Raw genomic sequence first — 54,238 nt, forward strand, 5'->3', positions numbered from 1 at the left:
TTCAGGCATATTCACGATCAACAAGATGGAACGCACCCCGTCTCATCACGTACATGTCATGTCGGTAAACGTCAGTTTGCCATGTTGGGTACCCGGTTCATCAGATGCCGTGATTGCCCCGGTCCCACAACAAATGCCCTCTGATCCGCTGATCAGAGGGCATTTGCCATCGCTATTGCGTCCATTTTAACTGTCGAAGCTGCTCTCCAAGGGTCGCGTCGAGAATCAACGGGGTCACCACACTCTCCACCACTGCCGCCACAAACAGCAGGGCAATCACGGTCAGCACGACAACGGGAAATTGTTTCAACACGTCGTACCAGTCTTTTTTTACCCGCTCCCAACTGTTTGGCCAAAACAGTCCGCCAATGGAACGCAAACTGAGCACGCCCAACCGCATGCCCACACCGGCGGCGAACAGGACCGTCGGCAGCTCAATGATGCCATGCGGCAAAATGCCGGCCGCGAGGACTAGCCACGGGTTTATTCCCAGAGCACCGGTCTTCGCCAGGATATAGCCGAACATCACGCCGTTGGCCACCATCCCGATCACGGGAATAATGGCAAAAAACAGCCCCAACGCCATCATGATCAACGAACTGGTGACGTTGTTGACAAAGATCGTCCAGAACAAACCCATTACCCCCAGGCCGCTTTCCTTGCTGCGCTGGACCAACTCCCTCATTTCGTCCACCATGCGGTTGACCATCTCCTGCACGGCTGGGGATTGCAGATAGCCGACCATGGCTCCGCCCAAAAACAGCAGGCAGGCAGTCACAAAGTACCATTTGTTGTCCGTCCACAGGCGTCGCAATCGAGTGTTCATTTGATACGCTCCTTTACAGCCTGGTTAGTACACTATATGCAGTGTACCGCAACTATACCCGTGCGTACATAGAATATCCTCTTCAATCCGGCATAAACTGTAAGGGGACAAAGGAGGTGCCGTCATGAAATACATGTTCGTCTTGAGCACGCAACGCTTGAAACAGGTGCTGATCATCTTCACTGCTCTTCTGATGGCCGCTGGCATCGCCTATGCCGAACGGGATTCCATCACCGTCATCTCGGACAGCAGCAAAGTCCCCCAAGCCATTTACAAGGTAGATACCAAAGAGAAAAAAATCGCCCTGACCTTCGACATCAGCTGGGGAGAAACGAGAGCCGTCCCCATTTTGGACATCCTGAAGGAAAAAAAGGTAAACAAAGCGACCTTTTTCCTGTCTTCCGCCTGGAGCCAACGTCATCCGGAGATCGTCAAGCGGATCGTTGACGACGGATTTGAAATCGGGTCACACGGACATAAACACGACTTTTACAGCAAATACACAGACGAGGAAATTCGCTCCCAGATCGGCAGAGCCCACACAATCTTGACCGAACTGACAGGGAAAAAGCCCAGGCTGATTCGCTTGCCGAACGGGGACTTTGACAAGCGCGTGCTGCGTATTGCCCATGAGATGGGCTACACGGTCATCCAGTGGGACACCGACTCCAAGGACTGGACCAATCCCGGCGTCGACACGATTGTAAACAACGTTCTGTCCAAAGCCCACCCGGGTGACATCGTCCTGCTCCATGCCAGCGATTCCTGCAAGCAGACACACCTTGCCCTGCCACAGATTATTGACAAACTGCGGGCTGACGGTTACGAGTTCGTCACCGTCTCAGAGTTGATTGCCGGTTCCAAGGTGCAAAGCAAGGAAGTCAAGTAAGGAAAAAAGCTGACCGCAGACAGCGGTCAGCTTTCCCGTTTTACCAGACGATGCAAATGCATGACTTGCCAGATGTTGCAGAACAAGAGCGGCACCAGCATTGACAACGTGGCATGCACGTTGAATTGCTTCAACGCAGGAATCCATTCGATGGCTGAAAAGACGAACATAAAAAACAGCGTAGGCACCCATGCAGTCTGGTTGGTCAGGCGCGCTTTTCCGTATGCGGTGACAACAGCGACCAGCAACAGCAGGAACGGCTCCACGAAAAACGGCCAGACAGAGCCGTCTTCGCCCAACAGCGTGTAACGCAGGTATACCATATCAAAAAATGCAAACAATACCAAAAATACCTGGATGCTCTTCCACAACGAGGCAGTCTTGAACAACCCCCGGGCGAGGTAATTAATCATCATGTAGGCAAAAAAGCCCATTTGCGCCACAATACTGATGGTCATGCCGTACAGCATTTGCATGAACGAACCCATGAAAAAATTGGCCATGCTGCCTTCCAGCAATTTATCCGATGCGAAAATCAAGCCAACCAGAATTCCGCCCAACCCGCCAAGCAGCAGGGTGGTTACAAACAGCCAGCCATACTTGCGCAGACTCACCGTACGTCCCTCCTATCCACATCGATAATGATTGTACCAACCCATGCAAGAAAATACTAGCGTAAGAACAAAACAATCGGTGCACGTTAAAGGTAACCGGGTAAAGGAGGTCACCGCCCATGAGGAAACGAACCGTACCGTTTTGGTTGTTGCTGGCGGTCAGCCTGGTCATGACAAGCTGCGGCGTCGGCGGACAGGCTCAGAACACGGCACAGCCTGATTATAGAAGCATGAAGGACATGGTCCTGGACATTTTGAAGACGGACGAAGCGAAACAATCCGTAATCAACATGTTGAAGGACGAATCAGTTAAGCAAAACATCATCATGGACGAATCCACGGTGCGTACCGCCCTGATTCAGAGCATTTCCAAGCCGGACAATCCGCAGATCAAAGAAGCGTTCAAGGACCCGAAATTTACCAGCACACTGGCCAAATCGATGAAGAACGAGCACAAGGCGCTGTTAAAAGACCTGATGAAGGATCCCGAGTATCAGAAACTGATGCTCAGCATCATGCGGGACCCAGAGTTTGAAAAGAACTTGATGGACCTGATGAAAAGCTCCGCCTACCGGAAACAAACCATGCAGATCATGAAGGAAGCGCTGCAAAGCCCGCTGTTCCAGGCCGAAATGATGACGTTGATGACCAAGGCCGCGGAAGACATGATGAAACCCAAAACCATGAAAAAAGGCAAGAGCAAAAGTGGCGGCGAAGACAGCGGAGAAGGCCAATCCTAAGGAAAAAGGTGAGCTCGGATCAAGAGCCCACCTTTATGTTTTCCCTTATTGGCCGCCGGCTTCGCACTTTTCGGCGACGCGCTTGGCCATATCCAGATACAGCTTGCCGATTGGCGAATCAGCCCGGTAGACGGACGGCGTATAGTCCGGCTCGGCCGGATGGTTGTCCGGTTGACCGAGCGGAATCTGGGCCAGCAGTTCGGTGCTGAGCACCTCCGCCAGTTTCGCCCCGCCCCCTTTGCCAAACACGTACTCCTTGGAGCCATCCTTGGCTTCGTACCAGGCCATGTTTTCCACGACCCCGAGAATCTCGTGTCCGGTCCGCTTGGCCATCGCCCCCGCCCGAGCGGCGACAAACGAGGCTGTCGGGTGCGGCGTCGTCACGATGATTTCCTTGCTTTGCGGAATCATCGTGTGCACATCAAGGGCCATGTCCCCCGTTCCCGGCGGCAGGTCGAGCAGCATGTAGTCGAGGTCATCGCCCCAGTGCACTTCCGTGAAGAAGTTGCGCAGCATCTTGCCCAGCATCGGACCGCGCCAGATCACCGGCGAGTTGTCCTCCACGAAAAAGCCCATGGACATCACTTTCACGCCAAGTTTCTCCACCGGCAAAATCGTCTCCCCGATCACCGTCGGGCGCTGTTCGATGTTCATCATGTCCGGTACGCTAAACCCGTAGATGTCCGCATCGATAATGCCGACGCGTTTACCCAAGCGGGCCAGCGAGACGGCCAGATTGACGGTGACGGTGGACTTGCCGACGCCGCCTTTTCCGGAGGTGATGGCGATAAAAGTGGTGTGGGAGTCTTTGGCCAGAATCGGGTTTAACAGCGGCGCTTGTCCAGCAGGAGCAGACGGCGGTGTCTGTCCCCCGCGCAATTGGGCGCTCAGAGCGGCCCGCTCCTCGTCTGTCATTGCTCCGAACTGGAGGCGCACCTCCTTGGCCCCCAATTGCTTGAGCGCATCAATGACGTCCTGCTCGATCTTCGCTTTCAGCGGACAGCCGGTAATCGTCAGCACGACAGTCAGGCTGACCGTATCTCCGTCGATGCGGATGTCGCGAATCATGTTTAATTCCACCAGGCTGCGGTTAAGTTCCGGGTCTTTCACATCACGCAGCGCTTCCAGCACTTGTTCTTTGGTCAACATATCGTCCACCTCAGGCATCAATATTTGTCAAACGCGTCTTTAGCCAATTGTCTACAGTCGTACGCGCGTCCATTATAGCATATCCAACAGGGCTGGACACGTTTGCGGGCGCGCTTACGGCAGGTTTGGCACCTTCTCGCCCGAGTAATGGCGCAGTATGCCCTGGTAAATGGCGTTGGCCAGCGCTTTCTGATACGCGACGGAACGAAGCCGTTTCGCTTCTTCCGGGTTGCTGACAAAGCCCACTTCCACCAGCACTGCCGGGCAGTTCACTTCACGGATCAGGAAGACGTCATCCGTTTTGATCGGATGGCGATCGGTGTTGTTAAGCACCCGTTTAATTTCGTCCTGGATCAGGTAAGACATCTCCGCACTCTTTTTGTAAGCCGGATAGTAAAAGGTCTGCGCGCCGGACCAGCGCGGCGAGGGAATGGCATTGACGTGAATGCTGACGAGAAAATCGGGCGTGCTGTCATTGACCAGTTTGACCCGGTTGCGTATGTCTTCCGACTTGCGCTGCCGCAGCTTCTGCACCTCCGGAGAAGCGAGGTCCTTGTCTTCCTCCCGGGTCATGATTACGTAAGCACCCGCCTGCTGCAGGAAATCGCGCAAATACAAACTGATGGCCAGGGTCACGTCTTTTTCCACGACCGCCCCATCCGCAGAAACGGCCCCGCCGTCCGGTCCGCCGTGTCCCGGATCAATGGCGATCACCGTACCGGCCAGCGGCAGCGACCAAGCCGTCCAGGAAGAGCGATCCGGCGCTTCGTAGGTGAACAACACCAGCAGCAAAAAAAAGGCAAGCACCCAGCCGACTACTTTTCGAGCCACCTTGCACCGTCCCCTTTGTCCCATTCTCTTTTCCATACATATGGACAAAATCGGGCGATTATGACGGCTCGCGGGAGATACAATCTGTCTGCCCAACCACACAGGATGCGGAAAAATAGGAAAGCCCCTGACCAATACTGGCCAAGGGCAATAATCCTTGAAACAGCTGAGCTTAGCGCTTGGAGAATTGCGGAGCGCGGCGAGCTGCTTTGAGACCGTATTTTTTACGCTCTTTCATGCGCGGATCGCGAGTCAGGAAGCCGGCGCGTTTCAGGACGCCGCGCAGTTCCGGATCAGCTTTCAGCAGCGCACGAGCTACACCGTGACGGATGGCACCAGCTTGACCGGTGGTGCCGCCACCTTTTACGTTGACCAATACGTCGTAACGACCCAGTGTTTCGGTCAGTACGAGCGGTTGTTTCACGATCAGTTTCAGGGTTTCCAACCCAAAGTAGTTATCCATGTCACGCTTGTTGATCACAATGCGACCTTCGCCAGGAACCAGGCGAACGCGTGCTACGGAGTGCTTACGACGACCTGTACCGTAGTATTGTACTTGTGCCACGAGTCTTTCCTCCCTTTACCTTATCCGCGGATTTGCCAAACTTCCGGTTTTTGTGCTGCGTGCGGATGTTCCGGACCAGCGTACACTTTCAGCTTGGTGAAGATTTGACGTCCCAAGCTGTTTTTCGGCAGCATGCCTTTTACAGCCAGTTCAAACATTTTCACAGGTTTCTTTTTCAGCATGTCGCCCGCTGTCGTCTTTTTCAGACCACCCGGGTAGAGGGAGTGGGAGTAGTAGATTTTGTTCTGCAGTTTTTTCCCGGTCAGTTTTACTTTGTCCGCGTTGATCACGATTACGAAATCGCCAGTGTCAACGTGCGGAGTGAATTCCGGTTTGTATTTGCCGCGCAGAATGGAAGCGACTTCGCTAGCCAGACGCCCGAGCGTTTGACCTTCTGCGTCAACGATGTACCATTTGCGCTCGACTTCGAGCGGTTTCGCCATATATGTGGTACGCATGTTTGTCCCTCCTAAATTGTTACCGTTCCATCTGGAATCATGGAAATCGTGAAGCGGAGAATGCTGCTTGTAACGGGTGAGCAACATCTCCAGGTGTTTCATTTTAATCACGTTCTTGTTTTTCAATCCCGGGGCTAGAGTGGGGCTAGCGGGGTATGAAAATACCAAGAGATATCGTACTACATCAGAAAGGCAGAGTCAAGTGCGGAGTTCCTCCCCAACGGCTGGAAAATCGCCTGCCCCACCTTGAACCGGCCGCCCAGCGTCAATAGGTAACCTCCCACATCGTCAGCCCTTTTGCGGGCGCCGTTTTTCCGGCCTGTTCCCGGTCCCGCGCCTGCAGAATGTCCTTGATCTCATCCGGGTGGCGCTTGCCCTGGCCCACTTCCACCAGAGTCCCGACGATGATCCTCACCATATTGTACAAAAACCCGTTGCCCCGGCAGACGACCCAAATCTCGCTGCCTGTCTGCTCCACGCGCAGGTCATACACGGTCCGCACCTTGTCCTCGACAAAGGTTTTGGCCGAACAAAACGACGTGAAGTCGTGCTCGCCAACCAGGTGAGCGGCAGCGCGCCTCATCGCCTCCAGATCAAGCGGGTGGCGGATATGGTCGGCATAGCGATGGCGGAAGACGTCGGGGGTCGGTCCGTTGTCGATGCAGTAACGGTATTCCTTGACCTTGACATCAAAACGAGCGTGAAACGTCGGAGCCGCCTCTTCCACCGAGCGGATGACGATGGAATCGGGAAGCTGATTGTTCAGCACAAACGCCCACTTCTCGAGCGGAATGCCGCTGGCAGTATCGAAGTGGAACACCTGGCCGCGGGCGTGGACGCCGGCATCAGTCCGGCCTGAACCGACAATCTGGATCTCCTCTCCAGTGATCCGCCGCAGCGCAGCTTCGATCTCGCCCTGCACCGTAATCTGATCGGGCTGTACCTGAAACCCGCTGTAATCCGTGCCGTCGTAGGCCACGACGCACTTCAAACGCCTCATGTGCGCCACCATCCTATCACAAACGTAAGTGCGCAAGCCGCCGCAGCCATGCAGCCGTCCCGCCAGTTCCACTTCAACCTGCGCAGACGCGTGCGCCCCGCGCCTCCGCGATAACCGCGCGCCTCCATCGCCAAAGCCAGTTCTTCCGCCCGGCGGAATGCGCTGATAAACAGCGGAATGACGATCGGCATCAGGCTGCGGGCGCGGCGAACGAGACTGCCCTCGGTCAAATTGGCTCCCCGAGCCGTCTGCGCCTTGATGATCTTGTCCGTCTCCTCCATCAGCGTGGGGATAAAGCGAAGCGCGATCGACATCATCAGGGCGATCTCGTGCACAGGAACGCCGATCCGGCCGGCGGGACCGAGCAGCCGCTCCAACCCTTCCGTCAGGTCTATCGGAGACGTCGTCAGCGTCAACAGGGAGCTGATCAGCACGAGCAGCGTCAAGCGAAGCGAGATGAACACCGCCTGCCTGACGCCCATTTCCTCGACGCTCAGCCATCCCCAGCTAAAGTAGACCTCTCCTCCCTTGGTAATCAAGAGGTGCAGGACCACGGTAAAGAGGATCAGCAGCCAGACAGGGCGCAGGCTTTTTACTATATACGTCAGCGACAGGCGGGACAACAGGATGCCAGCCAGCGCAATCCCCACCAGGACGGCATAGGTGGCCGCATTGTTGGCCCAAAAAACCAGCGCGGCGAACAGGATCACGAACAGCAGTTTGCTGCGGGGGTCGGTACGGTGGAGAAACGATTGTCCCGGCACGTACTGGCCGATCGCAATATGCTGCAGCATGGCCTATCGCTCCTTTGTCACGGACAGCCGGGCCAACAGTTGTTCGATCAGCGCTTCCTCCCGATAGAGGGACGAAGGCAGCCGCTCCGCTTCCGGCAGCCGTTGGTTCAATTGCGTGACCAGCGCCACTGTCTCCGGCACGTCCAGCGCCAGTTCCCGCAGCCGAACGGCGTTCGCGAACACCTCATCCGGGCTGCCTTCCAGCACGGCCTGTCCCTCTGCCATGACAATCAGCCGGTCGGCGTAGCGGGCCGCTTCCTCCATGCTGTGCGTGACCAGTACGGTGGTGAGCCGTTGTTCGCGATGAATCCGGTATATGCCTTCCAAAATCGCCTTGCGCCCGGCGGGATCAAGCCCTGCCGTGGGTTCGTCCAATACCAGCACCTTGGGCTGCATCGCCAATACGCCGGCAATCGCCACACGCCGCATCTGCCCGCCGCTCAGCTGAAACGGGGAGCGGTCCTTGACCCAATCATAGTCGAGTCCCACGATTTCGAGCGCCTCCCGGACCCGAATCTCCACCAACTCCGGCGGCATGTCAAAGTTGAGCGGCCCAAACGCCACATCCTTGGCCACTGTTTCTTCAAACAACTGGTACTCCGGGTACTGAAAGACGAGACCGATGTCGCGCCGGCGGGCATGGGGCATTTTTTCCCGCGGGGTCACCTTGACGTCCCCCAGGGTAATCGTCCCCGACGTCGGCTGCAGCAGACCGTTGAGGTGCTGGATCAGTGTGGACTTGCCCGACCCCGTCTGGCCGATAATGCCCACAAACGAGCCCGACGGAATCGTCAGCGAGACGTCGCGCAGCGCCAGCCGTTCAAACGGCGTTCCTCTTGCGTAGATGTGGCTTACCTGGTCAAAAGTAATCTGCATAGGTGCTCCACCAGCTCCTCTTGGTGCAGTACAAACGGAAGCTGTACCCCCTCGTCCGCCAGCGCACGGCGAAGCCGGACGGCAAACGGCACGTCCAAACCCAACTCCTGCAGACGCTCCGGCTGGGCAAACACCTCGGAAGGGGAACCGTCCAACTCGATCCGCCCGCCGCTCATGACGATGACCCGGTCGGAAAAGACGGCTTCCTCGGGAAAATGGGTGATATTTACCACCGTAATTCCCTCTTCCCGGTTGAGCCTGCGGGCCAAGGCCAGCACATCACGCCGTCCTTGGGGGTCCAGCATCGCTGTCGCCTCGTCCAGAATAATCACGGATGGGCGCATCGCCATGATGCCGGCAATCGCCACCCGCTGCTTCTGACCGCCTGACAGGTGGTGGGGTTGGTCGTGCAGGTGGCGCTCCATCCTGACGGCCGCCAGCGCCTCGTCCACACGGCGGCGCATCTCGTCCGGCTGCACGCCCATGTTTTCCAGGCCAAATGCCACATCATCCTCCACAGTGGCTCCCACAATCTGATTGTCCGGATTTTGAAACACCATGCCGACGTGGCGGCGCACTTCCCAGAGCAACTCGCCGTCCCTGGTGTCCATGCCGCTGACGATCACAGCTCCCTCGTTTGGAAGCAGGAGACCGTTTGACAGCTTGGCCAGCGTCGACTTGCCCGAGCCGTTGGGACCGAGGACGGAGACAAAAGTGCCTTTGGCAATCTCCACGTCGATCCCGTTCAGCACCGGTACGGCAGCTCCTACCTCGCTCTCGTAGGCAAAAGAGACGCCCTGGAAAGCCAGCAGTTGTTCCTCCTTCATGAGGCGCTCACATCCTCCCAGCCTTGGACAGGGAATTGAACAAGAAAAGAAAAAAGGGCATGAATCAGAGTCCAGCCTAAGACCAGAGTCTGTCCCCACCCTTTTTCACAATCAATCTGTGTTATTACACGAATTCGATGTACGCCATCGGTGCTGCGTCGCCGCGGCGAGGACCTGTCTTCAGAATACGGGTGTAACCGCCGTTGCGCTCTTTGTAACGAGGCGCGATCTCATCGAACAGCTTTTGAACCGCATCGCGGCCTTCTTCATTCGCTACTTCCTTGCGAACGAAAGCAGCGACTTGACGGCGAGCATGCAGGTCACCGCGCTTGGCCAGCGTAATCATTTGCTCAGCGATGGAGCGCAGTTCTTTCGCCTTCATCTCAGTAGTTTCAATGCGCTCGTTAATGATCAGGTCGGTTACCAAGTCGCGGAACAGCGCTTTGCGCGCCGCGCTACGACGACCCAATTTACGGTATGCCATGTTCTTACCTCCTTTTTCACACTGACATCGCTCAGCTGTGGCTTTCGCGAGCCAGATCTGAAATCCCCTCTCCAGAGGGAATACCCGTGAGGACGGAGTTCAGGCGCAATCAGCCTGCCCTAGTCGTCGCTGCGCAGGGACAAGCCCAACTCAGCCAGCTTTTCCTGCACTTCTTCCAGGGATTTGCGGCCCAGGTTGCGCACTTTCATCATGTCCTCTTCGGTCTTCTGCGTCAGCTCTTGCACGGTATTGATACCGGCACGCTTCAAGCAGTTGTAGGAACGGACAGAGAGGTCGAGCTCTTCGATGGTCATCTCGAGCACTTTCTCCTTCTTGTCCTCTTCCTTTTCCACCATGATTTCCGCATCTTTCGCCTCATCGGTCAAGCCGACAAACAGGTTGAGATGCTCCGTCATGATTTTGGCGCCGAGACTAACGGCTTCTTCCGGACTGATGCTGCCGTTTGTCCATACTTCAAGCGTCAACTTGTCATAGTTGGTCATTTGCCCGACGCGGGTATTTTCCACTTGATAGTTGACACGCTTGATCGGCGTATAAATCGAATCAATCGGAATCACACCGATCGGTTGGTCTTCCGATTTGTTACCATCTGCTTGAACATATCCACGTCCACGTCCAGCTGTCATACGAATATGCAGACGACCGCCATTTGCTAACGTTGCAATGTGAAGATCAGGGTTCAAGATCTCCACATCGCTGTCGGCGCGGATATCTCCCGCTTTGACGACGCCTTCGCCCTCTGCGTCAATCTCGATGACTTTTTCTTCATCGGAATGAATCTTCAGTGCCAGGCCCTTGATGTTCAGGATAATTTCCGTCACATCTTCCACAACGCCTTCAACCGTAGAGAACTCGTGAAGGACCCCGTCAATTTGAACGGTGCGCACTGCCGCGCCTGGCAAAGACGAGAGGAGAATCCGTCTCAGCGAGTTGCCAAGAGTGGTACCGTATCCGCGCTCCAGAGGTTCAACAACGAACTTCCCGTACGAGTTGTCGTCGCTTACTTCCACAACCTCGATCTTCGGTTTTTCTATTTCTATCATTAAACAAACCCTCCTTCAAAACGTCGAAATTCTTGGGTGGGCTGATCCAGCCCACTCAGGAATTTCCCCGGCGGTTTACCGTTTGCGTGCATGACAAGCCATTGAATCAGAATTTACCATTCTAGTATGGACATGTTCTGAACGATATAAACCCGTTACACGCGGCGACGTTTTGGCGGACGGCAACCGTTGTGCGGAATCGGTGTCACGTCTTTGATCATGTTTACTTCCAGACCTGCTGCTTGCAGGGAACGGATCGCAGCTTCACGGCCTGCGCCCGGTCCTTTTACCAGCACTTCGCAAGAACGCATGCCGTGCTCCATTGCTGCGCGCGCAGCGGCTTCAGCAGCCATTTGCGCAGCGAACGGCGTGCTCTTGCGGGAGCCCTTGAAGCCGAGGGCACCAGCACTGGACCAGGAAATTGCGTTGCCGTGCGGATCAGTGATGGTTACGATCGTGTTGTTAAACGTGGAGCGGATGTGTGCTACGCCGACTTCCACGTTTTTGCGATCACGACGACGGGTACGAGTAGCAGTCGCTTGTTTTCTTTTCGCCATGTCCAATTACCCTCCTTTACTTCTTCTTGTTCGCTACAGTACGGCGCGGGCCTTTGCGCGTACGAGCGTTGGTTTTCGTGCGTTGACCGCGAACCGGCAGGCCACGGCGGTGACGGATGCCGCGGTAGCAACCGATTTCCATCAGACGCTTGATGTGCAGGGAGACCTCACGGCGAAGGTCGCCTTCCACTTTCAGGTTCTTGTCGATGTAATCGCGCAGTTTGCTGACTTCTTCTTCGGTCAGGTCACGAACGCGAGTATCCGGATTTACGCCAGTAGCGGCCAGAATTTTTTGGGACGTGGGACGGCCAATACCAAAGATATAGGTAAGAGCGATTTCCACGCGCTTTTCGCGAGGCAAGTCAACGCCTGCAATACGTGCCATGTGTTAAAAGCACCTCCTTGATTACCCTTGTTTTTGCTTATGCTTAGGATTTTCACAAATAACCATTACGTTGCCTTTCCGACGGATAACCTTGCACTTTTCGCAAATCGGTTTAACCGAAGGTCTCACTTTCATGGTTCTTGCCTCCCTCTTCTAGGGGTTTCGCTTATTTGTAGCGGTACGTAATGCGTCCGCGTGTCAAGTCGTACGGCGACAGTTCAACCGTTACCTTATCCCCAGGCAGAATGCGGATAAAGTGCATGCGAATCTTTCCGGAGACGTGAGCGAGCACCTTGTGCCCATTCTCTAATTCTACCCGAAACATCGCATTCGGCAAAGGCTCGATTACCGTACCTTCCACTTCAATCACATCGTCTTTTGCCATGGCAAGCTCTCCTTTCCTCTGTCTTCAGTCAGACCATGAGTTTTTGCGTTTGGCTCACACAACGAACTTAACGTCGACACGTTGGACGACAATTCCGAAGCGAAGCTGGGCATCGGCTACGCCCGCGTTAAAATCTCATAGCCTTCTTCCGTTATCGCGATGGTGTGTTCAAAATGAGCACAATTCTTTCGATCCACTGTCACAACCGTCCAATTGTCCTCCAAAGTGCGGACATAACGTTCGCCGGCGTTGACCATTGGTTCGACTGCCAACACCATTCCCGGTTTCAACCGTGGACCGCGTCCAGGCGGACCGTAGTTGGGAACCTGAGGGTCTTCGTGCAAGTTTTGCCCGATCCCATGCCCCACATACTCGCGAACGAGCGTGAAGCCGGCAGCCTCTGCGTGGATCTGTATCGCGTGGGAAATGTCAGACAGCCGCGCACCAGGCATGGCTTTCTCCAGCCCTTTGTACAGCGACTCTTCCGTCACTCGCAGCAAACGCTGATCTTCTTCCGAAATGTTGCCGACCGGATACGTCCAAGCGGAGTCTCCATGATACCCTTGGAACTGGGCACCGATGTCGATGCTGATGATGTCTCCTTCTTGCAACGTCCGTTTTCCTGGGATCCCGTGTACGAGTTCTTCATTGACTGAAGTACAGATACTTCCTGGAAAGCCACCGTAGCCTTTGAACGATGGAATGGCTCCCATGCTGCGGATAAAGGTTTCGGCGAGTTCGTCCAGTTGCTTTGTCGTCACGCCAGGCTTGATGGCCTTGGCCAGCTCTTGATGGGTGAGTGCGACGATCCGACCAGCTTCGCGCATAACCTCAAGCTCTGCTTTCGACTTCAGGATGATCATGCTCTCTTACCCTCGCAACACAGACGTAATTTCCGCGAATACGACCTGGATATCCTGTTCACCATTGATGTTTCGCAGGAGGCCTTGCTCAACGTAGTAGTCGATGAGCGGTTGTGTTTGGGCGATGTTGACATCGAGGCGCTGTGCCACCACTTCCGGCTTGTCGTCATCGCGTTGGAACAGCTTGCCGCCATCCTTGTCGCACACGCCTGCTTCCTTTGGCGGATTGAACAGCGTGTGGTAGCTCGCTCCGCAAATCGGGCAGATCCAGCGACCGGTCAGACGTTCGATCAGCAACTCCCGGCGAACGTTGATATTGATCACATGGTCGATCTCGCGGCCCAGCTCCTTCAAAGTAGCCGTCAATGCCTCCGCCTGCGGCACTGTGCGCGGAAACCCGTCGAGCAGGAATCCCTTTGCACAATCATCCATTGCCAGGCGCTCCCGCACGATCCCGATGACGATCTCATCGGGGACGAGCAGCCCTTTATCCATGTAGGATTTGGCTTCAAGTCCGAGCGGCGTCTCGTTTTTGACCGCTGCCCGGAACATGTCGCCAGTCGAGATGTGCGGGATGCCAAACTCTTTTACGATTCGTTCCGCCTGCGTACCTTTACCGGCCCCAGGCAAACCCATCAGAATTATATTCACGTCCATTCCCTCCGTCCCGTGCAAAAAGCTTCAACGCGGCATCACGCAGACACCAATCGGGCTGAAGAAAGCTTTTCAACACCTCGGTTACTTGATGAACCCTTGGTAGTGGCGCTTGATCATCTGGCTTTCGATCTGCTTCATCGTATCGAGTGCAACCCCGATCACGATCAGCAGCGACGTACCGCCGATGTAAATCGACTGCGGCAGGTTCGCCAGCTTGCTGAAGAAGAATGGCATGATGGAAATCACCATCAGGAACAGAGCGCCCGCCAGTGTCAAACGGTTCAACGTACGGGTAATGTACACCTCAGTGTTTTTACCGGGTCGGATACCAGGAATGTAACCGCCATTTTTCTTCATGTTCTCCGCCAGTTGTACAGGATTAATCTGTACAAAGGTGTAGAAGTAGGTGAACCCGATGATCAAGAACGCGTAGAGCGTCATCCCAAACGGTGCGCTGGGTTGGAAATGCGTGTAAATCCAGTTGGCGATTCCCGTTCCGGATGGATCCACCCAGAACTGTGCAATGGTTGAGGGGAAAATCACCAGCGAGACGGCGAAGATTACCGGAATCACACCGGCCGAGTTAATCTTCAGCGGGATGTGCGTGGATTGACCACCGTACATTTTGCGGCCGACCACGCGTTTGGCGTACTGTACCGGAATCTTGCGCACACCTTGCTGCATGAAAATGACCCCGACGATAATGGCGATGATCACCAGCAGAATGAGCAGTACCTTCACGATACTAAAGAACAAATTTTGGCTTGGATCGCTGAACTGGGACGTGTAAATCGTCGTGACGCCGGTCGGGATGTTGGCCACGATCCCGGCCACGATGATGATCGAAATCCCGTTGCCGATCCCTTTCTCCGTAATTTGTTCGCCCATCCACATCAAAAATGCAGTCCCTGCTGTAAGGGTGATGGCAATCAATGCATAACTGCCAATGGACGTGTCATTCAGCAAACCAGGCGCCATGTTGTTAAAACCGATGGTCATCCCCACCGATTGGATGAGGGCGAGGACCACCGTGAAGTAACGGGTCACCGTCGCAATCTTGCGGCGGCCCACTTCCCCTTCACGGGCCCACTGCGTAAACTTCGGCACCACATCCATGGACAGGAGCTGCATGATGATCGATGCCGTGATGTACGGCATGATCCCCATCGCAAAAATCGAGAAGTTTTGCAGCGCCCCGCCGGAGAAGGTGTTCAACAACCCCAGCAGGTGGTTCGTGTTCTGCTGAAACAACTCGACATTCACGTTGGGGACAGGAACGAAGCTCCCGATTCGGAAGACGACCAGCATCATCAGTGTAAACAGAACCTTACGACGCAGGTCGCCTATCTTAAAAATGTTAGTGAGCGAGGCTAACATTAGATCACCTCGGCTGTTCCACCGACTTGAGCGATCTTCTCAGCAGCTGCAGCGGAGAACTTGTGAGCTTTTACGGTCAGCTTCACGTTCAGTTCGCCGTTGGCAAGAACTTTTACACCGTCACGCAGAGCGGAAATAACGCCAGTTTCTTTCAGCAGTTCAGGCGTCACCACAGTGCCTTCTTCAAAACGGTTCAGCGCGTCCAGGCTCACAATCGCGTATTCCTTGCGATTGATGTTGGTGAAACCGCGCTTAGGCAGACGACGGTACAGCGGGTTTTGACCACCCTCGAAACCAGGGCGAACACCACCGCCGGAACGAGCGTTTTGACCTTTGTGACCTTTGCCGGCGGTTTTGCCGGTACCGCTACCGATACCGCGACCGACGCGTTTACGAGTGTGACGGGATCCTTCTGCAGGTTTCAGTTCATGCAATTTCATTCCTTGCACCTCCTAACCTTTTAAAAATGGTGATTACGCTTCTACTTCTTTTACTTCAACCAGGTGCTTCACTTTGAAGATCATCCCGCGGATTGCCGGATTGTCTTCCTTCACAACAGTTTGGTGAATTTTGCGGAGACCCAGTGCTTTGACGGTATCCTTTTGATCGACGGTGCGTCCGATCAGACTGCGCTTGAGGGTGATTTGCAGTTTTGCCATGTTCATTCCCTCCTTATTAACCCAGCAACTCGTCAACAGTCTTACCGCGCAGTTTTGCGACTTCTTCCGCTGTTTTCAGGCGGCTGAGGCCTTCCAGCGTAGCGTTGACCATGTTGATGGGGTTGTTGGAACCGAGAGACTTGCTCAATACGTCGCCTACACCAGCAAGCTCCAGTACCGCGCGGACAGGACCGCCGGCGATAACTCCGGTACCCTCGGAAGCCGGCTTGATCAGCACTTTGCCGGAGCCGAAATGGCACAGGACTTCGTGCGGAATCGTCGTTCCTTTCAGCGGTACGCGGATCAGTTTTTTCTTAGCGTCTTCAATCGCCTTGCGAATGGCGTCCGGAACTTCTTGCGCTTTCCCCATACCGGCGCCTACATGACCGTTGCGGTCGCCGACAACAACCAGGGCGCTGAAGCTCATGCGACGGCCACCCTTAACCGTTTTCGCAACGCGGTTAACGGCGACTACTTTTTCTTCCAGCTCTAATTTGCTAGGGTCGATACGCATTCCTTACCCTCCTTGTTGTTAGAATTGCAGGCCAGCTTCGCGAGCTGCTTCTGCCAGTGCTTTGATGCGTCCATGATAGATGTAACCGCCACGGTCAAAGACCACTTCGGTCAGGCCTTTTTCCTTAGCGCGTTTTGCGATCAGCGCGCCAACTGCTGCAGCAGCTTCCACGTTTGCGCCGTTTTTCAGGCCCAGCTCTTTATCCAGCGAGGATGCAGCTGCCAGAGTGTGACCGGCCACATCGTCAATCAGTTGAGCGTAGATGTGCTTGGAAGAACGGAATACGTTCAGGCGCGGACGTGCAGCAGAACCTACGACGCGCTTGCGGATACGCAGATGGCGTTTTTTCCGAGCTTTGTTTTTATCAGGTTTCGTAAACATTACGCGGCCTCCCTTCTCATGAAACTACGAAGCTTATTTACCCTTTTTGCCTTCTTTGCGGCGAACCACTTCATCGCTGTACTTGATCCCTTTGCCTTTGTACGGTTCAGGTTTGCGGATCGAGCGGATTTCGGCAGCAACTTGGCCTACGCGCTCCTTGTCGATGCCTTTTACCACCAGCGTGGTTTGGTTCGGTACTTCGATTTCGATCCCCTCTTCAGGAGTGATCTCTACCGGATGGGAGAAACCGAGAGAAAGAGTTACGCCCTTGCCGGACTTCGCGGCACGGTAACCGACACCCACCAGCTCCAGCGTACGGGAGAAGCCTTCGGATACGCCCGTTACCATGTTGGCGATCAGTGCACGCGTCGTACCGTGCAGGGAACGGTGCAGTTTGTTGTCGCTAGGACGTTCAACGATAACTTCATTATCGTTGATGTTAATTTTCATATCTGGATGGAATTTACGAACAAGTGTACCCTTAGGGCCCTTTACCGTCAGCTCGGAACCGTTCAGAGTGAGGGTAACGCCTGCAGGGACCACGATCGGTTTTTTACCGACACGAGACATGTGGTGCACCTCCTGTGCTTTTCAATCAGTAATTACCAAACGTAAGCGAGAACCTCGCCACCCACGTGTGCTTGACGTGCTTGTTTGTCGGTCATCACGCCGGCAGACGTGGAGATCAGGGCAATACCCAGACCGCCGAGAACTTTCGGGATCTCGTTGCTTTTCGCGTACACGCGCAGACCCGGTTTGGAGATACGCTTCAGACCAGTGATAACGCGCTCGTTGTTCGGGCCGTATTTCAGGAACACACGGATAATCCCTTGTTTGTTGTCTTCAATGAATTCCGCATCGCGAATGAATCCTTCTTCTTTCAGGATGCGAGCGATTTCCTTCTTGATGGTGGACGCCGGAATTTCCACTTTCTCGTGGCGAACCATGTTGGCATTGCGAATGCGGGTAAGCATATCAGCGATTGGATCAGTCATAACCATGAGAGAGAACCTCCTTCCCGTTTCAAATTACCAGCTTGCTTTTTTCACGCCAGGGATTTGGCCTTTGTAAGCAAGTTCACGGAAGCAAATACGGCAGAGCTTGAATTTGCGCAACACGGAGTGAGGACGGCCGCAGCGCTCGCAACGGGTGTAAGCGCGAACCTTAAATTTCGGTTTCCGTTGTTGCTTGACGATCATCGATTTCTTTGCCACATTCTTCCCTCCTTACGATGGGGTTTATTTACGGAATGGCATACCCATTTGAGTCAGCAGTTCACGTGCCTCTTCGTCCGTTTTGGCGGAAGTGACGATGACGATGTCCATCCCGCGTACCTTGTCGATCTTGTCGTACTCGATCTCCGGGAAGATCAGCTGTTCTTTCAGACCGAGGGTGTAGTTGCCGCGACCGTCAAACGCTTTGGAGGAAACGCCGCGGAAGTCGCGCACGCGCGGAAGTGCAACGTTCATCAGTTTGTCGAGGAAGTGATACATGCGTTCGCCGCGCAGAGTTACTTTCGCGCCGATTGCCATGCCTTCACGCAGTTTGAAACCGGCGATGGATTTTTTCGCACGGGTTACAACCGGTTTTTGACCAGCGATGGTTTGCAGGTCTTCTACTGCGGAATCCAGCGCCTTGGCGTTGCCTACCGCTTCACCCACGCCCATGTTGATGATTACTTTTTCCACTTTCGGAACCTGCATGACGGACGAGTAGTTAAACTTGCTCATCAGGCCAGGCACGATTTCTTTCAGGTATTTTTCTTTCAATCTTGCTGCCATCTAGGACATCCTCCTTTCCGATCTGACTACTTGTCGATAACTTCGCCAGATTTTTTCGCGTACCGAACTTTTTTGCCGTTTTCCAGTACCTTGTAACCGATGCGAGTAGGTTTGCCAGACTTCGGATCGATCAGAGATACGTTGGAAACGTGAATCGGAGCTTCTTGAGTTACAATGCCGCCTTGCGGATTGGTTTGAGACGGACGGGTGTGTTTTTTCACGAGGTTGATACCTTCAACCAGAACGCGCTCTTTCTTCGGATATGCAGCGAGAACGCGACCTTTTTTGCCTTTGTCTTTGCCCGCAATTACGATGACAGTATCGCCTTTCTTTACGTGCATCGCGTGGTGCACCTCCTATCGAACAAACTACCTGAGTATTTCCGTTCAGATTAGATAACCTCTGGAGCCAGAGAGATGATCTTCATGAAATCTTTCTCGCGGAGTTCACGAGCAACCGGTCCAAAGATACGGGTTCCGCGAGGAGATTTGTCATCACGGATGATAACCGCTGCATTTTCGTCAAAACGGATGTAGGAACCGTCCGGACGGCGAACGCCACGTACGCTGCGTACCACAACCGCTTTTACTACTTGACCTTTCTTGACAACGCCGCCGGGTGTAGCGGATTTAACGGAGCACACGATTACGTCACCGATGTTCGCCGTTTTGCGACCGGAACCACCCAGAACCTTGATGCACATGAGTTCTTTTGCACCGGAGTTGTCAGCAACAGCCAATCTCGTCTGAGTTTGGATCATTTACTGTTCCTCCTTTCGGATGTGTTTACCCGAAAATCTAGCTTATACAATTACTGCCTCTTCGACGATGCGTACCAAGCGGAAGCGCTTGTCTTTGGACAGCGGACGAGTTTCCATGATTTCCACGATGTCGCCCACTTTTGCCGTGTTGTTCTCGTCGTGAGCCTTGAACTTTTTGGAGTATTTCACGCGCTTGCCGTACAGCGGGTGCTTTTTGTAGGTCTCAACCAAAACCACAATGGTTTTATCCATTTTGTCGGAAACGACACGACCTACCATCGTTCTACGCATATTGCGTTGTGCGGTCATTGTTCAAACCTCCTTCCTTTCTTAGCCGATTCCCAATTCTCTTTGGCGCAGGATGGTTTTCGCACGAGCGATATCCTTACGTACTTGCTTGATGCGAGCTGTGTTTTCGAGTTGACCGGTAGCCAACTGGAAACGAAGGTTGAACAATTCTTCTTTCAAAGAGGCAATGCTTTGTTCGATCTCGGCAGTGGTCAAATTGCGGAACTCATTAGCCTTCATGTGCGTCACCACCCACTTCTTCACGCTTCACGAACTTGCACTTGATCGGCAGTTTGTGCATAGCCAAGCGCATTGCTTCGCGAGCGGTTTCTTCAGGTACGCCGGCAAGTTCGAACATGATCTTGCCAGGCTTCACTACCGCTACCCAGTGCTCAGGAGAACCTTTACCGGAACCCATCCGTACTTCCAGCGGCTTTTGCGTTACTGGCTTGTCAGGGAAGATTTTGATCCATACTTTACCGCCACGGCGGATGTAACGAGTCATCGCGATACGGGCAGCCTCGATTTGACGGTTGGTCACCCATGCCGGCTCCAGAGCTTGCAGACCGTATTCACCGAATGCAACCGTGGTTCCGCCTTTTGCGTTACCGTGCAATTTACCACGATGTTGTTTGCGGTGTTTCACGCGTTTCGGCATCAACATGATTACTTGCCTCCTTCCTCAGTAGCGGCGTTCTTTTTCGTCGGAAGGACTTCTCCGCGATAGATCCACACTTTTACGCCGATACGACCATAGGTGGTGTGAGCTTCAGCCGTGCCGTAGTCAATGTCAGCGCGCAGCGTGTGAAGCGGAACGGTACCTTCGCTGTAACCTTCGGAACGTGCGATGTCAGCACCGCCAAGACGACCGCTGACCAGTGTTTTGATCCCTTTCGCGCCTGCACGCATGGTGCGGGAGATGGCTTGCTTTTGCGCGCGACGGAAAGAAATGCGGTTTTCCAGTTGACGAGCGATATTTTCAGCTACCAGGGTAGCATCCAGATCCGGTTTTTTCACTTCGTTGATGTTGATGTGAACGCGCTTGCGAGGGTCGATCATTTTCGACAGCTCTTTGCGCAGCACTTCAACTTCTGCACCGCCTTTACCGATTACCATGCCAGGCTTAGCGGTGTGAATCGTTACGTTCACGCGGTTCGCTGCGCGTTCGATTTCAATGGTGGATACAGCAGCATCTTTCAGACGCCCTTTAATGTATTTGCGGATTTTCAGGTCTTCGTGCAAAAGCGTAGCGAAGTCCTTGTCAGCGTACCATTTGGACTCCCAGTCGCGAATAATGCCAATGCGAAGACCAACCGGGCTTACCTTTTGACCCACACGTAATCCCTCCTTATTTCTCGTTTAGTACGACAGTGATGTGGCTCGTGCGTTTGTTGATGCGGGTAGCACGGCCCTGAGCACGCGGACGGAACCGTTTCAAGGTTGGACCTTGGTCAACGAAGATCTTGCCAACTACCAGATTGTTCGGGTCCATCTCGTAGTTGTGCTCAGCGTTGGCGATAGCCGATTTCAGGAGTTTCTCAACAACAGGAGAAGCTGCTTTCGGCGTGTGCTTCAGGATCGCCAGTGCTTCCCCCACCTGCTTGCCTCGAATCAAGTCAACCACCAGGCGAACTTTACGAGGAGCGATGCGAATATAGCGAGCAACTGCTTTAGCTTCCATCTTTGTACCTCCTCTCTGTCAAGAGAAAATTAGCGCTTCTTGGATTTCTTGTCGTTGTCGACGTGACCCTTGAAGGTACGAGTTGGTGCAAATTCACCCAGTTTATGACCAACCATGTCTTCCGTTACGTATACCGGTACATGCTTGCGGCCATCGTACACGGCAAACGTGTGTCCGACGAAATCCGGGAAGATGGTCGAACGGCGAGACCAGGTTTTAATCACGCGCTTCTCGTTTTTCTCGTTCAGCTCAACAACTTTTTTCATCAAGTGGTCATCCACGAAAGGACCTTTCTTCAAGCTGCGTCCCATAAGTGAACCTCCCTTCGCCAAAGGCGTTCGGTTAATTGTCTAAAGCCGACCTTACTTCTTGCGGCGGCGAATAATGTACTGATCGGATTTGTTTTTCTTCTTGCGGGTTTTGAGACCCAGAGTAGGTTTACCCCAAGGAGTAACAGGTGCTTTGCGACCGATCGGAGCGCGACCTTCACCACCACCGTGCGGGTGATCGTTCGGGTTCATTACGCTACCGCGAACAGTCGGACGGATACCCAGCCAGCGGGCACGACCTGCTTTACCGATGTTGATCAGCTCATGGTCGAGGTTGCCGACTTGACCGATGGTTGCGCGGCAGTTGTTGTGAATGCGGCGAGTCTCACCGGAAGAGAGACGTACGATAACGAAATCGCCGTCACGGCCGAGCAGTTGAGCGGATGCGCCGGCTGCACGAACCAGTTGGCCGCCTTTGCCAGGTTTCAGCTCGATGTTGTGGATCGTCGTACCAACCGGAATGTTTTCCAGCGGCAGAGCGTTACCGATTTTGATGTCGGCATCCGGACCGGAGATGATCTCGTCGCCTACTTTCAGACCCAGCGGCGCGATGATGTAGCGCTTTTCACCGTCCAGGTAGTTGATCAGCGCGATATTGGCAGAACGGTTCGGGTCGTACTCGATGGAAGCTACACGGCCTACGATGCCGTCTTTGTTGCGTTTGAAGTCGATGATGCGATATTTGCGTTTATGACCGCCACCTTGATGACGAACGGTGATTTTCCCTTGGTTGTTGCGGCCTGCTTTTTTGGTCAGGGGCGCCAACAGGGATTTTTCAGGAGTCGACTTGGTGATCTCCTCGAAAGTAGAAACCGTCATTTGGCGACGACCAGGAGAAGTCGGTTTAAACTTTTTGATACCCATGTAAATTCCCTCCTTTTCTGTAGCCGTCGGGGTTATACACCTTCGTAGAACGTCAGCTCTTTGCTGTCTTCAGTCAGCTTAACGATCGCCTTTTTCCACTCGGAGGTGTAACCGGAGTATTTGCCATAGCGCTTCGGTTTCGCAGGAACACGCATGGTGTTGACTGCCGCAACTTTCACGCCAAACACTTTCTCCACCGCTTGCTTGATCTCGGTTTTGTTCGCTTTGAGAGGTACTTCAAAAACGTACTTCTTCTCAGCCATCATGTCGGTGGTGCGCTCCGTAATGACAGGGCGCTTGATGATGTCGTGAAGGCTCTTCATTAGGCGAGCACCTCCTCTACTTTCGCAACCGCATCTTTCGTTACGATTACTTTATCGTGCGCCACCAGGTCGAGAACGTTAATGCCAGCAGCATCTACGAACTTCGCACCCGGGATGTTGCGGGAAGAGAGCGCTACGTTTTGATCGAATTCGGAGGTTACGATCAGCACTTTGCGATCTACTTTCAGGTTGTTCAGGACAGCCTTCATATCCTTGGTTTTCGGAGCCGGGATATTCAGCGCGTCCAGAACCAGCAGTTCGTTGTTTTGCACTTTCGCGGACAGCGCGGATTTCAGCGCCAGACGACGAACTTTGCGATTCAGTTTGTAGCCGTATTTACGCGGAGTCGGACCAAACACAACACCGCCGCCTTTCCATTGCGGAGCGCGAATGGAACCTTGGCGTGCACGGCCTGTACCTTTTTGGCGCCACGGTTTGCGGCCACCACCTCTTACTTCAGAACGGTTCTTCACATCGTGAGTGCCCTGGCGTTGGGAAGCTTGCTGCATCACGATTGCGTCGAAGAGCACAGCGTTGTTGGGCTCGATGCCGAACACGCTATCAGCCAGCTCGATTTCGCCCACTTGAGAACCAGCTTGGTTGTAAAGAGCTACTTTTGGCATGTCAGTTCCTCCTTTCCTTACTTGTTCTTCTTGACTGCCGTGGATACTACAACGTAGCTGTTTTTCGGGCCAGGCACGGAGCCTTTAACCAGAATCAGGTTGCGATCCGCATCTACCTTAACGATCTCCAGGTTTTGGATGGTTACGTTGTCGCCACCCATTTGACCCGGCAGGGTTTGACCCTTGAATACGCGGTTCGGAGCGATCGCACCGAGGGAACCAGGTCCACGATGGTAACGGGAACCGTGAGACATCGGACCGCGGGCTTGGTTGTGGCGCTTGATGGCACCTTGGAAACCTTTCCCTTTGGTTACTCCGGCAACGTCTACGAATTCTCCTTCGGCAAAAATGTCAGCTTTCAGTTCTTGACCAACCTCGTAATCTGCGAGGTTTACTCCGCGAATTTCGCGAATGAAGCGCTTAGGTGCAGTGTTTGCTTTCGCTGCATGTCCTTTTTCCGGTTTATTCGCACGCTGTTCTTTCTTGTCTTCGAAGCCGAGTTGGATCGCTTCATAGCCATCGTTCTCTTGATCCTTCTTTTGCAGAACGACGCAAGGACCAGCTTCGATAACCGTAACAGCGATTGCTGCTCCGTTCGGACTAAAAACTTGCGTCATGCCAAGTTTTTTCCCTAAGATTCCTTTGGTCATGTGTGCCACCTCCTGTACTTATCTCCAAAAAAACAATCATGTTGTATCAAGTCCCTGCCGATGCGCAGGGGTGCCGTTTACGGGGTTTGAAGACTTGGTATTTCGCGTTCGTTAAGACAACGCCCGCGCGTGTATCACATTTACTACCTTACAGTTTGATCTCGATATCCACACCGGACGGCAGATCCAGGCGCATCAGCGCATCAACCGTTTGCGGCGTCGGATTCAGAATGTCGATCAAACGCTTGTGCGTACGCATTTCAAACTGTTCACGAGAGTCTTTGTACTTGTGAACAGCGCGGAGAATCGTGTACACTGCTTTTTCCGTCGGAAGCGGAATCGGACCGGATACGCTGGCACCGGAACGCTTCGCGGTGTCTACGATTTTCTCAGCAGACTGATCGAGGATTTTGTGATCGTACGCCTTTAAACGAATACGAATCTTTTGTTTTGCCATTTTAGTCCCTCCTTTTTCGCCCATTTTATAAACGGACATTTCTCCGTGGAAATATCCTGCACCCCGGTCATGGCAAAGGGGCCGGGTGTGTCAGCAACCTCCCACATCATCGCAAGTCCATGACCAACATTCAATATTGTACTAAAATGCACTGGGCAACGCAAGTTTTTTCTTGCTGCACAAGGGTTTTCCTGCTGTTCCCCCGCTTCCACCTGCGTGCCGATGCATTCTCGTACCATGTGAGCCCGGAGAGCGGCTCACTTTGCCTATCTTACCCAAAGTCCCCGTGCGATTGCAAGCGGGATCGGCTGGCAAATGAAATTCAGCATCGTCCATGGCGGGATCGGTTTTTATTTTTTCTTTGCCGGAATGAAAGGACTGCACGGCCAAAGCATCGCTGTATTGAGCTACATCGCCCCCCTCACGTCTTTAGTGATCTCGGCGCTGGTTATCGGTGAGCAGATGACCGTGCAGCAGCTTGTCGGTGCCGTCCTGTTATTAGGGGCAATCTGGATTGGAGAATCCGGCAGAGCGAAAGGGATTGAAACTCCTATAAAACTAAGAAGGGCAATTCGGATTTGGCTGCTCATGTGCTCCCTCTTCTTTATTTATTGAGGAAACGCGTTATACTGAAGGATGTACACGCATGTGTGCTGCTGCCATCTTGAACGGCAACACGCAAAGGAGGTAATCCGATGTTCCAACCGTTACAGACACCTTATGAGCTGATCGGCGGAGCGGAAACGCTGTCCCGCCTGGTGGATACGTTTTACGATTTGGTCAAGGAGCATCCCGATCTGGCCCCCCTGTTTCCGGAGGACTTTACCGAGATCAAGGAAAAGCAGTATATGTTTCTGACCCAGTTTCTCGGGGGGCCGACGCTGTACAGCGACCGATACGGCCATCCGATGATGCGCGCCCGCCACATGCGCTTTCCGATTACGCCGAAGCGGGCGGAGGCGTGGCTCGCCTGCATGAGCGAAGCGATGGATCGCATTGGTCTGGAAGGAGAGGTGCGCCATCACATTTTCGAACGCCTCAGACTGACAGCCTACCACATGGTCAATCAATGGGAACCAGACGACAAACAAGCGTAGCAAATGCTCATACGCTTGCGTCGTCTTGTGTTGTTAGGTAAATGAAAAAACCCGACAGCCTACGCTGTCGGGTTTGTTTGTGAGTGGAATTACTCGATGATGGAGGATACTACGCCAGCACCAACGGTACGGCCACCTTCGCGGATAGCGAAGCGAGTACCTTGCTCCATCGCAACCGGTGCGATCAGTTCAACGGTGAACTCGGTGTTGTCGCCCGGCATTACCATTTCAACGCCTTCCGGCAGTTGGATGATACCGGTAACGTCAGTGGTGCGGAAGTAGAATTGCGGACGGTAGTTGGAGAAGAACGGAGTGTGACGGCCGCCCTCTTCTTTGGACAGAACGTATACTTCCGCTTTGAATTTGGTGTGCGGAGTAACGGAACCCGGTTTAGCCAGAACTTGACCGCGCTCGATGTCTTTACGCTCAACACCGCGCAGCAGGGCACCGATGTTGTCACCCGCTTCAGCTTGATCCAGCAGTTTGCGGAACATTTCCACGCCGGTTACGGTAGTGGATTTGGTTTCTTCAGCCAGACCCACGATTTCTACAGGGTCACCCACTTTAACAGTACCGCGCTCTACACGACCGGTAGCAACAGTACCACGACCGGTAATGGTGAATACGTCCTCAACCGGCATCAGGAACGGTTTGTCGGTAGCGCGTTCCGGAGTCGGAATGTAGTTGTCTACAGCTTCCATCAGTTCGAGGATTTTCTTAGCCCATTCGCCAGACGGGTTGTCCAGAGCTTCTTTTGCGGAACCTTTGATAACCGGAATTTCGTCGCCCGGGAACTCGTATTGGGAGAGCAGGTCGCGAATTTCCATTTCAACCAGTTCCAGCAGCTCTTCGTCGTCAACCATGTCGCATTTGTTCATGAATACAACGATGTACGGAACGCCTACTTGGCGGGACAGCAGGATGTGCTCGCGAGTTTGCGGCATCGGACCGTCAGCAGCGGACACAACCAGGATAGCGCCGTCCATTTGAGCAGCACCGGTAATCATGTTTTTCACGTAGTCAGCGTGGCCCGGGCAGTCAACGTGAGCATAGTGACGGTTTTCCGTTTCATACTCAACGTGAGCGGTGTTGATGGTAATACCGCGCTCTTTTTCTTCCGGAGCAGCGTCGATGCTGTCATACGCCATAGCTTTGGCTTTACCTTGTTGAGCCAGAACGGTGGTGATGGCAGCAGTCAGAGTGGTTTTACCGTGGTCAACGTGACCGATCGTACCAATGTTAACGTGCGGTTTCGTACGTTCGAACTTTTCTTTTGCCATGAGAGTTGAATCCTCCTTAAATGATAAGGGTTTTATAGGGTGAAGAAAGGTTTACCCTATCAACGGTTGTCCCCTCAATATTGTAAACCTTTCTCGTTTCAAGATAAAGTCAGTCCAACCGATTATTCACCTTTGGACTTCTTGATGATTTCATCGGCAATGAACTTCGGTACTTCTTCGTAGTGGTCGATCACCATGGAGTAAGTACCGCGGCCTTGCGTACGGGAACGCAGTACGGTGGAGTAGCCGAACATCTCGGACAGCGGCACCATGGCGCGGATGACTTGCGCGTTTGCGCGAGCTTCCATACCTTCGATGCGGCCGCGGCGGGAGTTCAGGTCACCCATTACGTCACCCATGTACTCTTCCGGCACGGTTACTTCCACTTTCATGATCGGCTCGAGAAGAACCGCGTTACATTTCTTCGCCGCTTCTTTCAGCGCGAGAGAACCAGCCACTTTGAACGCCATCTCGGAGGAGTCGACGTCGTGGTAGCTACCGTCAAACAGCGTCGCTTTGATATCGACGAGCGGGAATCCGGCAAGAACACCGTTTTGCATCGCTTCTTCGATACCTGCTTGTACCGCCGGAATGTATTCCTTCGGCACTACGCCACCGACGATCTTGTTCTCGAATTCGAAGCCTTTGCCCGGCTCGAGCGGAGAGAATTCCACCCAAACGTGACCGTATTGACCGCGGCCACCGGACTGACGAACGAATTTCCCTTCCACTTTCGCGGTGCCGCGGAAGGTTTCGCGGTAAGCAACCTGAGGTGCACCTACGTTCGCATCCACTTTGAATTCGCGCTTCAGGCGATCGACGATGATCTCCAGGTGGAGCTCACCCATACCGGCAATAATCGTTTGACCGGTTTCTTCGTTTGTATAGGTTTTGAAGGTCGGGTCTTCCTCTGCCAGTTTGGCGAGCGCCATACCCATTTTGTCTTGGTCTGCCTTGGACTTCGGCTCGATCGCAACGGAGATAACCGGCTCTGGGAAGGTCATGGACTCCAGGATAACCGGTGCCTTCTCGTCGCAGAGCGTGTCGCCGGTCGTCGTGTCTTTCAAACCAACGGCAGCGGCAATATCACCGGAGTAAACCTGGCTGATTTCCTCGCGGTGGTTTGCGTGCATCTGCAGGATACGGCCGATGCGCTCGCGCTTGCCTTTGGTGGAGTTGAGCACGTAGGAACCGGAGCTCAGTACGCCGGAGTACACGCGGAAGAAGGTCAGTTTACCCACGTACGGGTCGGTCATGATCTTGAACGCCAGAGCGGCGAACGGACCATTGTCGTCAGCCGGACGGGTCACTTCTTCCTCGGAATCAGGCAGAACGCCCTTGATCGCCGGGATGTCAACCGGGGACGGCAGATAAGCTACGACTGCGTCCAGCATCGGCTGAACCCCTTTGTTGCGGTAGGAAGAACCGCACAGTACCGGAGTGATTTTGCACTCGATGGTACCTTTACGCAGAGCCGCCTTGATTTCATCAACAGTCAGCTCTTCGCCTTCCAGATACTTCATCATCAATTCTTCGTCCTGCTCGGCAGCTGCCTCAACAAGTTGCATATGCAGCTCTTCGCACTTGTCTTTCAGCTCGGCAGGGATTTCCGTCTCGTCGGAGGTTTTGCCCAGGTCGTCGGTGTAGATGATCGCCTTCATCGTAATCAGGTCAACCATGCCGACGAACTGGTCTTCCGCACCGATCGGATATTGGATCGGAACCGGATTTGCACCCAGACGGGTCTTGATTTGCTCGACGCACATGTCGAAGTTGGCGCCGATGATGTCCATTTTGTTTACGTAGCAGATACGAGGTACACCGTAACGGTCAGCTTGGCGCCATACCGTTTCCGTCTGCGGTTCTACGCCACCTTTCGCATCGAACACCGTAACAGCACCATCGAGTACGCGAAGAGAACGTTCAACCTCTACAGTGAAGTCTACGTGACCAGGCGTGTCGATGATGTTGATGCGGTGACCTTTCCATTGCGCTGTGGTAGCAGCAGAAGTGATGGTGATACCGCGCTCTTGTTCTTGCTCCATCCAGTCCATGGTCGCCGCACCTTCGTGCGTTTCACCAATCTTGTGAACGCGACCCGTGTAGAAAAGAATACGCTCGGTGGTAGTCGTCTTACCGGCATCGATGTGAGCCATGATACCGATGTTTCGCGTATTCGGCAGAGAGAACTCGCGAGCCATGTGGTATGCTCCTTCCATACTCGAGTGTGGGAATATACGGGTATCCAAAGCGGACACCCGCTTTGGATACTACCAGCGATAGTGTGCAAACGCTTTGTTTGCTTCAGCCATCTTGTGCGTGTCCTCACGCTTTTTCACTGCTGCACCAGTGTTGTTAGCCGCGTCGATGATTTCCGCAGCGAGACGCTGTTCCATGGTTTTCTCACCACGGGTACGCGCGTAGTTTACCAGCCAGCGCAGACCGAGAGTGGTACGGCGCTCCGGCTTCACCTCAACCGGTACTTGGTAGTTGGCACCGCCGACACGGCGAGCTTTAACTTCCAGTACGGGCATGATGTTTTTCAGCGCTTCTTCGAATACTTCCATCGGGTTGCGACCAGTGCGCTCCTCAACAATCTTGAAAGCATTGTACAGGATGTTTTGCGCAACACCACGCTTGCCGTCGTACATCAGCTTGTTGATCAGTCGGGTAACCAGCTTGCTGTTGTAGATCGGATCAGGCAGCACGTCACGACGGGCTACAGGACCTTTACGAGGCATCGTATTCCCTCCTTCTGTTTAATTTTTTCTCACGCCTTTTCTCTCAGGCGATAATTGTTATTTTTTCGCTGCAGCTTGGCCCGGTTTCGGACGTTTGGTACCGTATTTGGAACGACCTTGCTTGCGGTTGTTCACACCGGCAGTGTCAAGCGCACCGCGGACGATGTGATAACGAACCCCCGGCAGGTCTTTTACACGGCCGCCGCGAACCAGAACCACGCTGTGTTCTTGCAGGTTGTGGCCAATACCACCAATGTAAGCTGTAACCTCAATGCCGTTGGTCAAACGCACACGCGCGTATTTACGCAGCGCGGAGTTCGGCTTCTTCGGAGTCATGGTACCCACACGAGTGCAGACACCGCGTTTTTGAGGAGAGCTTTGGTTGGTTTGGGTTTTCTTGAAGCTGTTGTACCCTTTTTGCAGAGCAGGGGACTTCGACTTCACAACCTTGTCCTTGCGACCTTTGCGCACCAATTGGTTCATTGTAGGCATGGATGTTACCTCCCTTCTTATTACCCAATCTCAAGACCACAGATCCAGGTGAGTCATTTTTGGGTCAAATAGAAAGTCTTTGCAAGCAACCCGCAGGGATCGCCAACAAAAACATCGTTAACCACTCTTCTTGATCGCGGCAGTTGCCGCTCCCACCTCGATTCCGCACGCTTTGCCCAGGCGGCGCATGGAATCGACGTAGATGACTGGCACACCCTTCTCTTTGCAAAGGAGCTCAACCTTTTGGGTCAGACGGCGATCAGCGTCTGTGGCGATAAAGACCGTATCCACCTGCTGGTGTTCCACGGCTTTCATCGTCTGCTTGATGCCGATAGTCAGCTCCTTGGCCCGCTCTACTTTTTCATAAGACATGATAATCATATCCTCCAAAGTACAGATGTCAGGCACACTTGAATATAATATCAGTTGGGTGATTGAATGTCAACGCCTATGATCCGCAGATCTTTACTTTTTTGATAAACAAGGTGCCCTCCCGAGCGGAAGGGCACCTTTCTTGCGTCACGGTCTATTCTACCGAAACAGCTTCCAGCTGTTCCTGACCTCCGTTGGCCTGCGCTTCCTGTTCGGCGCGGCTCAACACCTTGATGTTGCGGTAACGCGACATGCCGGTGCCGGCCGGTACCAGTTTCCCGATAATGACGTTTTCCTTCAGGCCGAGCAGGCGGTCCACCTTGCCCTTGATCGCGGCGTCGGTGAGGACGCGCGTCGTTTCCTGGAAGGATGCGGCCGACAGGAAGGAGTCGGTTTCGAGCGACGCCTTGGTAATCCCCAACAGGACCGGACGACCCACGGCAGGCGTTTTGCCTTCCATGAGCACCTTGGCGTTTGCCTGCTCGAACTCGTGCACTTCCACGTAGGAGCCCGGCAGCAGGTCGGTGTCTCCGCTGTCGATGACGCGCAGCTTGCGCAGCATCTGACGGATCATGACCTCGACGTGCTTGTCGTTAATTTCTACCCCCTGCATCCGGTATACTTTTTGCACCTCTTGCAGGATGTAGTTGGACACACCGCGCTGGCCGCGTACTTTCAGCATTTCTTTCGGGTCAACGGAACCTTCGGTGAGCTCGTCGCCGGCACTCAGCTTGGTGCCCACGGATACTTTGATGCGGGAACCGTACGGAACGGCGTACACCTTGTTTTCCGCCTCGCCGCGCACCTCGATTTCGCGGCGGTCTTTGCCTTCGCGGATGTCGATCACTTCCCCGTCGATCTCGGAGATGACCGCTTGCCCTTTCGGATTGCGGGCTTCGAACAGCTCCTGAATCCGCGGCAAACCTTGGGTAATGTCGTCACCCGCAACCCCACCGGTGTGGAACGTCCGCATCGTCAGCTGGGTACCCGGTTCACCGATGGACTGAGCGGCGATAATGCCGACTGCTTCGCCGATCTCCACTTCAGACCCGGTCGCCAGGTTGCGGCCGTAGCAGCGTTTGCAGACGCCATGGCTGGTGCGGCAGGACAGCACGCTGCGGATATACACCTCGGTGATGCCGGCTTTTTCGATCTTGTCGGCGATCTCCTCGGTGATCTCCTGGTTGCGGCCGACGATGATTTCGCCCGTCTCCGGATGGCGCAGGGTCTCGAAGCAGGTACGGCCGATGATGCGGTCAGCCAGCTTCTCGATTTCTTCCTTGCCGTCCTTGATCGCGGAGACGCGGATGCCCTTGTCGGTGCCGCAATCCTCTTCGCGGACGATCACGTCCTGGGCCACGTCGACGAGACGGCGGGTCAGATAACCCGAGTCAGCCGTCCGCAGCGCCGTGTCGGCGAGACCTTTCCGCGCGCCGTGCGTGGAGATAAAGTACTCCAATACGGTCAGACCTTCACGGAAGTTGGACTTGATCGGCAGCTCGATAATCCGGCCGGACGGGTTGGCCATGAGACCGCGCATCCCCGCCAGCTGTGTAATCTGCGACACGTTACCGCGGGCACCGGAGTTGGCCATCATGTAGATCGCGTTGAATTTGTCCATGGACTTCATCAGGACGTCGGTCACTTCATCCTTGGCCTTGGACCAGATGGAGATAACCCGGTCGTAGCGCTCGTCCTCGGTAATCAGACCGCGGCGGTACTGCGTCATGACGGTCTGTACCTTTTTGTCCGCCTCTTCCAGAATCACTTTCTTTTGCTCCGGCACGACGATGTCGGCGACAGCAATGGTGATCCCGGCCTTGGTCGAGTACATGAAGCCCAGTTCCTTGATCTTGTCGAGGATCTTGGACGTTTCTGTCGTTCCGAAGCGGCGGAAACACTCGGAGATGATCGTTCCGAGGAAGCCTTTTTTCACGGCTCCCTGGTCCGGCAGCTTCTTGATAAACTCTTTTACGTTTGTGCCTTTTTCAAAGATGAAGTACTCGTTCGGCACGCCGTTTTGCAGGTTGCCCTTGGTCGGAACGTTGATGTACGGCAGTTCCGGCGGGAAGATTTCGTTGAAAATCAGTTTCCCGACGGTCGTGACCAGAAGCGCGTTCTTCTGCTCTTCGGTAAAGCTGGTTTTGTTCAGGCTCTTGGCCGGCAGCGCGATGCGCGTATGCAGGCTGATGTAGCCGTGCTGGTACGCAGCAATAGCGTCATGCGGATCGCGGTATACCGTACCTTCGCCTTTGGCGCCCTCGCGCTCCAAGGTCAGATAATACGAACCCAGTACCATGTCCTGGGACGGTGTTACGACTGGTTTCCCGTCTTTCGGGTTCAGGATGTTTTGCGCCGCCAGCATGAGGATGCGGGCTTCCGCCTGCGCCTCTGCGGAAAGCGGCACGTGCACAGCCATCTGGTCGCCGTCGAAGTCGGCGTTGTACGCCGTACATACGAGCGGGTGCAGACGGATCGCGCGGCCTTCCACCAGTACCGGTTCGAACGCCTGGATACCAAGACGGTGCAGGGTGGGGGCGCGGTTCAGGAGCACCGGGTGTTCGCGGATGACGTCCTCGAGAACGTCCCACACTTCGGGCTGCACGCGTTCCACCTTGCGTTTGGCGCTCTTGATGTTGTGCGCGAGACCTTTGGCCACCAGTTCCTTCATCACGAACGGCTTGAACAGTTCCAGCGCCATTTCCTTCGGCAGACCGCACTGGTACATTTTCAGGTTCGGGCCGACGACGATTACGGAACGGCCGGAATAGTCCACGCGCTTACCCAGCAGGTTTTGGCGGAAACGGCCCTGTTTCCCTTTCAGCATGTGGCTGAGCGATTTCAGCGGACGGTTGCCCGGACCGGTCACCGGACGGCCGCGGCGGCCGTTGTCGATCAGTGCGTCCACCGCTTCCTGCAGCATGCGCTTTTCATTTTGCACGATGATGTCCGGAGCGCCCAGTTCCAGGAGGCGCTTCAGCCGGTTGTTGCGGTTGATCACGCGGCGGTACAGGTCGTTCAGGTCGGAGGTGGCGAAACGGCCCCCGTCCAACTGAACCATCGGACGCAGCTCCGGCGGAATGACCGGCAGCACGTCAAGCACCATCCATTCCGGACGGTTGCCGGAGTTGCGGAATGCCTCCAGCACTTCGAGGCGCTTGATCGCGCGGTTGCGCCGCTGCCCTTGTGCCGTCTTCAGCTCTTCCTTCAGCGCTTCCACTTCTTTGTCCAGGTCGATTTCCTGGAGCAGGCGCTTGATCGCTTCCGCCCCCATCATCGCCTGGAAGGAGTAGCCGTATTTTTCACGATAGTTGCGGTATTCCTTTTCGGACAGCAGCTGTTTTTTGTCCAGCGGCGTATCGCCCGGATCGGTTACCACGTAGGATGCAAAGTAGATGACTTCTTCCAGGGAACGCGGCGACATGTCGAGCACGAGGCCCATGCGGCTCGGGATCCCTTTGAAGTACCAGATGTGAGAGACGGGGGCAGCCAGTTCGATGTGCCCCATCCGCTCACGACGAACCTTGGCGCGGGTCACTTCCACGCCGCAGCGGTCGCACACGACGCCTTTGTAGCGAACGCGCTTGTACTTGCCGCAGTGGCACTCCCAATCCTTGGTCGGACCGAAAATGCGCTCACAGAACAAACCGTCCTTTTCCGGCTTCAGTGTGCGGTAGTTGATCGTCTCCGGCTTTTTCACTTCCCCGTACGACCAGGAACGGATCTTGTCCGGGGAAGCCAAGCCGATCTTCATGTATTCGAAGTTGTTCACATCAATCACAGGGCGTTACCTCCCTTTGTACCGGAATCTTACTCTTCGTCCAGGCTTCCAGCTTCAAGTACGAGGTTCAGCTTTTCACCGGTGCCCTCGTCCTCTTCTTCCATTTCACGCATTTCAATTTCCTGCTCGTCTTCGGACAGGATCTTCACGTCCATACCCAAGCTTTGCAGTTCCTTGATGAGAACCTTGAAGGACTCAGGAACACCCGGCTCCGGTACGTTTTCGCCTTTGACGATCGCTTCGTACGTTTTCACACGACCCACGACGTCGTCGGACTTGACGGTAAGGATTTCCTGCAAGGTGTATGCTGCGCCGTACGCTTCCAGCGCCCACACCTCCATCTCCCCGAAGCGCTGGCCGCCAAACTGGGCTTTCCCGCCCAGCGGCTGCTGCGTGACGAGAGAGTAAGGACCGGTGGAACGGGCGTGAATCTTGTCGTCGACAAGGTGCGCCAGCTTCAGCATGTACACGCAACCGACCGTGACGCGGCGGTCAAACGGTTCACCCGTGCGGCCGTCGTACAGAATGGTTTTTCCGTCGCGGTCCAATCCGGCTTCTTCCAGCGTCTGGAATACGTCTTCCTGACGCGCCCCGTCGAATACCGGCGTCGCCACGTGGATGCCCAGCATCTTGGCAGCCATCCCCAAGTGGGTCTCCAGCACCTGCCCGATGTTCATCCGGGACGGTACGCCCAGCGGGTTGAGCACGATCTCGACCGGCGTGCCATCCGGCAGGAACGGCATGTCTTCCTCCGGCATGATGCGGGCGATAACCCCTTTGTTACCGTGGCGGCCCGCCATCTTGTCACCCACGGAGATTTTCCGTTTTTGGGCGATGTACACGCGCACCAGTTGGTTGACGCCCGGCGGCAGTTCGTCACCGTTTTCACGTGTAAACACCTTGACGTCGACGACGATACCGGAACCGCCGTGCGGCACGCGCAGGGAGGTATCGCGAACTTCACGCGCCTTTTCCCCGAAGATGGCGTGCAGCAGGCGCTCTTCTGCGGTCAGCTCGGTAACCCCTTTCGGCGTCACCTTCCCGACCAGAATGTCGCCGTCTTGAATTTCTGCCCCGACGCGCACGATGCCGCGCTCGTCCAGGTTTTTCAACGCGTCTTCACCCACGTTCGGGATGTCGCGCGTGATCTCTTCCGGACCGAGCTTGGTGTCGCGTGCTTCGGACTCGTATTCTTCGATATGGATAGACGTATAGACGTCGTCTTTTACCAGTTTTTCGCTCAGGAGAATGGCGTCCTCGTAGTTGTACCCTTCCCAGGTCATGAACGCAACGATGACGTTGCGGCCCAGCGCCAGTTCGCCTTTTTCCGTGGACGGACCGTCAGCGATGATGTCGCCCTTCTCCACCCAGTCGCCTTTTCGCACGATCGGGCGCTGGTTGATGCAGGTGCCCTGGTTGGAACGGATAAACTTGTGCAGCTTGTATTTGTCGATGTCGCCTGCTACCTTCTTGCCGTCGATCTCCTTGTAGCGGCGCACCCAGATCTCGCGGGCAGTTACGCGCTCCACCTGGCCATCGTGCTTCGCCACGACCGCCACGCCGGAGTCCTGTGCTGCCTTGTGCTCCATCCCGGTGCCGACAAACGGCGCCTGCGGCACGAGCAGCGGAACGGCTTGCCGCTGCATGTTGGAACCCATCAACGCGCGGTTGGCGTCGTCGTTTTCCAGGAACGGAATCAGCGCCGTTGCCACCGATACGACCTGCTTCGGAGAAACGTCCATAAAGTCAACCTTGTCGCGCGGCACGCTCAGGATCTCGCCCTTGCGACGACAGATGACCATCTCGTTGATGAAGCGGCCTTCCTCATCAAGCGGCTGGTTGGCCTGCGCCACGTTGTACACGTCTTCTTCGTCCGCCGTCAGGTAGACGATTTCGTCCAGCACGCGGCCCGTCTCCGGGTCCACTTTGCGCCGCGGCGTCTCGATGAAGCCGTAGTCGTTGATGCGGGCATAAGTGGAGAGCGAGTTGATCAGACCGATGTTCGGACCCTCAGGCGTCTCAATCGGGCACATCCGGCCGTAGTGGGAGTGGTGAACGTCACGCACTTCGAAACCGGCCCGTTCGCGGGTCAGACCGCCGGGACCGAGCGCGGACAGACGGCGCTTGTGCGTCAGCTCTGCCAGCGGGTTGGTCTGGTCCATGAACTGGGAGAGCTGGGAGCTGCCGAAGAACTCCTTGATCGCAGCAATCACCGGACGAATGTTGATCAAAGCCTGCGGCGTGATCTGGTTCTGATCCTGGATCGACATGCGCTCGCGGACTACGCGCTCCATCCGGGACAGACCGATGCGGAACTGGTTCTGCAGCAGTTCGCCCACGGAGCGGAGACGACGGTTGCCGAGGTGGTCGATGTCGTCAGTCGAACCAACGCCGTGCAGCAGGTTGATGAAGTAGTTGATCGCGGCCACGATGTCAGCCGGCGTAATGTGCTTGATGGATTTGTCCACATTGCCGTTGCCGATCACCTTGATGATCTTGCCGTCTTCGTTCGGAGAGAAGATGTTGATCGCCTGCAGGCGCAGCGTGTCTTCTTCCAGAACGCCGCCGTGGGTGCGGACATCCACAAATCCGACGCTCTCTTCCAGAGCCGGCAGGATGCGGTCCAGCAGACGGCGGTCAATCACCTGGCCTGCTTCGGCAATGATCTCGCCGGTACGGGTGTCTACGAGCGTTTCCGCCAGCCGTTGATTGTACAAGCGGTTTTTCAGGTGCAGCTTCTTGTTCATTTTGTAACGGCCGACAGAAGCCAGATCATAGCGTTTCGGATCGAAGAAGCGGGAGATGAGCAGGCTCTTCGCGTTTTCCACTGTCGGCGGCTCACCCGGACGCAGGCGCTCGTAGATCTCGATCAGCGCCTTTTCCACGGAATCGGTGTTGTCTTTTTCCAACGTGTTCTTGATATATTCGTCCTCGCCCAGAAGGTTGAGAATTTCGATATCAGAGCCAAAGCCGAGCGCACGCAAAAGGACCGTTACCGGGATTTTGCGGGTACGGTCGATGCGGACGTAAATGACGTCTTTCGCATCGGTTTCCAGCTCCAGCCATGCGCCGCGGTTTGGAATCACCGTCGCGGTAAACGTCTGTTTACCGTTTTTGTCCACTTTGGTGTTGTAATATACACTGGGGGAACGAACAAGCTGGCTTACGATGACACGCTCAGCCCCGTTGATGATGAAGGTTCCCGTTTCCGTCATGAGCGGGAAATCCCCCATGAAGACCTCTTGTTCCTTCACTTCGCCCGTCTCTTTGTTCAGCAAGCGAACCTTCACGCGCAGAGGCGCCGCATATGTGACGTCGCGTTCTTTCGACTCGTCCACGTCATATTTCGGTTCACCCAAGCTGTAATCGATGAACTCCAGCACAAGGTTTCCGGTGAAATCCTGGATCGGCGAAATATCTTGAAACATTTCGCGCAGCCCTTCGTCCAAAAACCATTGATAGGACTTCTGCTGAATCTCGATCAGATTGGGAAGGCCCAGCACTTCGTTAATGCGTGAGTACGTACGACGCTGGCGATGTCGGCCACTTTGAATCACTTTTCCTGCCAACTTATTCACCCCTCAGGTTGTGTTTTCACACAAAATAAAAATGGGTTAAAGCAGTAACACCATTTTTAACCCAGAGAAACTCTATTTTAAAAGAATTCCCATATTTTTACACCCACATTCCTCCTCTATGGAAAAAAAGAAGAAAAACGGTTGACAAAACGGGAATTGCTGAAAAATAGACTTTGATCCCATATTGACATTTTATAATGCTACCACAACGAAATATTCGAGTCAAGAGTGATTTCTACTTCACTGCTCGGTAAATATGGTACCCCTTGCTCCGTTCCACTTCCTCCACGTCGCGGTAGGTCTCCTGCAGCTTTTTCAAGGCGGATGGCGCTCCCTGCTTCTTTTGGATTACCACCCACAGTTCGCCGCCTTCCCGAAGCAGCCCGTGTCCTTCGGTAAAGATGCGGTGAACAATTTCCTTGCCGGCGCGGATCGGCGGGTTGGTGAGAATCACGTCAAACGTCTCCCCCTGAACCGCAGTGTACACATCGCTCACCCGGACCTCCACATTGCCAATGCCGTTTAGTTGAGCGTTGCGACGAGCCAGTTCCACTGCCCGTTCGTTGATGTCAATCATCGTGACCCGACCCTGGTCTGCCAGCTTGGCGGCCACAAGTCCGATCGGTCCGTACCCGCAGCCCACGTCAAGCACGCGTGCGTCCCGATCAAGCTGCATCGTTTCAATCAACAGGACACTGCCGAAGTCCACCCGGTCGCGGGAAAAAACGCCGGCATCGGTAATGAAGCGCAGTTCGTGCCCGCGCAGGGTAAAGGTAAACTGGCGCTCGTCATGCGCAGCGCCGGGGCGGCTGGTGTAGTAATGGTCTGCCACGGTTCAACCCACCTTTCCTCGTCCAATCCAGGGTCATGTGTACAGAAAATCCCCCTGCCGCAGGCAAGGGGATGTTTCCGTTTCGGAAGCCAACTTACTTGATTTCTACAGTTGCGCCAGCTTCTTCGAGTTTTGCTTTCATGGATTCGGCTTCTTCTTTGGATACGCCTTCTTTGAGTGTCTTCGGAGCGTTGTCTACCAGGTCTTTTGCTTCTTTCAGACCCAGACCGGTCAGCTCGCGAACTACTTTGATTACGTTGATTTTGGAAGCGCCGCCGCTTACCAGGTTTACAGTGAATTCAGTTTGCTCAGCAGCAGCATCAGCAGCGCCAGCACCGCCAGCAACTACAGCTACCGGAGCAGCAGCAGTTACGCCAAACTCTTCTTCGATTGCTTTAACCAGTTCGTTCAGTTCCAGAACGGACATGCCTTTAATCGCTTCAATGATTTGCTCTTTGCTCATCTTCTAATCCTCCCATTCCAGGAAATTGTATTGGCGGCAGTTTACGCCGCTCGTCGAATATGAAGTCCGTTTACGCTGTTACGCGCCTTGGCCTTCTTTTTGATCGGATACTGCCTTGACAGCCAGCGCGAAGTTGCGGATCGGCGCCTGCAGCACGCTGAGGAGCATGGACAGCAGACCTTCGCGGGACGGCAGGGAAGCCAGTGCCTTGATTTGCTCCGGACCTACCACTTTGCCCTCGATGACGCCGCCTTTGATCTCGAGCTGCTCGTTTTTCTTTGCGAATTCCACCAGGACTTTCGCCGGAGCAACCGCATCATCCTTGCCAAACGCCAGAGCGTTCGGACCCGTCAGATACTGATCCAGTTCAGTCAGGTTTTCTTTCGCAGTCGCCAGGCGGGTGAGCGTGTTTTTCAACACTTGGAACTCAACGCCTGCTTCACGCAGTTGTTTGCGCAGTTCGGTCACCTGCGCTACAGTCAGGCCGCGGTAGTCAGCCACCACGGTGGTTTGGCTTTCGCGCAGTTTGGTTGCGATCTCATTTACCGCTTGTACTTTCTCTTCACGAATAACGGTTGGACGGATTTCTGCCAATGTTTACACCTCCCGTGCTCTATCCTCGAAAAAGAAGAATGCCCTCGTAGACACACGAGGGCATAATGTTCTATCGTCAAAGGAACGCAGCGGCTCCTTTTTCCGTACCATTACACGCCTCGGAGGGATATTAAGCATCGTTTGGACCAGCCAAACTCCGCACCTTCTGTCTACGGCATGACATATTCTTTTCTTCAACAGGCACTATCATAGCAACTTCCCCACGGGAAGTCAAGTTACATTATTTCACAGCGACGCGTACACCCGGACCCATCGTGGAGCTGATGGATACGTTTTTCATGTAAACGCCTTTCGCTGCTGCCGGCTTCGCACGGTTGAGCGCTTCGGTCAGCGCAACCAGGTTTTCCGCCAGCTTCTCGGTGTCAAAGGAAACTTTACCGATCGGCGCGTGGATGTTACCGGCTTTGTCTACGCGGTACTCGATTTTACCGGCTTTGATTTCGTTGACGGCTTTGGCAACGTCGAAGGTAACGGTGCCGGTTTTCGGGTTCGGCATGAGGCCTTTCGGACCGAGTACGCGACCCAGTTTCCCTACTTCACCCATCATGTCCGGAGTAGCTACCACAACGTCAAATTCAAACCAGCCGCCTTGGATTTTGGCGATCATGTCAGCATCGCCTACGTAATCGGCGCCAGCCGCTTCTGCTTCTTTCGCTTTTTCACCTTTCGCGAACACGAGAACGCGCTGTACTTTACCGGTACCGTGCGGCAGTACCACCGCACCGCGGATTTGCTGGTCAGCACGCTTCGGGTCTACACCCAGGCGAAACGCCGCTTCCACCGTTTCGTCAAACTTGGCGGTCGCTGCTTTTTTCACCAGCTCGATCGCTTCGGTTACTTCGTATACTTTGTTTTTGTCAATCAGCTTGGCAGCTTCTTGATACTTTTTGCCTCGTTTTGCCATCTGTAAATTCTCCCTTCAATGTGGTCGTAGCGGTTTGATCCTCCCACAAACAGGGGGGCACATTACCTGTACCCCCTCACAACTGCACCATTAGTCTTCGATCACGATACCCATGGAACGAGCCGTACCTTCGATCATGCGCATAGCCGCTTCCACGGATGCAGCATTCAGGTCAGGGCGTTTCAGTTCCGCGATCTCGCGTACTTTGTCACGCTTCAGGGTAGCGACCTTGGTTTTGTTCGGTACGCCGGAACCGGACTCGATGCCAGCAGCTTTTTTCAGCAGAACAGCAGCCGGCGGAGTCTTCGTGATGAAGGTGAAGGAACGGTCTTCATAAACGGTAATTTCTACCGGAATGATCATTCCTGCTTCGCTCTCAGTGCGAGCGTTGAATTCTTTACAGAATCCCATGATGTTCACACCAGCTTGGCCGAGAGCCGGACCTACCGGAGGTGCAGGGTTTGCTTTACCTGCCGGGATTTGTAACTTAATTACGCGGATAACCTTCTTAGCCACGTAAGACACCTCCTTACTTCACATGTGGTAAATGCGGGGGCATGCCCCCTCCCACCGTTTTGCTGAAAGCCTATTATGTAGACTTTCCATCTATAGTGAGAGTGCAAGAAACCCCAGAGTTTCGGCGGGATTGCAAATACGGCGCAGCCGTTTTGCTGCCCTTTGGGGGCACATCATCTTTTTTAAAAATCGCTACAACGATTTTTAAAACAAAATGAAATGTACCACATCACGCGATACTTTTCAAGATCATTCCTAATCCAATTTTTGAACTTGCGTAAAGTCCAATTCCACCGGTGTTTCACGTCCGAAGATATCCACCAGCACACGGACCTTCTGTCTGTCTGGGTGAATCTCGATGATTTCTCCCGTCCGGTTGGAGAACGGACCGTCCGTCACCCGCACCATGTCGCGGAGAGCGAAGTCGACTTTGACCTTGGGAATCTCGATCCCCATCTGACGAAGGATCGCATCCGCCTCTTCAGGACGCAGCGGAGTCGGTTTGGAACCGGCGCCCGTGGAACCGACAAAGCCGGTAACCCCAGGGGTGTTGCGCACGACATACCACGAGTCGTCCGTCATCACCATTTCAACAAGGACGTATCCGGGAAACACTTTTTTCGTGACGGTGCGTTTTTTGCCGTCCTTCGTCTCCACCTCTTCCTCGGTGGGGACGAGAACGCGGAAGATCTTGTCTTCCATGCCCATCGACTCGACGCGTTTCTCCAGATTGGTCTTTACCTTGTTTTCATAACCTGAGTACGTATGAACGACATACCATGCTTTTTCCATATCCACAAGGACGTTTCCGTCCGTCCCTCCTAGGCTTGCAAAATTACTTTCCTAAAATCAAATCGATCACGCGCGAGATACCCAAGTCGATGACGAAGAAGAACAGCGCAAGCAGCGTCACCGTTACAAGAACGACGATCGTGTAGCTGGTCAGTTCTTTCCGGTTGGGCCAGCGGACCTTCTTCAGTTCGGACATGACATCGCCGAAAAATTCGCCTGTCCGGCGAAATCCGGCTCCGATTCGTGCTAGGAAACCCACAGTGCCACCCCCAGACTTCGTCGCTTCCATGCGTTACTTCGTCTCGCGATGAAGGGTATGCTTCTTGTCACGGGAGCAGTATTTTTTCAGTTCCACACGCTCGGTAGTGGTGCGCTTGTTTTTCGTGGAGATATAGTTACGCTCACCACACTCGGTGCACGCCAACGTGATGTTTACTCGCATTTATTGCCACCTCCATCTCATTTCAAACCTTGCTGTTGATAGAAAGGGAACAAAATAGTACGGGAAAACCGCTACTTTTCCTGACCATTTGTGAGAATGCAGCCATTAAACACGAGAAAAAAGCGTCTATGGCTACCTAAACAAATTTATCACACCCGTCTACCCATGTCAACAAAACGGCTTGACAAGCGGAAAGTATTTTGTTCCAGAATAAAAAAAGAGATTCTCTGTATCACAGATGAATCTCTCGTCCTTCCAGATACCGTTCCAGTTTGCGCTTCACCCGCTGCAGGGCGTTGTCGATCGACTTGACGTGACGCTTCAACTCCACGGCGATCTGCTGGTACGAACGTCCGTCCAGATACAGCATCAACACCTGCCGTTCCAGGTCGCTCAGGATTTCGCTCATTTTTCCCTCGATGTCGTCAAATTCCTCACGGTTGATGAACAGCTCTTCCGGATCGGTCACCTTGGTGCCGCAGATGACGTCCAGCAGGGTGCGGTCGGAATCTTCATCGTAGATGGGCTTGTCCAGCGAGACGTAGGAGTTGAGCGGAATATGCTTTTGGCGGGTAGCCGTTTTGATGGCGGTAATGATCTGGCGGGTAATGCACAGTTCGGCAAACGCCTTGAACGATGTGAGCTTGTCCCCTCGGAAATCACGAATCGATTTGTACAGGCCGATCATGCCTTCCTGCACAATATCTTCGCGGTCGGCCCCAATAAGAAAATAGGAACGCGCTTTGGCCCGCACGAAATTCTTGTACTTGTTGATCAAGTACTCCAAGGCCTCGGCATCATTTTCGCGAACCAGGTCGACTATCTCTTCGTCAGACATCATCTCATATTGGGAATGTTTCAACTCCTTGAGGTCAACACTCACGAATGATCCCTCCGCCAACCGGTTTCTCACAGATACGGCTATTATACATGCGGCGTAAAAAAGCGTCAACCGAATCCAAGTTATTCCCTTCTCCATTTTTCGAATATTTTCGCTATTTCCCGATCCAGGGAAATACGGGTGGAGAACCGCTCTTCATGCGTTTTTTCCACCTGCTGCTTGATCTCCTTCCCGACACTTTCCAGGTCCAGCAGAAGTTCCCTCGCCGACTTTCGCAGCGCCCCCTGGCCGAAAATGACACGCTGTGATGTGTAGTCGGACGTCGCTACATAAATTTGTCGATTTTTTTCGTAATATTCCATGACCAACTGTTCAATTTTTTCGTCGGCCGTCTCTTTCTGCTTGGTAAAATAGATGTCCACCCGGTAGTCCTGCATCTGCCGGCCGGCACCAGGCACGTTGTAGGCGTCAAACACAATGATCACCTTGATCCCGGTAAAGCTCTGGTACTCGGCCAGCTTGGAGATAAGCAGGTCGCGCGCTTCGTCCATGCGGTCCTGGTCCTTGAGCGCGCGCAGTTCGGGCCAGGCCCCGATGATGTTGTAACCGTCCACAATCAGCAGTTGTTTGGCTTTCTTTTTCGCCATCTTACTTCACCCGTGCCGGCAGCGGACTCCTGGCGCGGTAGACTTCGTACATCAGCAGGGCGGCAGCGACAGAGGCGTTGAGCGAGGTGACGTTTCCCGCCATGGGCAGACGGTAGAGAAAATCACAGTTCTCCCTGACCAGGCGGCTCATGCCTTTGCCCTCACTGCCAATGACCACGGCCAGGGGCATGGTGTAATCGCCCTCGCGGAAGTCCTGCTTGGCACTCGCATCCGTTCCGGCAATCCAGACGCCCCGCTGTTTCAGCTCTTCCATGGTCCGAACCATGTTGGTCACCCGGGCGACGGGCACGTAGTTGATGGCCCCCGCAGACGCTTTGGCCACAGTCGCCGTCAGCCCGACGGAACGCCGCTTGGGAATGATGATGCCGTGTGCCCCGACCGCATCGGCCGTCCGCATGATCGAGCCCAGGTTGTGCGGGTCCTCCAGCTCGTCCAGCAGGAGCAAAAACGGCGGTTCGTTTCGCTCCTCCGCCCGCCGCAGAATGTCCTCCACCTCGACGTAGTCGTAAGCAGCCACCGACGCGATCACGCCCTGATGGTTGTCGGTGCCGCTGAGCTGATCCAGTTTTTTGCGATTGGCCGTGGTGACGACGACACCCTGCTCTCTGGCCAGGGAGAAAATCGGCCCCATCAGGTTTTTGTTCGTCCCTTCGGCGATCCAGATCTTGTTGATGGCGCGCCCCGACCGCAGCGCTTCAATGACCGGGTTTTTCCCGACAATCCACTCTTCACTCATGTTCAGATGCTCCTTCCACAATCGCAAAGGCCTGCTGTACGAGTTCAGCGACCCGCTCTTCTCTTCCGCACAGGTACAGGTACCCGATCAGGGCTTCAAACGCAGTAGCATGCCGGTAGTCAATGATATCGGCGTTTTTCGCGCTGGAACCGGACTTGGCGTTGCGTCCGCGCCTCACCACTGCCTGTTCTTCCTCCGACAGGGACGGCAGCAGGGCGTGCAGGATGGCTGCCTGCGCCCTGGCCGACACGTACCGGTTGGCCGCCTTGTGGAGCTGGTGCGGCTTCACCAGCCCCTTGGCGATCAAATGGTAGCGGACGCAGTGGGCGTAGGTGGCGTCGCCCAAAAAGGCCAGTACCAGCGGGTTTAACATGTTGGGGTCTCGGGACAGTTCTTCTTTCTGCATCGTGTCACCGGCCCTTTACTTGCGGCGCCAACGAACGCCCTGCGGGGTGTCTTCCAGAATGATTCCCTTTGCAGCCAGCAGGTCGCGAATCTCGTCCGCGCGGGCAAAATTGCGTGATTTGCGCGCTTCCGTCCGCTCAGCGATGAGCGCCTCCACTTCGCTGTCCAGGAGTTCCTGCTCCTGCTCCAGCTTCAGTCCCAGCACACCGGTCAGCTCCAGCAGCAGGTCGCGATATGCCGCAATCTCCTGCTGACCGACGTTTTGGTTGCGCATGTACAGGTTGGCTTCCTTCACCACGTCAAACAGCACGGTAATGGCGTTGGCCGTGTTCAGATCGTCGTCCATCTCGGTGATAAACCGCTCCCGCAGGTTGCTGATGATCCGGGCCTGCTCCTCAGCCTGGCCGTTGGGCTCCTCCGGGCGTGCTGTCTCCAGCCGGTGCAGCAGGTTGGCGTAGGCGGTCTTGATCCGCTCCAAACCGTTGGCCGCCTGTTCCAGCAAATCGTCGCTGAAATTGATCGGGTTGCGGTAGTGGCCCAGCAGCATGAAAAAGCGGATCAACTGCCCGCCGTATCGCTCGATCAGTTCCCGCGCCAGAAGGAAATTGCCGAGAGACTTGGACATCTTTTCGTTGTTGATGTTCAGCATGCCGTTGTGCAGCCAGTAGCGGGCAAATACTTTGCCGGTGTAGCATTCCGACTGGGCAATTTCGTTTTCGTGATGGGGAAACACCAGGTCGGACCCGCCGGCGTGAATGTCGATCTGTTCGCCGAGGAATTTGAGCGCCATCGCGGAGCACTCGATGTGCCAGCCCGGACGCCCTTGACCCCACGGACTTTCCCAGCTGATCTCACCCCGCTTGGCCGCTTTCCACAGCGCGAAGTCCAGCGGGTTTTCCTTCTTCTCGTTTACTTCCACGCGGGCACCCGCCTGCAAATCGTCCAGCGGCTGGTGGGAGAGCTTGCCGTATTCGCTGAAGCGGCCGGTGCGGAAATAGACGTCCCCTTCGCTCTCATACGCATAGCCTTTCTCGATCAGTCCCTCGATAAAACGGATGATTTCGGGAATCGTCTGCATCACGCGCGGCTGAATGTCGGGCGGCAGCACGTTGAGAGCGCGCAGGTCTTCGTTGTAGGCCGCCATGTAACGGTCGGCCACTTCCTTGACAGTCGTGCCCTCCTCGTTGGCGACGCGGATCAGCTTGTCGTCCACATCCGTAATGTTCTGCACAAACGTGACCTGGTATCCGCGGTACTGCAAATACCGGCGCAGGGTATCAAATACGATAGCCGGGCGGGCGTTGCCGATGTGAATGTAGTTGTACACGGTCGGTCCGCATACGTACATCTTCACCTTGCCCGGCTCAAGCGGAACGAACGGTTCCTTTCGCCGGGTCAGGGTATTAGTAAACTGTATGCTCATTGCTTTTCGCTTCCTCCCTTAATGCGTTCACTTCGTTGCGAAGCTGCTCGATTTCCCGCTGCATTTGCCGAATCGTGTCAGCCAGCGGGTCGGGCAGATTGACATGATCCAGGTCGTACGAGACGCGCTTGCCGTCCTGAATGACGATGCGAGCCTTGATTCCAACCACGGTGGAGTTGGGCGGCACCTCCTGCAGCACGACGGCTCCCGCCCCGATTTTGGAGTTGTCGCCGATCTTGAACGATCCGAGCACTTTTGCGCCGGTGGCGATAATCACATTGTTGCCAACGGTGGGATGGCGCTTGCCTTTTTCCTTGCCCGTGCCGCCCAGCGTCACACCCTGGTAGATGGTGACGTTGTCGCCGATTTCACAGGTCTCGCCAATGACAACGCCCATCCCGTGGTCGATGAACAGCCGTCTGCCGATCTTCGCTCCCGGGTGAATCTCGATGCCGGTCATAAACCGGACAAACTGGGAAACGATCCGGGCCAGCGTACACCATCCGGCCTTCCACAGTTTGTGCGCAATCCGGTGACCCCAGATGGCGTGCAGTCCGGAGTAGGTCAAGACCACCTCCAACGTGCTGCGGGCCGCCGGGTCCCGCTCGAATACCGCTTGAATGTCGTCTCGCATCTGTCTGAACATAGGATGACACCTCCTGCCAGATTGCTTTCGTTGGAAGTTGGAAAAAGAAAAACCGCCCCGGCCGCCTTCGCGTACGAAGGAGGCAGAGACGGTGTTAACCGCGGTTCCACTCTGCTTAGACCGTCCCGGAAACGGCGCCTAGTGGCCGTGCTGACGATCTCGCTCATCTCCCGGTAACGGCGGGGTACCGTCTGCCCTACTTTCGCGCCCATAAGGACGAGGGTTCAGGTCACTGCTCCCAGGTGCATTTCCAAACAGCGCACGCCGGATGGCTCCCACCTGCCCATCCTCTCTGGAGACGTGGAGGCTGCTGTACTTCTCCTGTTCCTCGCATTTGTCTTTCCTTATATATTTATAATTTCATCATTCACCGTGCGTCAGGACGCGTTTGACGCGTTCCAGCACCTTGTCTTTGCCCAACAGGTAGAGCGTCACAGCCAGATCGCGCCCGTGTGCCTGACCGGTAGACGCCACGCGTACCGGCATGAACAGGGCCTTGCCTTTGTGGCCCGTTTCTTTTTGCACCTCTTTCAGCACTGCTTTGATCGTATCCGTATTATATTCGTTCAGTGCCGACAGGTGTTTGACAAACGATTCCAGCACCTCAGGCAATTGCGGTTCCTTCAATACCGCCTTCGCTTCTTCATCGTACACCACTTCGTCGAGGAAGAAAAGCGCCGCCAGCGGCACGATCTGCGCACAGTAGGACATCTGCTCCTGGTAGAGAGCGACGATCTCGCGCACCCATGCCCGCTTCTCTTCGGACAGCGTCTCCTCGATAAACCCTGCCTTTTGCAGGTGCGGAATGCACATGTCGGTGATGAGATCAAGCGGCTGCCGCTTCAGGTAGTAGTTGTTCATCCAGTTCATCTTGGCCGTGTCGAAAACCGCCGGCGACTTGCTGACGCGGTCCAGGGAGAACAGCTTGATGATGTCCTCCATGGCGAAGATCTCTTCCTCCCCGCCCGGCGACCATCCGAGCAGCACCATGAAGTTGACGATCGCTTCCGGCAAAAAGCCCAGTTCACGGTACTGTTCGATAAACTGGATAATGCTCTCGTCGCGCTTCGACATCTTTTTGCCTTCCTGGTTGAGAATCAGCGCCAGGTGCGCGAACTGCGGCGGCTCCCAGCCCAACGCTTCGTAAATCATCAACTGGCGCGGAGTGTTGGACAAGTGCTCCTCGCCGCGGATGACGTGGCTGATCTCCATCAAATGGTCGTCGATCACGACCGCAAAGTTGTAAGTGGGAATGCCGTCCGGTCGACAGATGACGAAATCGCCCATCTCTTTGGTTTCAAACGTCACCTGTCCGCGAATCAGGTCGTTGACGACGTACACCTTGTCGTCCGGAACCTTGAAGTGAACAGACGGAACGCGGCCTTCCCGCTCGTACTGCTCCCGCTGTTCCGGCGTTACGTTGCGGTGTTTTTCCGAGATCCGCGGAGTCTCGCCGCGGGCAATCTGCTCTTCCCGCTCCGCGTCCAGTTCTTCCTTGGTCGCGTAGCAGTAGTACGCCTTGCCCTCGGCCAGCAGTTGATCGATGTATTTGCGGTAGATGTCCAGGCGGTCCATCTGCCGGTACGGCCCGTACGGCCCGCCGATGTCGGCACCTTCATCCCACTGGATGCCGAGCCATTTGAGATTTTTCATCTGTTCTTCGTCAGCGTTTTCCACGTTGCGTGTTTGGTCGGTATCCTCGATGCGGACGATGAACTCGCCCCCCATATGCTTGGCAAACAAATAGTTGAACAGCGCCGTGCGCGCGCCGCCGATATGTAGATGCCCCGTCGGACTGGGAGCGTATCGCGTACGGATTTTTTCGCCATGAGAAGCACCATCCTATTCCTTGAAGGTGTAAAAAAGGCGGAAACAGGGCTGGACTGCGTTGCCCATGTTTCCGGGTCTGCATCACTGACTTTTTCGTTTCTAAGCTCTTATCTTACACCTCTGCCCGCTGCTTGACAAGCAAGCAGACGGCCTGGGCAGCAATTCCCTCTCCGCGGCCGGTAAAGCCCAGCTTTTCGGTGGTGGTTGCCTTTACATTTACCTGGGACAGCTCGTCCGCTTCCAGCACGCGGGCAATGATTTCCCGCATCTGTGGAATATACGGCGCCATTTTCGGCGCCTGGGCGATAATGGTGGCGTCCACGTTGCCCAGGCGGTATCCCCGCTCTTTAACCAGCTTCCAGACGTGTTCCATCAGTTTGACGCTGTCCGCGTCCTTGAACGCCGGATCGTAATCGGGAAAATGGCGGCCGATGTCCCCTTCGCCGATCGCCCCGAGCAGAGCGTCGGTGATCGCGTGCAGCAGCACATCGGCGTCAGAGTGGCCCAACAGCCCTTTTTCGTAGGGAATGGTCACACCACCGATAATGCAGGGGCGTCCTTCCACCAGTTGATGCACGTCAAATCCCTGTCCAATTCTCATCGCTGCTCTCCCTTTCTTCTGCGCAAAATCTCCTCGCCCAGCCACAAATCGTCCGGCGTGGTGATCTTGATGTTTTCATAACTCCCCATCATGACAGTGACGGGATGACCCAGCCACTCCACCAGCATGGCGTCGTCCGTTCCCGTTTTGCCCGCTCCAAGTGCCGCCTGATGCGCCTCCCGCAACAAGGAAACACGAAAAGCTTGTGGGGTTTGCACCGCCCACAAGCTCTCGCGTGCCGGGGTCGATTGGACTGTGCCGTTCGCCCCGATCACTTTAATGGTATCCTTCACAGGAACAGCCATGATCGTCGCCTGCTCCCGCTGGACCCGCCGAATCAACTCGCTGATCTGTTCCCTGGTCACGAAAGGACGGGCGGCATCGTGCACGAGTACATACGAGCAGTCTGGGGAAAGGGCGGCCAACCCGCTGCGCACGCTGTCCTGCCGTTCGGCACCGCCCAGCGCGACGGTCAGCTTCAACTTCTCCCGTCGGAGCCAGGCGAGCACATCGGCGTGGTCGCGCTCGCTGACCACCAGAACCACTTCGCCGATCTCCGGGTGATTGGCAAACAGGCGAACGGTGTGGGCCAAAATCGGCTCGCCGCCCAATGGCAGCCACACTTTGTTGCGCTCTGCTCCCATTCGCTTGCCGGAACCAGCTGCGACTATCACGACTCCCGTGTTCACGTCCCCATTCCTCTCCAGTCTCTACAATGCTTTTTCCAACAGCTTGGGCTTGGCGAAGATCATTCGCCCCGCCGAGGTTTGCAGCACGCTGGTGACCAGCACGTCAACGTCATTGCCGATGTAGTCGCGTCCTCCTTCGACGACGATCATCGTGCCGTCGTCCAGGTACGCCACCCCTTGGCCATGCTCCTTGCCGTCCTTGATCACCTGGACGGTCAGCTCTTCGCCGGGGAGAACCACCGGTTTGACCGCATTGGCCAGATCGTTGATGTTCAGCACCGACACGCCCTGCAGTTCGCACACCTTGTTCAGGTTGAAATCGTTGGTGACGACTTTGCCGTTCATCACCTTCGCCAGCTTGATCAGCTTGCTGTCCACTTCGGAGACCTCTTCAAAGTCTCCTTCGTAGATCTGCACCTTGACCTTCATTTCTTTCTGAATCTTGTTCAGGATATCCAGTCCGCGGCGGCCGCGGTTGCGCTTTAACACGTCAGACGAGTCAGCAATGTGCTGCAGTTCTTCCAGCACGAAACCGGGAATCACCAGCACACCTTCCAAAAAACCCGTCCGGCAGATGTCGGCAATCCGCCCGTCGATAATCACGCTGGTGTCCAAAATCTTGTACTCCACGTTGGATGGTGCACCATTGTTTTCCTTTTTGCCTTTATCCCTGCGCCCGATGGAAAAGACGGACATGATCTCGTCACGCTTCCGGAAGCCCACCTGGAAGCCCAGGTATCCGAGCAGACACGACACCATCAGCGGCAGCAGATCACCTATTACCGGAATCGGGATGTTGCTGATGGGAAGGAATAATAAAAAGGCAACAATTAGACCAATAATCAACCCCATCGCACCAAACATGACATCCACAATCGGCAGCTTGATCAGCGTCTCTTCCCCCCAGCGGACGATGCGCAGCGTGTAATCGACCAGCCAGTTGGCGAGGAAGAAGAATATCACGGCGCCTAAAACGGCTCCGATATAACTCTTGTAATGCACGTCACCAAAATTGAGCAGCGTATCCAGCAAATCAAACAGGTCGGGACCAAATTTGTAACCCAGGCCGCCCCCGACCAGCACAAAAAAAGTTTTTCCCAATCGGCGAACCATGCCTTCACCTCCTCTTATTAATATAGACAGAAGTCCGCAGGAAAAACCCTGCTTCCTCAACATGGCTCACACATTTCATGTCTTCACTTATCCCCCACTATATCAAAGATAAAATCGCAGTGTCAAATAGCCAAAAATTTTAACATACATGTTAAATTTCCGTCAATGGAGAACGCCCGTTTTCCTCCGTTCCCAATTTGACAGGGGACAGATTCCCTTCTTATAATGACAGTAGCAAATTGAATGAAAAATTCTGACGATATCAACAGCCTGAAGCAGAGGTGACCCATATGGACCATCGAAACGTGGACGACTTTCAAACGCAGGTCTCGGAGCTGCTGCTCAGACACCGCAGCGTGCTGGACGTCATGTCCAAAATTCAGGAAACAGCGGCCCGCATCAACCGTTCACTGACCAAAGCCATCACCGAATGCGGCTGTGTCGAAGTGGTTGCCAGGAAGCAGTCTTATGATCCCGGTAAAAGTTTGCAGGAAAACAAATCGCTCTTGGACACTCATTTTACCGGCCCCTTGTGCGAGCATTGCCGCGACGTGCTGACGGCAGAGCTTGGCAAAAACCTCTTCTACCTCACCGCGCTTTGCAACATTACCGACATCAGGCTGGAAGACGTCATCCGGCAGGAGTCGGAGCGTCTCAATACCCTCGGGGTATTCAATCTGTCATAGACTCCCAATTTGTATTACGATTGTACGCAAAGAAAAGTTGCAACTTCAACAAAAAAACCCGCTTTTGCGAGCGGGTTTTTTTCGGCAGTCTTACCGAAAATTCGACAAGACAAGCTGGACGGTCTGCATCCAAACAAACCGGGATGCGTCCGCGAGGCGTTATTCAAATGGCAGCGACTCTTCTTCGTTTTCCTTTTTCTTACGCAGTTTTTTCACCAACAGGTCAACGTTTTTTTTTATTCCGTACAGGGCGTAAATGGCAAGCGGCAGGAAGACGATTTTGGGAAACTGCTGCGGATACTTGATCGCCACGACCACGACAATCGCCACAATGATCGGCGTGATCCAATACGCGGATTTCGGAATGCCCACCTTTTTGAAGTTTGGATACTTGATGGTGGACACCATCAAAAAGGCCAGCAGCAGCATGCCAGCTGCCAGCATCGCCACGTTGAACACCTGGTGGTACAGGGCCAGCGTCGCCAGCACCCCGCCCGCAGCCGTGATTGGCAGACCGACGAAGTAGCCGGGCACGCCTGCCTGGACGTTGAAGCGCGCCAGCCTGAGTGCCCCGCAAATCGGGAAGATGGCCGTCACGATAATGCCGAACAGGTGCAAATCCTGCAATGCTACCACATACATGATAAACGCCGGGGCTACCCCGAACGTAATGACGTCGGAAAGGGAATCCAGCTCCTTGCCAAACTCGCTCTGCACGTTCAGCATGCGGGCCACCCGTCCATCCAATCCGTCCATCAGCATCCCGACGATGACGGTAATCGCCGCGTATTCCACGTACTGGTCGCCCTGAAACGCGAGAATGATGGCGACGATTCCCAAAAACAAGTTACTTATGGTTAGCATGTTCGGCAACGATTTCACGAACATAGACTACCTCCTGGTTTGGTTCGCAAAGGAGACACGAAACGTCTGTCCATTGCCGGCAAGTCCCCTTGGCAAAGTTCAATGCAATCATGCCTGCCTGTATCCTATTCTACCTTAAATATGCCTGTCAATGAACACCTGCTCCTGGATCCGCTTTAACCCATCCTTGATCGCCCGCGCCCTCACTTCGCCGATGCCGTCCACCTCGTCCAGCTCCTCAATGGTGGCCATCATGATCCGCGGCAGATTGTGAAAATGATCCACCAGGTTTGTGATGATCGTCATCGGCAGGCGGGGAATCTTGTTGAGAATGCGGTACCCGCGCGGCGACACCGACTCCTCCAGCATGCTGGTGCTGCTGGGATAGCCAAGGATTCGCAAAAATGAACTGATTTCCAACATTTCATCGCCGCTTAATTTCTTCATGTCCCTGAGCGCTTGTTCCGGTGACAGGTTGGGATCGCGGCAGTAATCGCGAACAAGCATGCGGGCTTCCTCTTCGATATTGGCGACCAGCTCATCCACCTGCATGCTGACAAGCCGCCCTTCCGTCCCCAATTCATAAATATACTTGGTAATTTCCGCCTTGATGCGTAAAACCATCTCGATCCGCTGCAAAACAGAGGTGACTTCGTGCAGCGTCACCAATTCTTCAAACTCCATTGCGCCCAGGTTGGTCAGCGACTGATCCAGTACGGCCTTGTACTTTTCCAGCGTGGAAAGGGCCTGATTTGCCTTGGCCAAAATTACGCTGATCTCGTTCAAGACGTAGCGGAAATGGCCTTGATACAGCGTGATCACGTTACGCCGTTGGGAGATGGCGATGACCAGGTGATTCGTCTGAATGGCCGTCCGCTGCGCCGTACGATGCCGCGTTCCCGTCTCGCTCGAAGGGATGGAGGCGGGGGGAATCAACTGGGCGTTGGCGAACAAAATTCGCTTGGCGTCTTCACTAACTATGATCGCCCCATCCATCTTGGCCAATTCATACAAATGAGCGGGCGTGAAGTCACTATTAATGGAAAAGCCCCCGTCCACGATGCCTTTCATCTCCGGACCGTATCCGACGACGATCAGGCCGCCCGTTTTCGCACGCAGCACGTTTTCCAGCCCCTCGCGAAGCGGCGTGCCGGGAGCGACGAGGCGCAATACATCGCTG

The 54,238-nt window shown here is 54.7% G+C and carries 71 protein-coding genes, 1 pseudogene and 2 other annotated features (1 of these 74 running past the window's edge); of the genes and pseudogenes, 5 read left to right on the plus strand and 67 right to left on the minus strand.

Going from position 1 to position 54,238, the window contains the following annotated elements; all coding sequences use genetic code 11:
• Positions 1-172 precede the first annotated feature (172 nt).
• Entirely contained in the window at positions 173-826 is a 654-nt protein-coding gene (locus tag Q7F15_RS19300) for a stage II sporulation protein M (protein WP_171567192.1), read from the minus strand.
• 124 nt (positions 827-950) lie between these two features.
• On the opposite strand from Q7F15_RS19300, the gene pdaB reads away from it, so the two are divergent.
• Complete coding sequence (pdaB, locus tag Q7F15_RS19305) at positions 951-1,715, plus strand: polysaccharide deacetylase family sporulation protein PdaB (RefSeq protein ID WP_230077641.1); 765 nt, start codon at positions 951-953, stop codon at positions 1,713-1,715.
• Between the two features lie 26 nt (positions 1,716-1,741).
• Here the strand turns inward: pdaB and Q7F15_RS19310 are convergent, their stop codons facing one another.
• Positions 1,742-2,329: a KinB-signaling pathway activation protein gene (locus Q7F15_RS19310; RefSeq protein WP_304414816.1), complete on the minus strand. Its 588-nt coding sequence runs from the start codon at positions 2,327-2,329 to the stop codon at positions 1,742-1,744.
• Positions 2,330-2,448: 119 nt separating this feature from the next.
• Between Q7F15_RS19310 and gerD the strand changes: the two genes are divergently transcribed.
• Entirely contained in the window at positions 2,449-3,069 is a 621-nt protein-coding gene (gerD, locus tag Q7F15_RS19315) for a spore germination lipoprotein GerD (RefSeq protein WP_171567189.1), read from the plus strand.
• A 45-nt stretch (positions 3,070-3,114) separates the two neighbouring features.
• Here gerD and salA read toward each other — a convergent pair whose 3' ends face one another.
• The 38 genes from salA to rpsJ all read right to left on the minus strand — a co-directional run bounded on the left by salA (position 3,115) and on the right by rpsJ (position 24,651).
• Positions 3,115-4,218 (minus strand): iron-sulfur carrier protein/transcriptional regulator SalA, encoded by a 1,104-nt coding sequence (gene salA, locus Q7F15_RS19320; protein ID WP_171567188.1) that lies wholly within the window; start codon positions 4,216-4,218, stop codon positions 3,115-3,117.
• A 114-nt stretch (positions 4,219-4,332) separates the two neighbouring features.
• A complete protein-coding gene (cwlD, locus tag Q7F15_RS19325) occupies positions 4,333-5,049 on the minus strand; it encodes an N-acetylmuramoyl-L-alanine amidase CwlD (protein ID WP_268255214.1) in 717 nt (238 codons plus the stop codon).
• 172 nt (positions 5,050-5,221) lie between these two features.
• Entirely contained in the window at positions 5,222-5,614 is a 393-nt protein-coding gene (gene rpsI / locus Q7F15_RS19330; protein WP_171567186.1) for a 30S ribosomal protein S9, read from the minus strand.
• 20 nt (positions 5,615-5,634) lie between these two features.
• Positions 5,635-6,072: a 50S ribosomal protein L13 gene (gene rplM, locus Q7F15_RS19335; protein WP_171567185.1), complete on the minus strand. Its 438-nt coding sequence runs from the start codon at positions 6,070-6,072 to the stop codon at positions 5,635-5,637.
• A 265-nt stretch (positions 6,073-6,337) separates the two neighbouring features.
• Positions 6,338-7,072, minus strand: coding sequence for a tRNA pseudouridine(38-40) synthase TruA (gene truA, locus Q7F15_RS19340; RefSeq protein WP_171567184.1), 735 nt, complete (start codon positions 7,070-7,072; stop codon positions 6,338-6,340).
• On the minus strand, positions 7,069-7,866 hold the full coding sequence (locus tag Q7F15_RS19345) for an energy-coupling factor transporter transmembrane component T family protein (RefSeq protein WP_171567183.1): 798 nt from the start codon (positions 7,864-7,866) through the stop codon (positions 7,069-7,071). The genes truA and Q7F15_RS19345 overlap by 4 nt, the downstream gene beginning before the upstream one ends.
• A gap of 3 nt (positions 7,867-7,869) precedes the next feature.
• Complete coding sequence (locus tag Q7F15_RS19350) at positions 7,870-8,742, minus strand: energy-coupling factor transporter ATPase (protein WP_230077640.1); 873 nt, start codon at positions 8,740-8,742, stop codon at positions 7,870-7,872.
• A complete protein-coding gene (locus Q7F15_RS19355) occupies positions 8,718-9,569 on the minus strand; it encodes an energy-coupling factor transporter ATPase (RefSeq protein ID WP_304414817.1) in 852 nt (283 codons plus the stop codon). The genes Q7F15_RS19350 and Q7F15_RS19355 overlap by 25 nt, the downstream gene beginning before the upstream one ends.
• A gap of 124 nt (positions 9,570-9,693) precedes the next feature.
• Positions 9,694-10,053: a 50S ribosomal protein L17 gene (rplQ, locus tag Q7F15_RS19360; RefSeq protein ID WP_171567180.1), complete on the minus strand. Its 360-nt coding sequence runs from the start codon at positions 10,051-10,053 to the stop codon at positions 9,694-9,696.
• 119 nt (positions 10,054-10,172) lie between these two features.
• Positions 10,173-11,117: a DNA-directed RNA polymerase subunit alpha gene (locus Q7F15_RS19365; protein WP_029101045.1), complete on the minus strand. Its 945-nt coding sequence runs from the start codon at positions 11,115-11,117 to the stop codon at positions 10,173-10,175.
• A gap of 155 nt (positions 11,118-11,272) precedes the next feature.
• Complete coding sequence (gene rpsK / locus Q7F15_RS19370; protein ID WP_171567179.1) at positions 11,273-11,674, minus strand: 30S ribosomal protein S11; 402 nt, start codon at positions 11,672-11,674, stop codon at positions 11,273-11,275.
• Between the two features lie 16 nt (positions 11,675-11,690).
• Positions 11,691-12,059, minus strand: coding sequence for a 30S ribosomal protein S13 (rpsM, locus tag Q7F15_RS19375; protein ID WP_171567178.1), 369 nt, complete (start codon positions 12,057-12,059; stop codon positions 11,691-11,693).
• 21 nt (positions 12,060-12,080) lie between these two features.
• Positions 12,081-12,194 (minus strand): 50S ribosomal protein L36, encoded by a 114-nt coding sequence (gene rpmJ / locus Q7F15_RS19380; RefSeq protein WP_003333770.1) that lies wholly within the window; start codon positions 12,192-12,194, stop codon positions 12,081-12,083.
• 31 nt (positions 12,195-12,225) lie between these two features.
• A complete protein-coding gene (gene infA / locus Q7F15_RS19385) occupies positions 12,226-12,444 on the minus strand; it encodes a translation initiation factor IF-1 (protein WP_003333772.1) in 219 nt (72 codons plus the stop codon).
• Between the two features lie 116 nt (positions 12,445-12,560).
• The gene (gene map / locus Q7F15_RS19390; protein ID WP_171567177.1) at positions 12,561-13,307 is read right to left on the minus strand and encodes a type I methionyl aminopeptidase; all 747 of its coding nucleotides are present in this window, start codon (positions 13,305-13,307) and stop codon (positions 12,561-12,563) included.
• A 6-nt stretch (positions 13,308-13,313) separates the two neighbouring features.
• Positions 13,314-13,958 (minus strand): adenylate kinase, encoded by a 645-nt coding sequence (locus Q7F15_RS19395; protein ID WP_171567176.1) that lies wholly within the window; start codon positions 13,956-13,958, stop codon positions 13,314-13,316.
• An 87-nt stretch (positions 13,959-14,045) separates the two neighbouring features.
• Positions 14,046-15,341 (minus strand): preprotein translocase subunit SecY, encoded by a 1,296-nt coding sequence (gene secY / locus Q7F15_RS19400; RefSeq protein WP_171567175.1) that lies wholly within the window; start codon positions 15,339-15,341, stop codon positions 14,046-14,048.
• Positions 15,341-15,781, minus strand: coding sequence for a 50S ribosomal protein L15 (rplO, locus tag Q7F15_RS19405; protein WP_171567174.1), 441 nt, complete (start codon positions 15,779-15,781; stop codon positions 15,341-15,343). Before rplO ends, secY begins: the two co-directional genes overlap by 1 nt.
• 33 nt (positions 15,782-15,814) lie before the next feature.
• On the minus strand, positions 15,815-16,000 hold the full coding sequence (rpmD, locus tag Q7F15_RS19410) for a 50S ribosomal protein L30 (RefSeq protein WP_029101052.1): 186 nt from the start codon (positions 15,998-16,000) through the stop codon (positions 15,815-15,817).
• Between the two features lie 16 nt (positions 16,001-16,016).
• Positions 16,017-16,514 carry a 30S ribosomal protein S5 gene (rpsE, locus tag Q7F15_RS19415; protein WP_065067638.1) on the minus strand — a complete coding sequence of 166 codons (498 nt, stop codon included), beginning with the start codon at positions 16,512-16,514 and terminating at the stop codon, positions 16,017-16,019.
• A gap of 18 nt (positions 16,515-16,532) precedes the next feature.
• A complete protein-coding gene (rplR, locus tag Q7F15_RS19420) occupies positions 16,533-16,895 on the minus strand; it encodes a 50S ribosomal protein L18 (protein WP_065067637.1) in 363 nt (120 codons plus the stop codon).
• A gap of 33 nt (positions 16,896-16,928) precedes the next feature.
• On the minus strand, positions 16,929-17,465 hold the full coding sequence (gene rplF / locus Q7F15_RS19425) for a 50S ribosomal protein L6 (RefSeq protein WP_171567173.1): 537 nt from the start codon (positions 17,463-17,465) through the stop codon (positions 16,929-16,931).
• A gap of 32 nt (positions 17,466-17,497) precedes the next feature.
• Positions 17,498-17,896 carry a 30S ribosomal protein S8 gene (gene rpsH / locus Q7F15_RS19430; RefSeq protein ID WP_171567172.1) on the minus strand — a complete coding sequence of 133 codons (399 nt, stop codon included), beginning with the start codon at positions 17,894-17,896 and terminating at the stop codon, positions 17,498-17,500.
• A 27-nt stretch (positions 17,897-17,923) separates the two neighbouring features.
• A complete protein-coding gene (locus Q7F15_RS19435) occupies positions 17,924-18,109 on the minus strand; it encodes a type Z 30S ribosomal protein S14 (protein ID WP_171567171.1) in 186 nt (61 codons plus the stop codon).
• A 24-nt stretch (positions 18,110-18,133) separates the two neighbouring features.
• Positions 18,134-18,676 (minus strand): 50S ribosomal protein L5, encoded by a 543-nt coding sequence (gene rplE, locus Q7F15_RS19440; protein WP_171567170.1) that lies wholly within the window; start codon positions 18,674-18,676, stop codon positions 18,134-18,136.
• Between the two features lie 26 nt (positions 18,677-18,702).
• Positions 18,703-19,017: a 50S ribosomal protein L24 gene (gene rplX / locus Q7F15_RS19445; protein WP_171567169.1), complete on the minus strand. Its 315-nt coding sequence runs from the start codon at positions 19,015-19,017 to the stop codon at positions 18,703-18,705.
• Positions 19,018-19,067: 50 nt separating this feature from the next.
• Positions 19,068-19,436 (minus strand): 50S ribosomal protein L14, encoded by a 369-nt coding sequence (gene rplN, locus Q7F15_RS19450; RefSeq protein WP_171567168.1) that lies wholly within the window; start codon positions 19,434-19,436, stop codon positions 19,068-19,070.
• A 42-nt stretch (positions 19,437-19,478) separates the two neighbouring features.
• Positions 19,479-19,745, minus strand: a complete 267-nt coding sequence (rpsQ, locus tag Q7F15_RS19455) for a 30S ribosomal protein S17 (protein ID WP_029101060.1) — start codon at positions 19,743-19,745, stop codon at positions 19,479-19,481.
• A gap of 21 nt (positions 19,746-19,766) precedes the next feature.
• Entirely contained in the window at positions 19,767-19,964 is a 198-nt protein-coding gene (gene rpmC, locus Q7F15_RS19460) for a 50S ribosomal protein L29 (protein WP_171567167.1), read from the minus strand.
• Positions 19,954-20,388 (minus strand): 50S ribosomal protein L16, encoded by a 435-nt coding sequence (rplP, locus tag Q7F15_RS19465; RefSeq protein ID WP_171567166.1) that lies wholly within the window; start codon positions 20,386-20,388, stop codon positions 19,954-19,956. The genes rpmC and rplP overlap by 11 nt, the downstream gene beginning before the upstream one ends.
• A gap of 2 nt (positions 20,389-20,390) precedes the next feature.
• Positions 20,391-21,059, minus strand: coding sequence for a 30S ribosomal protein S3 (gene rpsC, locus Q7F15_RS19470; RefSeq protein WP_171567165.1), 669 nt, complete (start codon positions 21,057-21,059; stop codon positions 20,391-20,393).
• 13 nt (positions 21,060-21,072) lie between these two features.
• A complete protein-coding gene (gene rplV / locus Q7F15_RS19475; protein WP_171567164.1) occupies positions 21,073-21,405 on the minus strand; it encodes a 50S ribosomal protein L22 in 333 nt (110 codons plus the stop codon).
• Positions 21,406-21,434: 29 nt separating this feature from the next.
• The gene (gene rpsS / locus Q7F15_RS19480) at positions 21,435-21,716 is read right to left on the minus strand and encodes a 30S ribosomal protein S19 (protein ID WP_171567163.1); all 282 of its coding nucleotides are present in this window, start codon (positions 21,714-21,716) and stop codon (positions 21,435-21,437) included.
• Between the two features lie 51 nt (positions 21,717-21,767).
• Positions 21,768-22,598 carry a 50S ribosomal protein L2 gene (gene rplB, locus Q7F15_RS19485; protein WP_171567162.1) on the minus strand — a complete coding sequence of 277 codons (831 nt, stop codon included), beginning with the start codon at positions 22,596-22,598 and terminating at the stop codon, positions 21,768-21,770.
• A gap of 32 nt (positions 22,599-22,630) precedes the next feature.
• A complete protein-coding gene (gene rplW / locus Q7F15_RS19490) occupies positions 22,631-22,921 on the minus strand; it encodes a 50S ribosomal protein L23 (protein ID WP_029101067.1) in 291 nt (96 codons plus the stop codon).
• Positions 22,921-23,544, minus strand: coding sequence for a 50S ribosomal protein L4 (rplD, locus tag Q7F15_RS19495; protein ID WP_171567161.1), 624 nt, complete (start codon positions 23,542-23,544; stop codon positions 22,921-22,923). Before rplD ends, rplW begins: the two co-directional genes overlap by 1 nt.
• A gap of 17 nt (positions 23,545-23,561) precedes the next feature.
• On the minus strand, positions 23,562-24,194 hold the full coding sequence (rplC, locus tag Q7F15_RS19500) for a 50S ribosomal protein L3 (RefSeq protein WP_171567160.1): 633 nt from the start codon (positions 24,192-24,194) through the stop codon (positions 23,562-23,564).
• A gap of 148 nt (positions 24,195-24,342) precedes the next feature.
• Positions 24,343-24,651, minus strand: a complete 309-nt coding sequence (rpsJ, locus tag Q7F15_RS19505) for a 30S ribosomal protein S10 (protein WP_029101070.1) — start codon at positions 24,649-24,651, stop codon at positions 24,343-24,345.
• A 279-nt stretch (positions 24,652-24,930) separates the two neighbouring features.
• Here rpsJ and Q7F15_RS19510 point away from each other — a divergent pair.
• Together Q7F15_RS19510 and Q7F15_RS19515 are read left to right on the plus strand one after the other, a co-directional pair.
• A pseudogene (locus Q7F15_RS19510) lies at positions 24,931-25,266 on the plus strand (EamA family transporter); the annotation flags it as partial.
• Positions 25,267-25,346: 80 nt separating this feature from the next.
• On the plus strand, positions 25,347-25,748 hold the full coding sequence (locus Q7F15_RS19515) for a globin domain-containing protein (protein WP_171567159.1): 402 nt from the start codon (positions 25,347-25,349) through the stop codon (positions 25,746-25,748).
• 89 nt (positions 25,749-25,837) lie between these two features.
• Here the strand turns inward: Q7F15_RS19515 and tuf are convergent, their stop codons facing one another.
• From tuf to Q7F15_RS19640, 25 genes are all read right to left on the minus strand, one after another.
• Positions 25,838-27,028: an elongation factor Tu gene (gene tuf / locus Q7F15_RS19520; protein WP_171567158.1), complete on the minus strand. Its 1,191-nt coding sequence runs from the start codon at positions 27,026-27,028 to the stop codon at positions 25,838-25,840.
• Positions 27,029-27,150: 122 nt separating this feature from the next.
• The gene (gene fusA / locus Q7F15_RS19525; protein ID WP_171567157.1) at positions 27,151-29,229 is read right to left on the minus strand and encodes an elongation factor G; all 2,079 of its coding nucleotides are present in this window, start codon (positions 29,227-29,229) and stop codon (positions 27,151-27,153) included.
• A 69-nt stretch (positions 29,230-29,298) separates the two neighbouring features.
• A complete protein-coding gene (rpsG, locus tag Q7F15_RS19530) occupies positions 29,299-29,769 on the minus strand; it encodes a 30S ribosomal protein S7 (protein ID WP_029101075.1) in 471 nt (156 codons plus the stop codon).
• Between the two features lie 57 nt (positions 29,770-29,826).
• Entirely contained in the window at positions 29,827-30,261 is a 435-nt protein-coding gene (rpsL, locus tag Q7F15_RS19535) for a 30S ribosomal protein S12 (protein ID WP_029101076.1), read from the minus strand.
• 117 nt (positions 30,262-30,378) lie between these two features.
• Positions 30,379-30,633, minus strand: coding sequence for a 50S ribosomal protein L7ae-like protein (locus tag Q7F15_RS19540; RefSeq protein ID WP_171567156.1), 255 nt, complete (start codon positions 30,631-30,633; stop codon positions 30,379-30,381).
• Between the two features lie 154 nt (positions 30,634-30,787).
• Positions 30,788-34,414, minus strand: coding sequence for a DNA-directed RNA polymerase subunit beta' (rpoC, locus tag Q7F15_RS19545; protein WP_171567155.1), 3,627 nt, complete (start codon positions 34,412-34,414; stop codon positions 30,788-30,790).
• Between the two features lie 29 nt (positions 34,415-34,443).
• Positions 34,444-37,983, minus strand: a complete 3,540-nt coding sequence (gene rpoB, locus Q7F15_RS19550; RefSeq protein WP_171567154.1) for a DNA-directed RNA polymerase subunit beta — start codon at positions 37,981-37,983, stop codon at positions 34,444-34,446.
• A gap of 244 nt (positions 37,984-38,227) precedes the next feature.
• Positions 38,228-38,824, minus strand: a complete 597-nt coding sequence (locus Q7F15_RS19555; RefSeq protein WP_212133364.1) for a class I SAM-dependent methyltransferase — start codon at positions 38,822-38,824, stop codon at positions 38,228-38,230.
• Between the two features lie 94 nt (positions 38,825-38,918).
• Positions 38,919-39,287, minus strand: a complete 369-nt coding sequence (gene rplL, locus Q7F15_RS19560; protein WP_171567152.1) for a 50S ribosomal protein L7/L12 — start codon at positions 39,285-39,287, stop codon at positions 38,919-38,921.
• Positions 39,288-39,365: 78 nt separating this feature from the next.
• Positions 39,366-39,881, minus strand: coding sequence for a 50S ribosomal protein L10 (gene rplJ / locus Q7F15_RS19565; RefSeq protein WP_029101082.1), 516 nt, complete (start codon positions 39,879-39,881; stop codon positions 39,366-39,368).
• 23 nt (positions 39,882-39,904) lie between these two features.
• Positions 39,905-40,075 (minus strand) — a sequence feature (ribosomal protein L10 leader region).
• A 47-nt stretch (positions 40,076-40,122) separates the two neighbouring features.
• Entirely contained in the window at positions 40,123-40,806 is a 684-nt protein-coding gene (rplA, locus tag Q7F15_RS19570) for a 50S ribosomal protein L1 (protein ID WP_304414818.1), read from the minus strand.
• Between the two features lie 90 nt (positions 40,807-40,896).
• Positions 40,897-41,322: a 50S ribosomal protein L11 gene (rplK, locus tag Q7F15_RS19575; protein WP_029101084.1), complete on the minus strand. Its 426-nt coding sequence runs from the start codon at positions 41,320-41,322 to the stop codon at positions 40,897-40,899.
• Between the two features lie 255 nt (positions 41,323-41,577).
• Positions 41,578-42,114 carry a transcription termination/antitermination protein NusG gene (gene nusG, locus Q7F15_RS19580; RefSeq protein ID WP_029101085.1) on the minus strand — a complete coding sequence of 179 codons (537 nt, stop codon included), beginning with the start codon at positions 42,112-42,114 and terminating at the stop codon, positions 41,578-41,580.
• A 43-nt stretch (positions 42,115-42,157) separates the two neighbouring features.
• On the minus strand, positions 42,158-42,373 hold the full coding sequence (gene secE, locus Q7F15_RS19585; RefSeq protein WP_029101086.1) for a preprotein translocase subunit SecE: 216 nt from the start codon (positions 42,371-42,373) through the stop codon (positions 42,158-42,160).
• A 33-nt stretch (positions 42,374-42,406) separates the two neighbouring features.
• Positions 42,407-42,556 (minus strand): 50S ribosomal protein L33, encoded by a 150-nt coding sequence (gene rpmG, locus Q7F15_RS19590; RefSeq protein ID WP_029101087.1) that lies wholly within the window; start codon positions 42,554-42,556, stop codon positions 42,407-42,409.
• A gap of 232 nt (positions 42,557-42,788) precedes the next feature.
• Positions 42,789-43,439 (minus strand): RNA polymerase sporulation sigma factor SigH, encoded by a 651-nt coding sequence (gene sigH / locus Q7F15_RS19595; protein ID WP_171567149.1) that lies wholly within the window; start codon positions 43,437-43,439, stop codon positions 42,789-42,791.
• Between the two features lie 80 nt (positions 43,440-43,519).
• On the minus strand, positions 43,520-44,044 hold the full coding sequence (locus Q7F15_RS19600; RefSeq protein ID WP_171567148.1) for an NYN domain-containing protein: 525 nt from the start codon (positions 44,042-44,044) through the stop codon (positions 43,520-43,522).
• 1 nt (position 44,045) lies between these two features.
• Positions 44,046-44,801 (minus strand): 23S rRNA (guanosine(2251)-2'-O)-methyltransferase RlmB, encoded by a 756-nt coding sequence (gene rlmB / locus Q7F15_RS19605; RefSeq protein ID WP_171567147.1) that lies wholly within the window; start codon positions 44,799-44,801, stop codon positions 44,046-44,048.
• On the minus strand, positions 44,794-45,207 hold the full coding sequence (locus Q7F15_RS19610) for a Mini-ribonuclease 3 (protein ID WP_171567146.1): 414 nt from the start codon (positions 45,205-45,207) through the stop codon (positions 44,794-44,796). Before Q7F15_RS19610 ends, rlmB begins: the two co-directional genes overlap by 8 nt.
• A gap of 15 nt (positions 45,208-45,222) precedes the next feature.
• Positions 45,223-46,629 (minus strand): cysteine--tRNA ligase, encoded by a 1,407-nt coding sequence (cysS, locus tag Q7F15_RS19615; protein ID WP_304414819.1) that lies wholly within the window; start codon positions 46,627-46,629, stop codon positions 45,223-45,225.
• A complete protein-coding gene (gene cysE, locus Q7F15_RS19620; protein ID WP_171567144.1) occupies positions 46,610-47,275 on the minus strand; it encodes a serine O-acetyltransferase in 666 nt (221 codons plus the stop codon). Before cysE ends, cysS begins: the two co-directional genes overlap by 20 nt.
• A gap of 81 nt (positions 47,276-47,356) precedes the next feature.
• Positions 47,357-47,613 (minus strand) — a binding site (T-box leader).
• Between the two features lie 25 nt (positions 47,614-47,638).
• Positions 47,639-49,093 (minus strand): glutamate--tRNA ligase, encoded by a 1,455-nt coding sequence (gltX, locus tag Q7F15_RS19625; RefSeq protein ID WP_304415545.1) that lies wholly within the window; start codon positions 49,091-49,093, stop codon positions 47,639-47,641.
• A 124-nt stretch (positions 49,094-49,217) separates the two neighbouring features.
• Positions 49,218-49,706, minus strand: coding sequence for a 2-C-methyl-D-erythritol 2,4-cyclodiphosphate synthase (ispF, locus tag Q7F15_RS19630; protein ID WP_171567142.1), 489 nt, complete (start codon positions 49,704-49,706; stop codon positions 49,218-49,220).
• On the minus strand, positions 49,703-50,395 hold the full coding sequence (gene ispD, locus Q7F15_RS19635; protein ID WP_171567141.1) for a 2-C-methyl-D-erythritol 4-phosphate cytidylyltransferase: 693 nt from the start codon (positions 50,393-50,395) through the stop codon (positions 49,703-49,705). Before ispD ends, ispF begins: the two co-directional genes overlap by 4 nt.
• Before the next feature lie 21 nt (positions 50,396-50,416).
• Positions 50,417-51,508 (minus strand): PIN/TRAM domain-containing protein, encoded by a 1,092-nt coding sequence (locus tag Q7F15_RS19640; RefSeq protein ID WP_171567140.1) that lies wholly within the window; start codon positions 51,506-51,508, stop codon positions 50,417-50,419.
• Positions 51,509-51,798: 290 nt separating this feature from the next.
• Between Q7F15_RS19640 and Q7F15_RS19645 the strand changes: the two genes are divergently transcribed.
• Positions 51,799-52,194 carry a nucleoside triphosphate pyrophosphohydrolase family protein gene (locus Q7F15_RS19645; protein ID WP_171567139.1) on the plus strand — a complete coding sequence of 132 codons (396 nt, stop codon included), beginning with the start codon at positions 51,799-51,801 and terminating at the stop codon, positions 52,192-52,194.
• Between the two features lie 159 nt (positions 52,195-52,353).
• Here Q7F15_RS19645 and pssA read toward each other — a convergent pair whose 3' ends face one another.
• Positions 52,354-53,082 carry a CDP-diacylglycerol--serine O-phosphatidyltransferase gene (gene pssA, locus Q7F15_RS19650; protein ID WP_171567138.1) on the minus strand — a complete coding sequence of 243 codons (729 nt, stop codon included), beginning with the start codon at positions 53,080-53,082 and terminating at the stop codon, positions 52,354-52,356.
• A 111-nt stretch (positions 53,083-53,193) separates the two neighbouring features.
• Positions 53,194-54,238, minus strand: partial view of a DNA integrity scanning diadenylate cyclase DisA gene (gene disA / locus Q7F15_RS19655; RefSeq protein WP_171567137.1) — the 3' portion only. Its footprint extends 32 nt past the window's final position; only the last 1,045 of its 1,077 coding nucleotides appear in the window; its start codon lies beyond the right edge, outside the window; its stop codon occupies positions 53,194-53,196.

The organism is Brevibacillus aydinogluensis (assembly GCF_961514395.1).
GTDB lineage: Bacteria > Bacillota > Bacilli > Brevibacillales > Brevibacillaceae > Brevibacillus > Brevibacillus aydinogluensis.

What these genes read in the sequence shown, in the direction of transcription:
- fusA (WP_171567157.1), bottom strand. Translation starts at nt 29,229, where the DNA reads ATGGCTCGCGAGTTCTCTCTGCCGAATACGCGAAACATCGGTATCATG.
- rpmC (WP_171567167.1), bottom strand. Translation starts at nt 19,964, where the DNA reads ATGAAGGCTAATGAGTTCCGCAATTTGACCACTGCCGAGATCGAACAA.
- nusG (WP_029101085.1), bottom strand. Translation starts at nt 42,114, where the DNA reads ATGGAAAAAGCATGGTATGTCGTTCATACGTACTCAGGTTATGAAAAC.
- rpsK (WP_171567179.1), bottom strand. Translation starts at nt 11,674, where the DNA reads ATGGCGAAAAGAAAACAAGCGACTGCTACTCGTACCCGTCGTCGTGAT.
- rplL (WP_171567152.1), bottom strand. Translation starts at nt 39,287, where the DNA reads ATGAGCAAAGAGCAAATCATTGAAGCGATTAAAGGCATGTCCGTTCTG.
- rplD (WP_171567161.1), bottom strand. Translation starts at nt 23,544, where the DNA reads ATGCCAAAAGTAGCTCTTTACAACCAAGCTGGTTCTCAAGTGGGCGAA.
- rpmJ (WP_003333770.1), bottom strand. Translation starts at nt 12,194, where the DNA reads ATGAAAGTGAGACCTTCGGTTAAACCGATTTGCGAAAAGTGCAAGGTT.
- Q7F15_RS19350 (WP_230077640.1), bottom strand. Translation starts at nt 8,742, where the DNA reads ATGCAGATTACTTTTGACCAGGTAAGCCACATCTACGCAAGAGGAACG.
- pdaB (WP_230077641.1), top strand. Translation starts at nt 951, where the DNA reads ATGAAATACATGTTCGTCTTGAGCACGCAACGCTTGAAACAGGTGCTG.
- secY (WP_171567175.1), bottom strand. Translation starts at nt 15,341, where the DNA reads ATGTTAGCCTCGCTCACTAACATTTTTAAGATAGGCGACCTGCGTCGT.
- rplW (WP_029101067.1), bottom strand. Translation starts at nt 22,921, where the DNA reads ATGAAGAGCCTTCACGACATCATCAAGCGCCCTGTCATTACGGAGCGC.
- Q7F15_RS19355 (WP_304414817.1), bottom strand. Translation starts at nt 9,569, where the DNA reads ATGAAGGAGGAACAACTGCTGGCTTTCCAGGGCGTCTCTTTTGCCTAC.
- rplV (WP_171567164.1), bottom strand. Translation starts at nt 21,405, where the DNA reads ATGGAAGCTAAAGCAGTTGCTCGCTATATTCGCATCGCTCCTCGTAAA.
- rpsQ (WP_029101060.1), bottom strand. Translation starts at nt 19,745, where the DNA reads ATGACCGCACAACGCAATATGCGTAGAACGATGGTAGGTCGTGTCGTT.
- rpmD (WP_029101052.1), bottom strand. Translation starts at nt 16,000, where the DNA reads ATGGCAAAACTGCAAATCACCCTCAAGCGCAGTCTGATCGGACGCACC.
- rplM (WP_171567185.1), bottom strand. Translation starts at nt 6,072, where the DNA reads ATGCGTACCACATATATGGCGAAACCGCTCGAAGTCGAGCGCAAATGG.
- rpsH (WP_171567172.1), bottom strand. Translation starts at nt 17,896, where the DNA reads ATGGTTATGACTGATCCAATCGCTGATATGCTTACCCGCATTCGCAAT.
- Q7F15_RS19600 (WP_171567148.1), bottom strand. Translation starts at nt 44,044, where the DNA reads ATGGCGAAAAAGAAAGCCAAACAACTGCTGATTGTGGACGGTTACAAC.
- rpsL (WP_029101076.1), bottom strand. Translation starts at nt 30,261, where the DNA reads ATGCCTACAATGAACCAATTGGTGCGCAAAGGTCGCAAGGACAAGGTT.
- rplR (WP_065067637.1), bottom strand. Translation starts at nt 16,895, where the DNA reads ATGTTTACGAAACCTGATAAAAACAAAGCTCGGAAAAAACGCCATCTG.
- Q7F15_RS19610 (WP_171567146.1), bottom strand. Translation starts at nt 45,207, where the DNA reads ATGCAGAAAGAAGAACTGTCCCGAGACCCCAACATGTTAAACCCGCTG.
- rplP (WP_171567166.1), bottom strand. Translation starts at nt 20,388, where the DNA reads ATGTTGATGCCGAAACGCGTGAAACACCGCAAACAACATCGTGGTAAA.
- rpsE (WP_065067638.1), bottom strand. Translation starts at nt 16,514, where the DNA reads ATGCGTATCGACCCTAGCAAATTAGAGCTGGAAGAAAAAGTAGTCGCC.
- cysS (WP_304414819.1), bottom strand. Translation starts at nt 46,629, where the DNA reads ATGAGCATACAGTTTACTAATACCCTGACCCGGCGAAAGGAACCGTTC.
- cysE (WP_171567144.1), bottom strand. Translation starts at nt 47,275, where the DNA reads ATGTTCAGACAGATGCGAGACGACATTCAAGCGGTATTCGAGCGGGAC.
- rplO (WP_171567174.1), bottom strand. Translation starts at nt 15,781, where the DNA reads ATGAAATTGCATGAACTGAAACCTGCAGAAGGATCCCGTCACACTCGT.
- ispF (WP_171567142.1), bottom strand. Translation starts at nt 49,706, where the DNA reads ATGAGAATTGGACAGGGATTTGACGTGCATCAACTGGTGGAAGGACGC.
- salA (WP_171567188.1), bottom strand. Translation starts at nt 4,218, where the DNA reads ATGTTGACCAAAGAACAAGTGCTGGAAGCGCTGCGTGATGTGAAAGAC.
- Q7F15_RS19365 (WP_029101045.1), bottom strand. Translation starts at nt 11,117, where the DNA reads ATGATAGAAATAGAAAAACCGAAGATCGAGGTTGTGGAAGTAAGCGAC.
- rpmG (WP_029101087.1), bottom strand. Translation starts at nt 42,556, where the DNA reads ATGCGAGTAAACATCACGTTGGCGTGCACCGAGTGTGGTGAGCGTAAC.
- rpsG (WP_029101075.1), bottom strand. Translation starts at nt 29,769, where the DNA reads ATGCCTCGTAAAGGTCCTGTAGCCCGTCGTGACGTGCTGCCTGATCCG.
- rplA (WP_304414818.1), bottom strand. Translation starts at nt 40,806, where the DNA reads ATGGCAAAACGAGGCAAAAAGTATCAAGAAGCTGCCAAGCTGATTGAC.
- rplE (WP_171567170.1), bottom strand. Translation starts at nt 18,676, where the DNA reads ATGGCAGCAAGATTGAAAGAAAAATACCTGAAAGAAATCGTGCCTGGC.
- rplQ (WP_171567180.1), bottom strand. Translation starts at nt 10,053, where the DNA reads ATGGCATACCGTAAATTGGGTCGTCGTAGCGCGGCGCGCAAAGCGCTG.
- rplN (WP_171567168.1), bottom strand. Translation starts at nt 19,436, where the DNA reads ATGATCCAAACTCAGACGAGATTGGCTGTTGCTGACAACTCCGGTGCA.
- Q7F15_RS19540 (WP_171567156.1), bottom strand. Translation starts at nt 30,633, where the DNA reads ATGTCTTATGAAAAAGTAGAGCGGGCCAAGGAGCTGACTATCGGCATC.
- rplB (WP_171567162.1), bottom strand. Translation starts at nt 22,598, where the DNA reads ATGGGTATCAAAAAGTTTAAACCGACTTCTCCTGGTCGTCGCCAAATG.
- rlmB (WP_171567147.1), bottom strand. Translation starts at nt 44,801, where the DNA reads ATGAGTGAAGAGTGGATTGTCGGGAAAAACCCGGTCATTGAAGCGCTG.
- Q7F15_RS19300 (WP_171567192.1), bottom strand. Translation starts at nt 826, where the DNA reads ATGAACACTCGATTGCGACGCCTGTGGACGGACAACAAATGGTACTTT.
- tuf (WP_171567158.1), bottom strand. Translation starts at nt 27,028, where the DNA reads ATGGCAAAAGAAAAGTTCGAACGTACGAAACCGCACGTTAACATTGGT.
- rpsM (WP_171567178.1), bottom strand. Translation starts at nt 12,059, where the DNA reads ATGGCACGTATTGCAGGCGTTGACTTGCCTCGCGAAAAGCGCGTGGAA.
- map (WP_171567177.1), bottom strand. Translation starts at nt 13,307, where the DNA reads ATGATCATCCTGAAGTCGAAAGCAGAGCTTGAGGTTATGCGCGAAGCT.
- Q7F15_RS19645 (WP_171567139.1), top strand. Translation starts at nt 51,799, where the DNA reads ATGGACCATCGAAACGTGGACGACTTTCAAACGCAGGTCTCGGAGCTG.
- rpsS (WP_171567163.1), bottom strand. Translation starts at nt 21,716, where the DNA reads ATGGGACGCAGCTTGAAGAAAGGTCCTTTCGTGGATGACCACTTGATG.
- rplC (WP_171567160.1), bottom strand. Translation starts at nt 24,194, where the DNA reads ATGACCAAAGGAATCTTAGGGAAAAAACTTGGCATGACGCAAGTTTTT.
- gerD (WP_171567189.1), top strand. Translation starts at nt 2,449, where the DNA reads ATGAGGAAACGAACCGTACCGTTTTGGTTGTTGCTGGCGGTCAGCCTG.
- rpsJ (WP_029101070.1), bottom strand. Translation starts at nt 24,651, where the DNA reads ATGGCAAAACAAAAGATTCGTATTCGTTTAAAGGCGTACGATCACAAA.
- Q7F15_RS19345 (WP_171567183.1), bottom strand. Translation starts at nt 7,866, where the DNA reads ATGCTGCAGCATATTGCGATCGGCCAGTACGTGCCGGGACAATCGTTT.
- pssA (WP_171567138.1), bottom strand. Translation starts at nt 53,082, where the DNA reads ATGTTCGTGAAATCGTTGCCGAACATGCTAACCATAAGTAACTTGTTT.
- Q7F15_RS19515 (WP_171567159.1), top strand. Translation starts at nt 25,347, where the DNA reads ATGTTCCAACCGTTACAGACACCTTATGAGCTGATCGGCGGAGCGGAA.
- rplF (WP_171567173.1), bottom strand. Translation starts at nt 17,465, where the DNA reads ATGTCTCGTGTCGGTAAAAAACCGATCGTGGTCCCTGCAGGCGTTACC.
- rplX (WP_171567169.1), bottom strand. Translation starts at nt 19,017, where the DNA reads ATGCACGTAAAGAAAGGCGATACTGTCATCGTAATTGCGGGCAAAGAC.
- infA (WP_003333772.1), bottom strand. Translation starts at nt 12,444, where the DNA reads ATGGCAAAAGACGATGTGATTGAAGTGGAAGGTACGGTAATCGAGCCT.
- Q7F15_RS19640 (WP_171567140.1), bottom strand. Translation starts at nt 51,508, where the DNA reads ATGGTTCGCCGATTGGGAAAAACTTTTTTTGTGCTGGTCGGGGGCGGC.
- truA (WP_171567184.1), bottom strand. Translation starts at nt 7,072, where the DNA reads ATGAGGCGTTTGAAGTGCGTCGTGGCCTACGACGGCACGGATTACAGC.